The sequence below is a fragment of the Bradyrhizobium sp. SSBR45G genome (genome assembly GCF_030159255.1).
Taxonomy (GTDB): domain Bacteria; phylum Pseudomonadota; class Alphaproteobacteria; order Rhizobiales; family Xanthobacteraceae; genus Bradyrhizobium.
Window position 1 is genome coordinate 1 of record NZ_BSCT01000008.1, and the last position, 57142, is coordinate 57142.

Sequence of the window (57142 nt, forward strand, 5' to 3'; positions counted from 1 at the left end):
TGACGGTCGCGAAACGCCCCTCATGCGGCAGCAGGGACGCGCGGAAATGTGCAGGAGATTTGCCCGACGACACAAGGCCAATTGCTGCGGCAAACTAACACGACGGGCAGTTTGCACATGACAGGCATGCTGCCAACGCCACCGTCATTGCGAGCGAAGCGAAGCAATCCAGGGCTCCGGGCGGAACTCTGGATTGCTTCGTCGCTTCGCTGCTCGCAATGACGGCAGGCATCATGCTCCGGGCCACTCGCTGCGTGTCGGCAGCGCAGTCATTTCAGTCGAGCTGTCCCGACGGCGGCGGTCTGCTCCCCTCCCCCTTGCGGGGAGGGGTTGGGGGTGGGGGTCCGCAGGCGCTGAACTCGGTGGCGGGTGTCGCATCGAGCAGCAAGGCCCGCCGAGCACCATCGACAGATCATCGGCGACGGAGTTCGGTCCCTCATTGAGAGCGCGACTCGTGGTCCCCCCACCCCCGACCCCTCCCCGCAAGAGGGGGAGGGGAGCGCACCGTCTCTGTGTTGAGCGTCAGGGCCTCAGAACGACGTGCCGCCGCCGAACCTGAATTCCTGCACGATGTCGTATTTGCCCTTGGACAGCGGCACCGCGTAGTCGAAGCGGAGCGGGCCGAAGGGCGAGGCCCAGATCAGGCCGACGCCGACGGACGAACGGATGACCTTGCTGTCGTCGTATTGCAGGCCGCATTTGCAGGTTGCGGTGTTGACCTCGCCGGTCGCGGCCCAGGAGGTCGGGCCCTGATAGCCCCACAGCGAGCCGGCATCGGCATAGACCGAACCCTTCAGGCCGACTTCCTTGGGCAGGAACCAGAACGGCATCTGCAGCTCGGCCGAGGCGCCCCAATATTTGGTGCCGCCGAGCGCATCGCCGGCCGCGCCGAAGGCGCGATAGGTGATGTCGCGCGGGCCGATGCCGTTGGTGGCAAAGCCGCGGACCAGCGTCGGACCCATCTGGTAGTGGTCGAGCATGCGCAGGTCCTTGTCGCCGATCTTGTTCAGGATGCCACCCTGCAGATGGATCACGCTGACGATATCGGAGATCAGCGGCGTGAAGTACTTCGCGTCGACCGCCGATTTCAGATAGCTGACATTGCCGCCGACGCCGGCGAAATCCTGCCGCCAGTCGATCAAGAGGCCGTCGGTCGGGTTCTTGGTGTTGTCGAGCGTGTTGTAGGTCAGCGTGTAGCCCAGCGCCGAGGTTAGCGCGGCGCCGTCATTGAGCTCCTTGCGGACCGGCAACGACGATTCGCCGTCGCCGTAGCAGCCATAGCCGTAGACGCCCGAGGTGGTCGAATTGGTCGGATCGACGCCGCCGAGCACGCTGGCGATGTAGGCCGGGGTGGGATTGAAGGCCAGCGACGTATTGGCGGCGTTGTTGTTGCAGTTCGCCAGATAGGACGGCAGCGTGATCTCCTGCCGGTACAGCGAGTAGCGCAGCTGCAGCGATAGGTCCTCGCGCAGCTGGAAACCGAGCCGCGGGCTGAAGCCGACGGTGCGGGTGCCGTAGCTGGTGTAGGAGTTGGCGAGTTGCTGGCGATAGGAGACGTCGAGGCCGAGCGCGATGCGGTAGTCGAGCAGATAGGGCTCGACGAAGGACAGCGACACGCCGCGGGTGTACTGGCCGTAGGTGACGGCGGCCTTGGCGAAGAGGCCGCGGCCGAGGAAGTTGCGCTCGGAGATCGAGACCTCGGCGAGCGCGCCGTCGGTGGTCGAGTAGCCGCCGGAGATCGAGAAGTCGCCGGTCGACTTCTCCTCCAGATTGACCACCAGGATGACACGGTCGCTCGACGAGCCCGGCTCGGTCGAGATCTTGACCTCCTTGAAGAAGTCGAGGTTCTTGAGCCGGCGCTCGGCGCGGTCGACCAGGGCACGGTTGTAGGCGTCGCCCTCGGACAGGTCGAACTCGCGCCGGATCACGTAGTCGCGGGTGCGGGTGTTGCCGCGGATCGTGATGCGCTCGATATAGGTGCGCGGGCCCTCGTCGACCGAGAACACGATCGCGACCGTGTGTGCCTCGATGTTGCGATCGCCGCGCGGCCGCACGACGGCGAAGGCAAAGCCGCGGCGGGACGCCTCGATCTGCATCTCCTCGACCGACTTCTCGAGCTGCTCGACATTGTACAGCCCGCCGACGCTGACTCGGGAATAGGAGCGCAGGCTGTTGCTGTCCAGGGCCGCGACGCTCGACTGGAACTCCACCGAGCCGACGCGATATTGCTGGCCTTCCTCGATCTGGAACGTGACCAGGAAGCCCTTCTGATCCGGATCATATTCGGTGAGCGCGGCGACGACCTGGACGTCGGCATAGCCGTTCTTGAGGTAGAAGCGGCGGATCAGGTCGCGATCGGCCTCGACGCGGTCGGGATCGTAGACGTCGTTGTTGCCGAGGAAGCTCAGCCAGTTCGTCGCGTGGGTCTTGATGATGTCGCGCAGGCGTGCGGCCGAATAGGCGCTGTTGCCGACGAATTCGACCGACCGCACGCCGGTCTTGACGCCCTCGGCCACGGTGAACACGAGGTCGACGCGGTTGTTGGGCTGCTCGATGATCTCCGGCGTAACGCGGACGTCGTAGCGTCCGGAGCGGCGGTAGATCTCGGCGATGCGCTGCGCATCCGACTGCACCATCGGCCGCGACAGCGTGCCACGCGGCTTCGACTGCACCTCGGCCGTGAGCTGCTCGTCCTTGACCTTCTTGTTGCCCTCGAAGGCGACGCGGCCGATCACCGGGTTCTCGACCACGCGCACGACCAGCCGGCCGCCCTGGCGGTCGATCTTGACGTCCGAGAACAGCCCGGTCTCGATCAGCGCCTTGAGGCCGTCGTCGACCTGGCCCGCGTCGAGCGCGCCCGACGGACCCGGCTTGAAGTAGGAGCGGATGGTGTCGGCTTCGATACGCCGGTTGCCTTCGACCGTGATCGAGGTCGCGGCAACGGCGGGCGCCGCGACCGCCATGCGGGGCAGCGACGAAACGGGCAGGGCCAGCAGCATCAGGGCAAGCACGCCCGGCAGTCTCAGACGCATCATCGAAGCTCTTTCGAAAGTCAGAGTCCTTGGGCGCGCCGCGCATAGATCGGCACGCCATGGGAATCGGTGATGCCCGTCAAACATGGTCGAGATGCGCCAATCTCATTTCGCGAAATGTCGATTGATGCTGAGCGTGGCTGGATGTTTCCGGCCGGAAATCTTGCGCGGCCGGCACGGCCCGCGGGCCCGATGACAACTAATTAAGTATGGCGTCCGCGCTGGGATCGGAAAGCCACGGTCGCGGCGGACATCTTCGTTAAGCAATTGGCCGGCCGTCGCCGCATTCCGCGTGTTCCGACATCAAATTCTACAAATCAGCGAACACCGGCAATACGCCGGAAAAACGACCGTGCTATCTGCTTCTCATCCGAACTAAGCCCCCAAGTAGTTCGGCCAAGGCCCGGTGCGCACAGATTCCCATACTTATTCCGGCGCACCGGGCCGCCCGTTTTTTCTCCATCGCATAGACGCCGCGATCGACGGACCGCCAGGTGGGCAAAGGCGCGGTCGCGCTGCCTCTCCATCCGAGATTGCGGTGGCGCCGTGCCCACCGTCTGACCGCGAACGCACGGCCCGATGGTGGGCACGCCACCGCCTTCGGCGGCCGCTTTGCCCACCCTACGGTTCCCCGCGGCTCATCGCGAATCGCCACAATGTCGGCCGCTGTTGCGAAATTGCCTCTGGATCGGGCACGGAAAAACGATCAAAACGGTCGGCAGCACCGATGGTTAATCGCGTCTTAACCTCGCCCCACCTATGGTGACCACACTGGCACCGGTTCCTGGGCGATCGGCGGCTTCAACTGGTTTGGCGCGCGTTTTACGTATGGCAATGACCGCTTCATCCCCCGCGCCCGCTGGCGCCAGCCATTCGGAGAGCGAACGCTCGCCGTTTGCGCGGCTGAACGAGCTGCTCGCCCCCTTTCCTCCGGGCAAGCCGATGATCACGCTCGCCGTCGGCGAGCCGCAGCATCCGGTGCCGGATTTCGTCGGACCGGTGCTGGCGCAGCATATCGCCGATTTCGGCCGCTACCCCGCGGCCAAGGGCATCGAGCCGTTCCGCAAGGCCGCGAGCGGCTGGCTGTCGCGCCGATTCGCGCTGCCACGCGCTGTTGATCCCGAGCATGAGATCCTGGTGCTGAACGGCAGCCGCGAGGGCCTGTTCTTCGCCGCCCATGCCGCGCTCCGCCATGTCGGCCCCCGCCGCGGCCGGCCTGCGATCCTGATGCCGAATCCGTTCTATCCGGTGTATGGCGTCGGCGCCCGCACCGCCGGCTGCGACTCCATCTATCTGCCGACGATTCGCGACAATGGCTTCCTGCCCGACCTCGACGCGATCGACGAGGCGACGCTGGCGCGCACGGTCGCGTTCTACATCGCCACGCCGGCCAATCCGCAAGGGTCGGTGGCATCAGCGGACTACATGCGCAAGCTGGTCGCGCTCGCCAACGCTTACGGCTTCCTGATCTTCAGCGACGAATGCTATTCGGAGATCTATACCCGGCAGGCGCCTGGCAGCATGCTGGAGCATGCCGGCCCCGACTATCGCAACGTCGTCGCGTTCCAGTCGCTGTCGAAGCGCTCGAACGTGCCGGGCATGCGCATCGGCTTCGCCGCCGGCGATCGCCAATTCCTCGCCGGCTTCCACGAGCTGCGCAATGTCGCGGCGCCGCAGGTGCCGGTGCCGCTGCAGCACGTCGCAGTCGCAGCCTATGCCGACGAGGCGCATGTCGAGGAGAACCGCCGGCTGTACCGCGCCAAGTTCGATCTCGCCGACCAGATCATCGGCAACCGCTACGGCTATCAACGGCCCGACGGCGGGTTCTGCGTCTGGCTCGACGTCGCCGACCGCGGCAGCGACGAGGACGTCACGGTGAAGCTTTATCGCGACGCCGGCGTGCGCGTGGTACCCGGCAGCTATCTGGCGCGGCCGCAGGCCGACGGCTTCAATCCGGGCACAGGCTATATCCGGCTGGCGCTGGTGGCCGATGCCGCCTCGACCGGCGAGGCGCTGCACCGGCTGGTCGAGGCGCTCGGGTAATCGCGGGGCTGATGCACATGCCGGCGATCGAACGAGTCATTCCCCTGGTCAACCATCTGCCGACGTCGCTGCGCGACGCGCTGGTGAAGCGGCTGCGCGAGCTCGCCGGCCTCAGCCTGATCGCGCTGTGCGGCACGGTCGCCGCGGCGCTGATGACCTGGTCGGTGCAGGACCCGAGCCTGAGCCACGCCACCTCGCGCGCGATCCGCAACATCGTCGGCTATCCCGGCGCGATCAGCGCCGACCTGCTGATGCAGATTCTCGGCCTCGGCGCGATCATGGCGATCCTGCCGCTCGCGGTCCGCGGCTGGCGGATGATGACGCACCGGCCGTTCGATCGCGAGGCGCTGCGCTTCGGCGCCTGGATACTCGGCGCGATCATCGCCGCGGGCTTCGCCAGCTGCTGGCCGCGCTCGCATGCCTGGCCGCTGCCGACCGGCCTCGGCGGCGTCGTCGGCGACGCGCTGGTGCGGGCGCCGGCGGTGGTGTTCGGCCCGCCCGGAATCGTCTACCGGCTGGTGCTCGGCAGTCTGCTGCTCGTCGCGATGATCGGCTGCCTGCTGGTCGCCGGCGGCCTGGGCGCAAAGGACGCCGATCCGAGCCTGCTCGCCGACGAGGACGACGACACGCCGCTGTCGGAAGCCGAGGATGACGACGACCGCAAGGCGATCCGGCTCGGCTGGGTGTTCCATGCCATCATGAGCGCCAAGGCGCAGGTCGGCTGGTTCCTCAGCACGGCCTATCGCGCGCTGGTCTCCTCCGGCCCGCAGCCGCGCGCCGCCGCCGGCCGCCAGGAGCCGAGCCTCGGCGCCAAGCGTTCGAAGCCGACGCTGGCGCCGGAGATCGATGAGGACGGCGGCGACGAGGACGAGACCGGCGAGGACGAGGAGGAAGAAGAGGAAGAGCCCGCGCCGCGCGCGAAGAAGAAGCCAGCGCCGAAAGCCCCCGCGCGCAAGTCCAACGACAAATACGACCTGCCGTCGGTCTCGATGCTGGCGGCGCCGAAATCCTCGGATCGCCAGCCGCTGTCGAAGAGCGAGCTCGAGGCGAATTCGCGCGCGCTGGAAGGCGTGCTGCAGGATTTCGGCGTGCGCGGCGAGATCGTCAAGGCGCATCCCGGCCCGGTCGTCACCCTTTACGAGCTGGAGCCGGCGCCCGGCATCAAGTCGTCCCGCGTGATCGGCCTCTCCGACGACATCGCCCGCTCGATGAGCGCGCTGTCGGCGCGCGTCGCGGTCGTGCCCGGCCGCAACGCCATCGGCATCGAGCTGCCTAACGCGCATCGCGAGAAGGTGTATCTGCGCGAGCTCTTGGTGGCCAAGGAGGCGACCGAGAGCGTCGCCAAGCTGCCGCTCTGCCTCGGCAAGAACATCGGCGGCGAGTCCATCATCATCGACCTCGCCCGCACCCCGCACATGCTGATCGCCGGCACCACCGGCTCGGGCAAGTCGGTCGCGATCAACACCATGATCCTGAGCCTGGTCTATCGCCTGCGGCCCGACCAGTGCCGGCTGATCATGGTCGACCCGAAGATGCTCGAACTCTCGGTCTATGACGGCATCCCGCATCTGCTCACGCCGGTCGTGACCGACCCGAAGAAGGCCGTCGTCGCGCTGAAATGGGCCGTGCGCGAGATGGAAGAGCGCTACAAGAAGATGGCCAAGCTCGGTGTGCGCAACATCGACGGCTACAACGCCCGGGTGGCGGAAGCCCGCAACAAGGGCGAGGAGCTGACGCGCACGGTGCACACCGGCTTCGACAAGGAGACCGGCAAGGCGATCTACGAGGAGGAGAAGCTCGACCTCGATCCCCTGCCCTACATCGTCATCATCGTCGACGAGATGGCCGACCTGATGATGGTCGCCGGCAAGGACATCGAAGGCACGGTGCAGCGCCTCGCCCAGATGGCGCGCGCCGCCGGCCTGCACGTGATCCTGGCGACCCAGCGTCCGTCGGTCGACGTCATCACCGGCACCATCAAGGCCAACTTCCCGACCCGGATCTCCTTCCAGGTCACCTCCAAGATCGACAGCCGCACCATCCTCGGCGAGATGGGCGCCGAGCAGCTGCTCGGCCAGGGCGACATGCTCTACATGGCGGGCGGCGGCCGCATCAGCCGCGTGCACGGCCCGTTCTGCTCCGACGAAGAGGTCGAGAAGGTCGTCAAGCACCTGAAAACGCAGGGCTCGCCGGAATATCTCGAGGCCGTCACCGCCGAGGAGCCGAGCGAGGAGGATGGCGCCGTGTTCGACGCCACCGGCATGGGCGGGGGCGGCGGGGGCGACGACCTGTTCGCCCAGGCGGTGGCGGTGGTCAAACGCGACCGCAAGGCCTCCACCAGCTACATTCAACGCCGGCTGCAGATCGGCTATAACAAGGCTGCTTCGCTGATGGAGCGGATGGAACAGGAAGGCATCGTCGGCCAGGCCAACCATGCCGGCAAGCGCGAGATCCTGGTGCCCGAGGAAGAAGGCGGATTTTGACCCGCGCCCTTTTGGTCCCAGATCTGCCGTTTCCGGGTCGTAACTTCACGCAATTACGATCACGCTGACCGACCGAACCACGATAGAAACGCGTAAGAATCAGGACGTCGTTTTGAAAAGCCCCTTGTCGAACAGCCCCTTTTCGCCTGCGCACGGCCGCCGCACAACCGCCCGGCTCGTGGCATGCGCCATTGCCGCCGTCACCCTGACCGGGGCCGCAGGCCATGCCGCCGCCCAGACCTCGCCGGCCCCCAAATCCGGGGCCAAGAGCGGCGCCCAGCTCAGCGCCTCCGACCAGCAGCGCGGCCAGGCCCCCGCCCAGACCACGCCGCCCAATCCGATCATTCCCGATCCCCGGCGCAACGTGCCGGCCAGCATCTTTACCTCGTTCGACGCCAACCAGAGGGCGGTCGCGGCCAAGGTTAGTGCCTATCTGTCGTCGCTGCAGACGCTGGTCGGAAACTTCGTGCAGGTCGGCCCCGACGGCAGCAAGACCAAGGGCGACTTCTACATTCAGAAGCCGGGCAAGGTCCGCTTCGAATATGAGCCGCCGACGCCGATCGACATCATCGCCGACGGCTCCTCGCTGGTGGTGCGCGACCGCAAGCTGGCGACGCAGGACGTCTATCCGCTGTCGCAAACGCCGCTGCGCTATCTGTTGTCCGACCGCATCGACCTGCTCAAGGACACCAACGTGATCGCAGTCGCCTCCGACGACCTCTATGTCACGATCACGATCGAGGAGAAGCAGGCGCTGATCGGCACCAGCCGGATGATGCTGATGCTCGGCGCCAAGGACGGCCAGCTCAAGCAGTGGACCGTGACCGATCCGCAGGGCTACGACACGACGATCGCCGTCTATAATCTCGACACCACCAAGAAGCTCGATCCGGCAATGTTCAAGATCGACTTCACCAACTACGGCACGCCGCCAGGCTGAGGCGAAGGCCGTCAGCCCGCCTGCAATCCACGGACCTTCCACTGCGCCTCGGACAGCACGAGCTTCTCGAACCGCTTGCGCGCTTCGTCGAGATCGTCGACCGGCAGCGCGTCGCAGCTCGGGCGTCCGCGCAGGATCATCGAGGTGGTAGCCCAGGTCAGCCGCGCCGCCTTGCAGGCGAGCAGCAGATCGGCGAGGCGGCTCTCCTCCAGCAGCGATTCGACCGTCTCGATCGGGATGACGCACAGCAGGGACAGCGCCGCGATCACGGCGGGAAAATCGCCGGTGACGCAGAAGCGGTTGACGGCGGAGTCGCCGAGCTTGCCGGTGCGGTTGAGCGCGGCGACCTCGGCCTTGACGGGCTCATAGTCCCACATCGCCCGCATCGCCGCGCCGGCCGACCGGGTCGGAGCGGCCTGCAGGGTCGCGCGGGTCGCCGGCGGCGCGGCCTTGATGAAGCGGGCGCGGGCGCCCTCGCTTGCGGCGGCGACGAAGGCGCGCGACAACTTGGCCGGCAGGTCGGCGCGCAGTGCCAGCTTCTCGGCGAGATCCTCGTCGCGCTCGGCGGTCTTGAACAGGCTGCGATAGCTGTCCTCGGACAGCCGTGCCGTGAGATTCTGCGCCAGCGCCATGCGCACGGCCGGAAAGCCGCGCGCGATCAGCGGCGCAGTGAGGTTGTCGCCGATGCCCCGGCGGCTGGCGAGCGCAACGAGATGCGCCGGGCTGGAGGTCCTGACGAACTCGGCCAGGTCGCGCTCGGTCAGCACGGCCGCCTTGGCCAGCATCGGCCCGGCGACGCGCAAGTCGGGATGCACCGCGAGCAGGCGGACGGTCGCGTAAGGCGCGCGCTCGACACCGGCCAGCGCCATGCTCATCTCGGCCAGCACGTCGGTCGCGACCTGCGGCATCAGCCGCGCGAACATCTGGTCATAGAGATCGAGCTGCTCCTCGGGCGCCGGCCGCGGCCCGGCCAGGAACAGGCTGGTGGTCCGGCGCAGCATGTCCGTGGCGAACTCGGACACCGTCCTCGCCTCGCCCGCTGACGTCTTGACGGAGGCAGCTGCCGGAGGCGCTGGGGGCATCACAGGTCTCTCATGGGTGGCGCCCGTCGGCGATGACGGGGCGCGCGCGATGATGGATTTGCAGGAGAATGCGAAGGCCGGGCTAAAGGGGCGTTAAGCTCAGTTCCCGGAATAAAGGTGCTGGAATCCGTCGTTAACGACTCCTCTCCTCGGCTGCCCCGGCCGTTCGCTTCTTGTTCGTGCGCATGCGGTGCAATCCGGGCCGAGCGAGGAAAATCCTGAAGGGGCGGATTCAGCTCCCTTCAGGATCCAGCCGAACGCGAATGGCCCGCCAATCCAGGCCCGATCTATCCGCCCGATCTGGCCGTCTCTTGCGACGGCACGCCCTTCGATCCGTTCAGCGTCCGGGACTGCCTTGCATGCCTGCGGCCCCGCTTTCGACAGCGTGCCAGTCCTGTCCGCTCGGAATGCGAACTACAGGCCGCAATCCCCAGCGCCAAGTAGGCCACATCCGAATCCTCAATCAGCCGCAGATCGTCGAGGGCATTCAACGCCAGCAGCACGCAGACAACACAGCGTAACAATCGACATGACCTCACCATGACAGATCTCCTCTGCTCTCTGTGCGGTCGCAAAATGCTCACGACCTGACTTTGGAGAGGACACGCATTCAGCGGTAAAGTGGACGAAGGGACCCAGAAGAATGACGGAAGAAATCTGGAAATCGGCGTTGTCAGGCTCCGCGCCTGATTGTCTTCAACTCGTCCTGCATCGTAGGGTGCTTGCTGACGTCCAGCGTCCTGCCCGGGGCCCGCGCGGTGATGAAATCGAGCAGCTCAAGCTCCGAGGTCGCCACTCGGACCGCACGCAAAAAGACGATCAAGAGACTGATCGACGAATGCGAGCTCAAGACATTTGCCGAACTCTACCGCCGGGCCCATTCGATTGCCCAACGACGCTACGAGCACGAACGCGACGGTCGACAGGCTTCGAACTACGAGCGCATCCTTCGCTGGGTCGATGACGACTACCACAAATGCCTCGCAAACGGCCATTCTCTCTACGAATTGTGCCTGACGCTCTTCATCGACGTTTTCGCTGACTGCCCCCAATTCGGCAGCGACAAGGCGCGAACGATCGCCGATCTGCAAGCGCAGTTATGGCCGCCCAAGCAATCCGAGGCGTCGGCCGAAACGGCGGATCCAGACCGACTCGCCGAAACGAGGTCTCACGATCCGTGGGCCCCCTACAAGGCTGAATTGTCGGGATTGATCGACCTGCCGGCGCCCGGCTGCAACATTCCGCTGAGCCTTCTGTATGTGCCCCTCAGGGCCTCCTATGGCGATACGCTGACGCGATCGCCGCACCTGAAATCGTTTCTGACGGAAAAGCAGAAGAAGAGCGCTGATCACCGCACCGACCTGGTCAACGTCGTGGACGACCTCGAAGCGCTGGTCGAGACTTGGCTTCTGAACGACATCGAAACCTATGATTTGGTACGCCTGATCCGCGGAGGACCCGGCTCGGGAAAATCGACGTTCACGAAACATCTGGTGAGCAGGATCGTCAGACATGGCACCGCTTCCGACGGCCGCTCTCTCCGCATCGCTCACGTGATCCTGATTCCGTTGCAGCATGCCCCCGTCGGGCTGGTCGATATGACCAACGTCATCGGCGACCGCCTTGCTCGATTTGGGCTTGCTGATAGCGACTTCAAACCCGATCTGTTTCGCCCCGACGGACGTCTTCTGGTCGTCTTCGATGGCCTCGATGAGCTGTCACGCGAGGGCGCCTCCGCGCTGGAACAGAGCCGCGCCTTCATCAAGACTCTCCAGAATTGGCTGGCGGTCCGCAATTCGGTACATGTGAATACGCTGGCGATCGTGGTCGGGCGAGACATGGTCGTCCAAAAGGCGGAGGCGACGTTGGCGCTGGCTCCGCATCAGACGTGGGAGCTGCAGCCTTATCTCATCACCAAACGCGGCTTGCTGGGAGAAGACCGCCATCTCCTGCCTGACCAGCGTCCGATCTGGTGGCGACAATGGGCTGAAGCCAACGGCCTCGATACCAGATTGCCGTTTGGCATCAGGTCTCGCGGCCTGACCGAGTTGTCCACCGAGCCGCTGCTGCTCTACATCATCGCGCTGACCGGAATCTACGAAAGTACGGGGATAACGAGTCTCAGTCGTTTCGAGCTCTACGAATTCATCCTAAAGCGGATCATCTCGAACTGGCACAATCGCGCAGGTCGAAAGGACGTGCAATTCTTGGCCGATCCGGCGATCGCGCAAGTTCTGGAGAACATTGCAATTGCAGCCTGGATCGATGGCGGACGCGCGACCAGCGCCAGCCGCGCGATCAGTGTGAGCGAACCGACCGGCACCACGGAGGCGGACCTCAGACGTCTCATATCCGAGGGCGAGGTCGTCAAGGCGCTGCTCGCATTCTACATGAGACTGGACGACGATATCGACAATGTCGGAATCGAGTTCAGCCACAAGAGCTTTTGTGAATTCCTGGTCATTCGATACCTGAGCAGAACCGCGACCCAGGTTCTCAAGAGTGGCGGCGGGCTGATCATGTTGTTCGACCGCGTCGAAGGCCTGGCTTCACAGCCGATGACCGATGAAATGGCGGGGTTTCTCCATGATGCCGTTCTGTCCTGGCCACGGCCGCAAATCGTAGCAGCGAATCGCTCGGCACTCGACCTGCTTCGGCGGATCGCAAGCGGTGAACGTCTTTGGCACGGTCGTGCCGCGCGGATGGAGATGGACTTCATCGTGGAGGTAGCCATCGTGATCCTGGCCAGCACAGGTCCGCTCGAAGGCGACCGATTTGAGATCGAATGGAGCGGCCCCTGCGATGCTCAGGCGTTGCTATCCATCATCGGTAGTCCCGATCGTTCTGTGCTTTGGCACTGGCGGCGCGAGTATACGTCCCTGGTACCGGAGGTCATAAAGCCCAGCGCCTCCCGACTGATCAAGTTCGATTTTTCGGGGCAATCTTTCATACGCGCCCGCTTTGTTGCGCTGGACCTGACTGGAAGCTCGTTGGAGAATTGCGACCTGCGTGGCGCCGAGTTCATCGACTGCATAGCCTGCAGCGTGTCGTTCGATCGATCGAATCTCCAGGGAACGCGCTGGCACGGCACCAACATCTCGAACGCGACCTTTCGACGCGCCGTGCTGGACGGAGCCGATTTCTCCTTGGCCAATGGAATTTCGCCGTACCAGTTCACCGACGCCACCTCGTTGTGATTCTGACCGCGCAAGCTCGCCCTTGCCGTAAGGGACGTTGCATCGTCGGGACCCGTGATTTCACCTCGGCGCCCGCCGGCGTATTCATGCCGGCTCGGCCACCATGCCGGAGCCCGTTGCGAACAATGTTCCCGTATTGTTCTTGCGCAGCAGGATCGCTTCCGCTAGCCTCTCTGGCGGGAGGGGCACCATGGTCCAGCGGGTTTCCACCGTCGCCTTTGAGGGGATCGAGGCCCGCGCGGTCGACGTGCAGGTCCAGGTTGCGCCGGGTCTGCCGGCGTTTGCCATCGTCGGCCTGCCTGACAAGGCGGTGTCGGAGGCGCGCGAGCGGGTGCGCTCGGCGCTGATCGCCTCGGGCCTCGCTCTGCCCGCGCGGCGCATCACGGTGAACCTCGCGCCGGCCGACGTGCCGAAGGAAGGCAGCCATTACGACCTGCCGATCGCGCTCGGCCTGATGGCGGCCATCGGCGCCATTCCGCCGGATGCGCTGGGTGGATTCACCGTGCTCGGCGAGCTCGGGCTCGACGGCTCGATCGCGCCGGTCGCAGGCGTCCTGCCGGCCGCGATCGGCGCCAATGCGCGCGAGGAGGGCCTGATCTGCCCGGCCGCCTGCGGCGCCGAGGCGGCCTGGGCGAGCCCAGACCTGCAGATCATCGCGGCGACGTCGCTGATCCAGATCGCCAACCATTTCAAGGGCACGCAGGTGCTGTCGCGGCCGCAGCCGAAGATCCAGGAGGCGCCCGCGAGCCTGCTCGATCTGCGCGACATCAAGGGCCAGGAGAGCGGCAAGCGCGCGCTCGAGATCGCCGCCGCCGGCGGACATCATCTCCTGATGATCGGGTCGCCCGGCGCCGGCAAGTCGATGCTCGCGGCGCGGCTGCCGTCGATCCTGCCGCCGCTCTCGCCGGCCGAACTGCTCGAAGTCTCGATGATCGCCTCGGTCGCCGGCGAGATCGAGGGCGGCGCGCTGACCAACCGGCGCCCGTTCCGCAGCCCGCATCATTCCGCGAGCATGGCGGCGCTGACCGGCGGCGGCCTGCGCGCCCGGCCGGGCGAAATCTCGCTGGCGCATCAGGGCGTGCTGTTCCTCGACGAGCTGCCGGAGTTCGATCCGCGCGTGCTGGATTCGCTGCGCCAGCCCTTGGAGAACGGCGAGGTCTCGATCTCGCGCGCCAACCACCGCGTCACCTACCCTGCCCGCTTCATGCTGGTCGCGGCGATGAATCCGTGCCGCTGCGGCAGCGCCTTCGAGCCCGGCTACGCCTGCAAGCGCGGCCGCATCGACCGCTGCACGGCCGACTACCAGATGCGCATCTCCGGCCCGCTGATGGACCGCATCGACCTGCGCATCGAGGTGCCCGCTGTCACCGCCGCCGACCTGATCCTGCCGCCGTCGAAGGAAGGCTCGAAAGAGGTCGCCGCCCGCGTCGCGGCCGCGCGCGACCTGCAACGCGAGCGCTACGCCAAGGCCGGCCTGCCGCACGTCCGGACCAACGCCGAGGCGCCGGCCGCCGTGCTCGACGAGATCGCCAGGCTGGATGCGCCGGGCCAGAAGCTGCTGCGCGAAGCCGCCGAGACGATGCGGCTGTCGGCGCGCGGCTATCATCGCGTCCTGCGCGTGGCGCGGACGCTGGCCGATCTGGACCATGTCGAGACTATCGGCCGGCTGCACTTGGCCGAGGCGCTGTCGTACCGCGCGCTGGCCGAGGACAATCGCCATGCGGCGTAAAGGCGCCCTCCCCCTCAACACTCTGGTAACGACTTATCTTTACCCTCCGACAACCATAAGGCCCGCGTTTCCGTCATCAGGCCTTCCGCGTCGGTGCGTGTCATGTTGCGTTTCAAGGTTCTCGTTTCAGCCGTGCCGCTGATCGCGGCCGCGGTCATTGCCAGGCTCGAGCTGGCGCCCTCCCCGCAGCCCTGCATTGCCGTCGGTGCCGACAGCGTTTCGCTCGGCACCGCGCCCTTCCACGCTGATCTCCACGTCGACTTCACCGATGATCCGGCGCTCGCGACGGTTCGCGTGGCGCTGGCCGATAGCCCGGAAACGGCTGATTTCGTCGTGGTCGATGATGCGCCTGCCCAAGACAAGGAGCTCGGTTGCGGTCCGGGCGCCGCGACGCGAAGCGTCGCGATCGCCGACCACGCCACCGGCGCCTGGCCGCTGATCTATCTCGCGAGGTCCGACACCACGGATGCGACCAAAGATGACGCGAGCCGGCGCCCGGCTGACTACCGCATCTTCGTGCGGTCGAGCCGCATCACGGTGCGCCAGGCCGCGGCGCTGATCGTCAGCGCGCATCACCACGTGTCGCCGACCGTCGACGCCATCCTGTGAGCCGGGCTAACGCCCGGTTCACCATCTCTGCACCGCGCCATCGCGCGGGCATGCGCCTTCAAGCCTCAGCAAGACCGACGCCGCATGGTGCGGGCCGGGCAGGATATCGGGATCGAATACGTCGGGGGTGAACGATGGGACGGACTCTTCGCATCAGGCTGCGCCTGCGCCGTTTCATGCGCCGTCATCAGCTCATCTTCACGATCCTGCGCTCGCTGATGATCTTCTCCGCCGGCTTCGGCGGCGCCTATGGCTTCATCAAGGCCAGCATCTCCGAGAATTCCGGCTACAATCCGCATACGTTCGCGATCGGCGCCAGCTTCCTGTTCGCACTCGCCTGCGTCGGCCTCGCCACGCTCAGCATGCGGCTGCGCTTCGTCCATAAGAAGCTGCAGAAGATCGCGCTTCACAACGAGGTGCTGGCCGACCGGAACTGGGAGCTGCAGGAGGCCGAGCAGCGCGCGCGCCATCTGTTCGAGCAGCAGGGCGACCTCATCGTCATGCGCGAGCAGGACGGCACCATCATCTTCGTCAACGACGCCTATTGCCAGATGGCGGGGCTCGATCGCGAGAACCTCATCGGCAGCCAATTCGCGTTCGACCTGATCGAGCAGGGCGACAGCGCGCTGGAGCCCAGCGGCACGCGCGTTCACGACCAGCGCATCGACAGCGCGACCGGACCGCGCTGGATCGCCTGGCGCGAGGCGCTGGTGCGCTCCGATGCCGGGCACCCCGCCGTGCTGCAATGTGTCGGCCGCGATGTCACCGACCGCACCGAGTCCGAGCGCGCGCTGGCCGATGCGCGCGACCAGGCCAATGCGGCGAACCGTGCCAAATCCCGCTTCCTGGCAATGGCCAGCCACGAGATCCGCACGCCGTTGAACGGCATTCTCGGCATGAGCGGGCTGCTGCTCGAGACACACCTGACGCCGGAGCAGACCACCTACGCCAAGGCCGTGCGCACCTCGGGCGAAGCGCTGATGGCGCTGATCAACGAGCTGCTGGACTATTCCAAGATCGAGGCCGGCAAGCTGGCGCTGGAGGCGCAGCCGTTCTCTCTGACCGCGCTGATCGAGGAGATCACCGAGCTGCTGGCGCCGCGCGCGCAGGCCAAGCAGCTGGAGATCGCCGCCTACATGGATGAGCGGCTGCCGACCTGGGTGACGGGCGACGCCGCCCGGCTGCGCCAAGTGCTGCTCAATCTCGCCGGCAACGCCATCAAGTTCACGAGCTCGGGCGGCGTCGCTGTCATCGCCGAGCCCGGCATCTGGCCCAACGAGATCAGCTTCCAGGTGCGCGACACCGGCATCGGCATCGCCTTTGAAGCGCAGGAGCGCATCTTCCGCGAATTCGAACAGGCCGACGACAGCGTCGCGCGCAGCTTCGGCGGCACCGGCCTTGGCTTGGCGATCTCCGACCGCATCGTCAAGCGCATGGGCGGCCGGATCAGCCTGCAGAGCGAGCTCGGCGCCGGCTCGACCTTCGAGGTCTCGGTGCCGCTGCCGGCGGCGTTGGAGCGCGGCGAGCAGAACAGTTTTCGCGGGCCGGATCTGACCGGGCAGTCGGTCATGCTGATCGCGCCGACGGGGCTGCAAGCCGAGCTGATCGAGCGACGGCTGCAGCACTGGGGTGCACAGACCTGCCTCGTCGCCGAGGCCGCGGTGGCCGACGTGCTGCTGCCGGAGCGGGCATGGCACGCGGTGCTGATCGACGACGCGATCGGCAGCGATGCGGCGCGACGCCTGGGCGCAACGGCGCAACATCATACGACGCGGCTGATCGTGCTGGTCACGCCGGCGAGCCGCCACGAGCTGATGCCGGCGGCGCCGTTCCACGGCTATCTCGTCAAGCCGCTGCGGGCCGCGTCGCTCGCCGCCCGCGTCGGCTTCGCTGTCGATGACACATCGCTCGTCGACGACCCGGTCCCGACGATCGCTCCGCCGATCACAGCGTCCGCCGGGATGGGCCTGTCGATCCTGGTCGCCGAGGACAACGACATCAACGCACTGCTGATGCGCTCGCTGCTCAGCAAGCTCGGCCATCACGCCGACATCGCCGTGCACGGCGAAGCCGCGCTCGACTCCTGGCTCGCGGCGCGCGCGGCCGGCACGCCCTACGACCTGATCCTGATGGACGTGCAGATGCCCCGCCTCGACGGCATCGCCGCCGCCAAGCGCATCCGCGCCCACGAGGCCGCCGAGCCTGGCCGGCGCACGCCGATCCTGGCGCTCACGGCCAACGCCCTGGTCGAAGACCGCTATGCCTGCTTCGAAGCCGGCATGGACGGTTTCCTGGTCAAGCCGATCGATCGCGACAAGCTGGACGAGGCGCTCGCCAATCTGGCAGCTGCGCGGCAGGTCGCGGCGTAGTTGGTGATGAGTTGGAGTGGCTGGGCTACGAGCCGCGAACCCGAGGCGACAACATCTCTCCCCTCGTCATTCCGGGGCATTCGCGCGCAAAATGGCGAAGCCATTTTGAAGCAGCGCGAATGAGCCCGGAATCCATAGCCACAGGCCGTTGTTTGTTGAAGGCAATAGCCACGATCGTCTCGATCCACATGAACGGCTATGGCTATGGATTCCGGGCTCGCGCTGCGCGCGCCCCGGAATGACGGAGAGATTGTCCGTTCGCCTACACGTCAGGCGATCGCGCAAAGCGCGACGGCCGTGCTCACAACCGCCTGAGCGCCACCGTCTCGACCTCGTGGTCGGCGCCCTTCTTCAGGATGAGCGTCGCGCGCGGCCTCGTCGGCAGGATGTTGTCCTCGAGATTGGCGAGGTTGGTGCGTTCCCAGATCGCGATCGCGGTGGCAATGGCCTCTTCGTCGGACAGCAGCGCGTAGCGGTTGAAGTAGGACCGGGGATCATGGAACGCGGTGTCACGCAGCGACAGGAAGCGCTTCACGTACCATTTGCGCAGCACCGCCTCGTCGGCGTCGATGTAGACCGAGAAGTCGAAGAAGTCGGAGACCACAGGTACCGCCTTGCCGTCGCGCGGCAGCGGCCCGGTCTGCAGCACGTTGACGCCTTCGACGATGAGGATGTCGGGCTGGTCGATCTCGACCCACTGATTGGGCACGATGTCGTAGGTGAGATGCGAGTAGACCGGCGCGCGCACCTGATGCCGGCCGGCCTTGATGTCGGAGAGAAAGCTGAGCAGCCGCGGCAGATCGTAGCTTTCCGGAAAGCCCTTCTTCTGCATCAGGCCCTGCCGCTCCAGGACCGCGTTCGGATACAGGAAGCCGTCGGTGGTGATGAGGTCGACCTTCGGGCGCGGCGACCAGCGCGCCAGCAGGGCCTGCAGCACGCGCGCGGTGGTGGACTTGCCGACCGACACCGAGCCGGCGACGCCGATGATGTAGGGCATCTTGCGGTCGCGGATGCCGAGGAACTGGCGCTGCGCGTAGTACAGCCGCTGCGCCGCATCGACATACATCGACAGCAGCCGCGACAGCGGCAGATAGATGTCCTCGACCTCCTTGAGATCGAGGCGATCGTGCATCGAGCGGAGCTTGGAGAACTCGCCGGGCTCCAAGGTCATCGGCGTGTCGTTGCGCAGTTCGGACCACTGCTCGCGGGTGAAGACGCGGTACGGATTATATGTTTGTTCGGTGGTGCGCATATCCATGATGCTGCCCTTTGTTTCCCCCGCCGTCGCGCCCTACTCCGTCTTGCGCGACGCCTTTTCTTCCAGCCCCGATTGAACGGTCCGCTTGCCGAGCGCCGCCTCGACCTCTTCGAGCCGGACGTCGCGCGACTTCAGCAGCACCAACAGATGAAACAGCAGATCGGCGCTTTCGGAGATCAGGTGGTCGCGATCGGTGCCGACGGCGGCAATGACCGTCTCCACCGCCTCCTCACCCATTTTCTTGGCGCATTGCGACGGTCCCTTGTCGAGCAGCTTGCGCGTATAGGACGCCTCGCCACCCGCCGCGGCGCGCGCGTCGATGATGGCAGCCAGATCGTGAAGCGTGAAGCGGGACATCAGCCGGTGCTCGGAACGCTGCCCGCCATGGACGGCGGGTCAAGTCAGCGTTCATGTAACATTTTTGCGGCGCAATGTCGTCAGGGATCGAGCCGCATCGGCAGGCCCTGGCGCACCATGTGCTCCTTGGCCTGCCGGATGGTAAATTCCCCGAAATGGAAGATCGAGGCGGCCAGCACCGCAGTGGCGCGGCCCTGGCGGATGCCGTCCACCAGGTGATCGAGGTTGCCGACGCCGCCGGACGCGATCACCGGGACCGGGACGCTGTCGGCGACCGCCCGGGTCAGCGGAATGTCAAAACCCTGGCGGGTGCCGTCGCGGTCCATCGAGGTCAGCAGGATCTCGCCGGCGCCGAGCGAGACGACTTCCTGGGCGAATTCCAGCGCGTCGATGCCGGTCGATTTGCGGCCGCCATGGGTGAAGATCTCCCAGCGCGACCCGCCGCCCGAACGGGGCACGGACTTGGCATCGATCGCCACCACGATGCACTGCTCGCCGAACTTCTCGGCCGCCTCCTTGACGAACTCGCGCCGCGCTACCGCCGCCGAATTGATCGAGACCTTGTCGGCGCCGGAGCGCAGCAGGGTCTTGATGTCGTCGATGGTGCGGACGCCGCCGCCGACCGTGACCGGCATGAAGCAGGCTTCCGCCGTGCGCCTGACGACGTCCAGCATGATGCCGCGGTTCTCATGAGTAGCGGTGATGTCGAGAAAGCAGAGCTCGTCAGCGCCCGCGGCGTCATAGGCGATCGCAGCTTCCACCGGATCGCCGGCGTCGCGCAGATTGACGAAGTTGACGCCCTTGACGACCCGGCCGTCCTTGACGTCGAGGCAGGGAATGACACGGACCTTGAACATCCTGTTCTCTCCTACGTCCGCGCCGCGCGGATCAGCGCCAGCGCCTCCGCCGGATCGAGCCGCCCGTCATACAGCGCGCGGCCGGCGATGGCGCCTTCGAGCTTGTTCGCACGCGGCGTCAGCATCGCCTTGACGTCCTCGATCGAGGCGAGGCCGCCGGAGGCGATCACGGGGATCGAGATGGCGTCGCCGAGCGCGATCGTGGCGTCGAGGTTCAGGCCCTTGAGCAGGCCGTCGCGGGCGATGTCGGTGAAGATGATCGCGGCGACGCCGGCGTCCTCGAAACGTTTGGCAATGTCGAGCGCCGTCACCTCGGAGGTCTCCGCCCAGCCCTCGACCGCGACCTTGCCGTCACGGGCATCGAGCCCGACGGCGACGCGGCCGGGGAAGGTTTTGGCAGCGGTCTTCACCAGCTCGGGGTCGCGCACCGCCGCGGTGCCGATGATGACGCGGGTGATGCCTTTGCTGAGCCAGGCCTCCACCGTCTTGAGATCGCGGATGCCGCCGCCGAGCTGTACCGGCATCTTCACGACTTTCAGCATGGCCTCGACGGCCTGCGCGTTCATCGGCTTGCCGGCGAAGGCGCCGTCGAGATCGACGACGTGGAGATATTCAAAACCCTGGTCGGCGAAGCTCTTCGCTTGCGCGGCGGGATCGAGATTGAACACGGTCGCGCGGGCCATGTCGCCCTGCTCCAGGCGCACGCACTGGCCGTTCTTCAGATCGATGGCGGGAAACAGGATCATGTCAGTTGTCTTTCAAGCGCGCGCCCTGCCCGCCTCTTGCGGCGACCAGGACCACATCGCTCATGGCTTCCATTTCAGGAAGTTGGAAATCAAAGCGAGACCGAACCGCTGGCTCTTCTCGGGATGGAATTGCGTGCCGATCGCGGTGTCCTTGCCGACCATAGCGGTGACGGCTCCGCCATAATCAGCGCGCGCCAGCACGTCGTCCTCGTTGACGGCGTTGAGATGATAGGAGTGCACGAAATAAGCGTGCAGGCCCTTCGGCCCGAGCGGCAGCCGCTCCAGCACCGGATGCTCCTGCACCATGTCCAGCGTGTTCCAGCCCATGTGCGGGATCTTCAGGCTCTCATCACGCGGGGAGATCTTCTCGACGTCGCCGGCGACCCAGTTGAAGCCGTCGGTCGTGACATGCTCCTTGCCGCGCGTCGCCATCAACTGCATGCCGACGCAGATGCCGAAGAACGGCCGCGCCTTGTGGCGCACCGCCTCGGTCATCGCTTCCAGCATGCCGTCCACGGCATCGAGGCCGCGGCGGCAATCAGCAAAGGCGCCGACGCCGGGCAGCACGATGCGGTCGGCGCGATAGACCGTATCGGGATCGCGCGTCACCACGACCTTCTGCGGATCCTGCATGCTGCGCGCGGCGCGCTCGAAGGCCTTGGCGGCGGAATGCAGATTGCCGGAACCGTAATCGATGATCGCAACACTCATCGTCCACCTCCGGGTTCGGGAAACAAGCCAATGATGCTGGCATGGGGCAGGGGCGGCGGGCGCTGTCCGTTGCCATTGCCGTTGTCGCGCGTCGGCGGCGCCGCGCCGCGATCGACGGTGTTGTGGTCGTAGCCGATGGTGCTGCGCCGTGCAGCCCAGCGCTCGAAGAAGCGCCGCTCGGCGGCATCGAGATCGTCGGCGACGACGACGTCGAGCTCGCGCCAGTTGCCGCGCGAGTAGCTCCAGCGCTTCAGGCTGGAGGCTTCGAGCCCGAGCAGGATCGACAGCAGCAGATCGACGACGGCGATGGTGCCGGCGCCGATGCCGATCCGCGCCAGGACGACGTCGACCACCATCATCAGCACGACCCAGCCAAGCAAGGCGAGCCAGAGCCGGTGCCAGGCCAGCCAGACGGCGCCGAGCACGGCGGCCCAGAGATGGAAGCCGTCGCGGATGAACACGAAGCGATCCGTCGAACGCAGATCGACCCCGGCGGCGAGGGGAGCGTGGACCGTATAGACGGGCATGTCGATAATCCCTTGGACGGGGCGGTCAGCCGCCGAGCTGACCCTTGGTGGATGGCACTTCGCCCTGATTGCGCGGATCAATCGCCAGCGCAGCGCGCAACGCCCGCGCCAGACCCTTGAAGCAGGATTCGGCGATATGGTGGGCGTTCTCGCCGTACAGCGTCTCGACGTGCAGGGTGATGCCGGCGTTCATGGCGAAGGCGTTGAACCATTCGCGCACCAGCTCGGTGTCGAACTCGCCGATCTTGTCGCGCGCGAAAGTCGTGCGGAACACCAGCATCGGCCGGCCCGACACGTCGATCACGACGCGCGTCAGGGTCTCGTCCATCGGCATGTGGATCGAGGCGTAGCGGGTGATGCCGGCCATGTCGCCGAGCGCCTGGCGCACGGCCTGGCCGAGCGCGATGCCGACGTCCTCGGTGGTGTGGTGGAAATCGATGTGCAGGTCGCCGACCGCCTTGACCGTCATGTCGATGCGGGAATGCCGGGCGAGCAGATCCAGCATATGATCGAAGAAGCCGATACCGGTCGCGATGTTGACGACGCCGGTGCCGTCGAGGTTCACAGCCACCTCGATGTCGGTCTCTTTGGTCTTGCGCTTGACGGTCGCGCTACGCATGGGGTCAGCTTTCCCTTGAAAACGCGGCCCTTTTATCAGGCGGATGACACCTTAGCTACTGCGGGATGACGCTTCCTGGGCCTGATCTCGGGCCATGGTGAGCAGATTTCAAGGCCTGACCGGGCAGGGCAGGGACCCGGGAATAGTATCTCCGAATTGTATCCCCCGGCCCGAGGCCCTAAATGAGGGCATCAACCAGGGACTCCCCATGCACGCATCTTCCCATGAGCCCACCGTCTGGCACGGCACCACGATCCTGACCGTCCGCAAAGGGGGCAGGGTGGTCGTGGGCGGCGACGGCCAGGTCTCGATCGGCCAGACCGTGATCAAGTCCAATGCCAGGAAGGTCCGCAAGCTCGGCAAGGGCGACGTCATCGGCGGCTTTGCCGGCGCCACGGCCGACGCCTTCACGCTGTTCGAGCGGCTGGAGAGCAAGCTCGAGCAATATCCGGGACAGCTGACCCGGGCCGCGGTCGAGCTCGCCAAGGATTGGCGCACCGACCGCTATCTGCGCCGGCTGGAGGCCATGATGATCGTGGCCGACAAGGACGTCTCGCTGGTGCTGACCGGGACCGGCGACGTGCTGGAGCCGGAGTCCGGAGTGATGGCGATCGGCTCCGGCGGCAATTACGCACTGGCCGCGGCGCGGGCGCTGCTCGACACCGACAAGGATGCCGAGAGCATCGTGCGGCGCTCGCTCGACATTGCGGCCGACATCTGCGTCTACACCAACCGCAACGTCACCGTCGAAGCTCTATCGGCCGAGTGAGCAATGGCCGCGGACGGGATCGGCACCACGCCCGGACGATCGTCCGCACCCTGGTTCGCGGCGGCGCTGGCGCTCCTGGCGCTGCAGGCTGCGCTGCTGTTCGCGATGGGCCGGCTGCCGATCTGCGCCTGCGGGACTGTCAAGCTCTGGCACGGCGTGGTGCAGAGTTCGGAGAACTCCCAGCACCTCACCGACTGGTACACGTTCTCCCACATCATTCACGGCTTCCTGTTCTATGCGTTGACCGCGCTGGTGCTGCCGTTCCTGCCCTGGCAGGTCCGGCTGATCGCCGCCATGCTGATCGAGGGCGCCTGGGAGCTGGTCGAGAATTCGAGCCTCATCATCGAGCGCTATCGTGCCGCCACGATCTCGCTGGATTATTTCGGCGACAGCATCGTGAACTCCGTCGGCGACACGCTGGCGATGATGACCGGCTTTTTGCTGGCGCGGGTGCTGCCGGTCTGGCTGACCGTTGTGATTGCGATCGTGTTCGAGATCGGGGTGGGGTTGCACATTCGCGACAACCTGACCCTGAATATCCTCATGCTGCTGTATCCGACCGAGGCGGTCCGGCAATGGCAGGCGGGCCCACCCATCCTGTGACGGCGGAAATCCGGCTTGCCCTCGCCCCCGTCCGACCCTAGCTAGAGCCTCATGACCGACTTTTCCCCCCGCGAAATCGTCTCCGAACTCGACCGCTACATCGTCGGCCAGGCTGATGCCAAGCGGGCGGTCTCCATCGCGCTTCGCAACCGCTGGCGCCGGCTGCAGCTCGATGCCAGCCTGCGCGAGGAGGTGCTGCCGAAGAACATCCTGATGATCGGCCCGACCGGCGTCGGCAAGACCGAGATCGCGCGGCGGCTGGCCAAGCTCGCCGGCGCGCCGTTCCTCAAGGTCGAGGCCACCAAGTTCACCGAGGTCGGCTATGTCGGCCGCGACGTCGAGCAGATCATTCGTGACCTCATCGAGGTCGCGATCTCCCAGGTGCGCGAGCGCAAGCGCAAGGACGTCGCCGCCCGCGCCCAGCTCGCCGCCGAGGAGCGCGTGCTCGATGCGCTGGTCGGTACCAATTCCAGCGCCGCGACCCGCGACTCGTTCCGCCGCAAGCTGCGCGCCGGCGAGCTGAATGACAAGGAGATCGAGATCGAGACGCAGTCCTCCGGCGGCGGCATGCCGATGTTCGAGATCCCTGGCATGCCGGGCGCGCAGATGGGCGCGATCTCGATCGGCGACATCTTCGGCAAGCTCGGCGGCCGCACCAAGACGCGGCGCGTCACGGTCGAAGCCTCGCACGACCTCCTGATCGCCGAGGAGTCCGACAACCTGCTCGACAACGACCAGCTGGTGCAGGAGGCGATCAACGTGGTCGAGAACAACGGCATCGTGTTCCTCGACGAGATCGACAAGATCTGCGTGCGCGAGAACCGGCACGGCGGCGACGTCTCGCGCGAAGGCGTTCAGCGCGACCTGCTGCCGCTGATCGAGGGCACGACGGTCTCGACCAAGCATGGCGCCGTCAAGACCGACCACATCCTGTTCATTGCGTCAGGCGCGTTCCACATCGCCAAGCCCTCGGACCTGCTGCCGGAGTTGCAAGGGCGCTTGCCGATCCGTGTCGAGCTGCAGGCGCTGACGCGCGACGACATGCGCCGCATTCTCACCGAGCCGGAGGCGTCGCTGATCAAGCAATATGTGGCGCTGATGAAGACCGAGGGCGTGACGCTCGACATCACCGACGATGCGATCGACGCGCTGGCCGACATCGCCGTCGCGGTGAACTCCACGGTCGAGAACATCGGCGCGCGGCGGTTGCAGACCGTGATGGAACGCGTGCTCGACGAGATCTCCTTCACCGCCTCCGACCGATCAGGCGAGACCATGCGCGTCGACGCCGCCTATGTGCAGCAGCACATCGGCGACCTCGCCAAGAACGCGGATCTGAGTAGGTTCATCTTGTAAGCGGCTGCGCTTCGTAGCGGCTTCGCTGGTTCGCTCCGGCGCAACGTCAAACTCCGCTGTCGTCCCCGCGAACGCGGGGACCCATACCCACCAAAGCTGATTGTAGTTCAAGATGGCGGCTCCAGCCCTGCCTCAGCATGGACAGCGGTGGTTATGGATCCCGGCTCGAGGCCGGGACGACAATGGTGGACGTGGCGACGACCGCATCTCCGCCCGCTACCCCCCGGACTCGGCATGAGCGGCGCGTTCAGCAAGCACTGGCGCCTGATGCTCGTGGTCAACGCCGCTGTCATGCTCGGCGTGTTTCTGCACAAGATCACGCTGCCGCCCTACATCCCCTACATCCACCTGCTGGTCGACTATCACCACGGCTTCATCAAGCGCGCGCTGATCGGTGCCATCGTCGGGCTGTTCACGGCGAAGGTGCCGGTGTGGCTGGTATTCGCGGTGGGCGGCAGCGTGTGGCTGATCACCTTCGCGCTGTTCATCCAGCTGTTCCGCCGAACCTTCGGCTCGAGCCGTGAGCAACTCCCATTGCTCGTCTTCACCGCCGGCTCGCCGTTCGTGTTCAAGAACTTCCTGTTCACGCTCGGCCATTTCGACGTCTATGGCTGTCTCGGCGCGATCATCCTGCTGCTCGTGCCTGCCGGCTCGCTCGCCTACGTGCTGCTCGCGACGCTCATCTCGGCGGTGCTGGTGCTGATCCATCACATCCACCTGCTGATGTATGTGCCGACCATCGCGGCGATCGTCGTGCTGCGCTATTACTTGCCGCGCAGCGTCACGCGCCTCGATCTCTCCATCGGCGCCGTCGCGCTGGTAGCTCTCGGCGTGCTGTTCCTGGCCGCGCAGTTCCTCGGCACGATGCCGCTCCCCGAAGCGGACTTCGTGGCCTACCTGCGAACGCGCATGGTCGATCCGTCGCGCACCGAGCTGCTGCAGTTCGCCTATGTCTGGTATCAGCCGCTGTCCAAGGAGGTCCAGGACACCTGGGCGCGACTGCCATCGAACCTGCTGGGCCTGCCCGTGTATGCGCTGCTTCTCTGGCTGCATGCGCCGCTGTGGAGCACGTTCAAACAACTCATCGGCGCACTGGAAGAGCAGCGTCATCGGCAGGTCGTCATCGCCGCCCTGGTCATGATCAGCCTCGCCTATCTCGTGATGTTCGCGATGGTGTTCGACTATTCGCGCTGGATCTCGAGCTGGGTGGTCTGCATGGTGCTGATGCTGCATGCGGTGAAGACGCTGCCGGCCACCATGCCTGTGCCCGCCATCGATGCGGACAAACGCAACACCAACATCCTGGGCTGGATCGTCACCGTCATCCCGCGCGTCGGCATCATCCGGCCGTTCTGATCATCAGCCGCGTGGGCGGCGGATACGGACGTAGAGCGCGCCGACGCCGCCATGGCCCGCATGGGCTTCCTCGAAGCCGACGATCAGCGAGCGGAATTCCGGCAGGCTCAGCCAGTGCGGGACCTGCCGGCGAAGCACGCCGCGTTCTGGATCGGCGCCGATCGTGCCCTTGCCGGTGATGACCAGCACGAAGGTGAGGCCGTCATGCTGCGCGCGGTGCAGGAAATGATGCAGCGCCTGATGCGCGCGGCTCTGGGTCATGCCGTGCAGATCGAGCCGGGCATCGATCTCACTGCGGCCGCGCGACAGTTTCGAGCGTTCTTTCCGCCCAAGTGAGACCAGCGGCGGGATCGCCGGCTTGGCCGGTTTGGGTGCGACGACCGGCACGACCTGCCGATGCGTCATGGTCGGCTTGTCCGGCTGCGCCTCGGACGTCGTCATCGGCGGATGCGGGCGCACCGGCCGCGGCTTCTTGCGCAGCGGCTTGACCTGGCGCGCCACCGTCTCCCACAGCGCGCGCTCGTCCTCGGACAGGCCGCGCTTGCGTCGGCCACGCGGCGGCTCGGGATCTTCAGACATGGAGATGGCTTGTCATCGGTGATTGCGGTGGCGTCTGCCATAACGCAATCGGCGGATATTGCGATCACTTTCAATGCGGGGCCTGGCCTCCGGCAGAGGGATCGGCTGCGGCGCCGCGACGTTCTGCGCGACCGTGGTCGCCGGGCTCGGACTGGCCGTCGGGGCAGGGGGGTTCTGATCCTTGACCGCGGCGGCGGCAGCCGCGACCTTGCCGGATGGATCCTGATCCTTTGCCTGCTCCTTGACGGGCTCCTTCGCAGCCTCCTTGGGCAGCACCTGCGGAAACAGTTTCGCGATCTTCTCCGACGGACGCGCATCGGGCAACGGCATCCTGCGGCCGCGCACGACGGGATCGAGACTCCGCGGCACCAGCATCACGAACTGCATGCTGTGCTTGAGCCGGCCGGACACCTTGCCGGCCTCCTGCCCCGCACCGAAATAGAGATCGGCGCGGGCTGGACCCACGATTGCCGATCCGGTGTCCTGCGCGATCATCAGGCGATGAAACGCCGTCTTGGATTTTTCCGATTCGATCGGCAGCTCGCCGGTGATGAAGAACGGCGTTCCATAGACGTGCAGCGACTTGTCGACCGCGATCGAGCGGCCCGGCGTCAGCGGGATGCCCTGCGCGCCGACCGCCTCGTCCTTCTCCGACAGCTGCACCTCGCGGAAGAAGATGTAGGAGCGATTCATGCGGCGCAGCTCATTGGCGCCGTCCGGATTCTGCTCCATCCAGTCGCGGATGCGCTGCATCGACATCTGCTCGCGCGGAATGATGCCGCGCTCGATCAGGATGCGGCCGACCGGCGTATAAGGGTGGCCATTATAGGCGTCATAATTGATGCGCACGGTCGAGCCGTCATCGAGGCTGATGCGCGCCGAGCCCTGGATCTGCGCGAACAGCAGATCGGTTTGATTCCTGAGCCAGGCGATCTCCAGGCCACGGCCCTCGATCGCGCCGTCCTCGATCTCGGCGCGGTCGTAATAGGGGACCAGCTTGCGCCGCCCGATCTTGCGATAGACGGGTCCCTTGTTGGGCAGGCTGGTCGCATCCTGCTTGAAGCCGCGGACGAACAGATTGGACGGGCGGCGGTAGACTGGAACGTTGTAGACCTCGTTCTGGGTGCGCGAGCCTTCGATGACCGGCTCGTAGTAGCCGGTGACGAAGCCATCGGCATCACCGAGCTTGGAGATCTTCAGCGGCTCGAAATTGCGTTCGAAGAAAGCCTTGGCGGCTGCGCTGTCGGCGAGATCGGCGGCGCGCGCCTCCCGGCAGGGATCGCGCAGGGAGTCGCCGAGCGCCTTGTCCTCTGGCGCGCCGTCCGGCTTGGCCGCAATCGGCTTGCAGCTGGCCCGGAACGTTCGATAGGCCGCGAGCTGATCATCATCGCTCCAGCCGGGGACATCACTCCAGCTCAGCGGCAGGTACTGGCTGTTGGCGATCTCGATCGGCCAGTCGAGCGGGGGGTAGGGCAGGTGGCGCATCGGTGGCGTGGCGGTCCGGTGACGCGCGCGTACCGCCTCGGCCGCGTAAGGCGCGAGCGCAACGGCGGCGACGCTCAGAACAAGCGCCAGCGTCCAATATTTGAGGTAACGGGCAGTAAAAACCCGCTTCCAGATTTCGCGAACCATGCCTGCACCATCAAAGTACCACTCAACCCGAAATCCGAAATGCCAAAAACCGTGCCGTCAAAAATTCGAGGATACGCCTCGTCGTCCCCCTTCCGCGGCCGGCTGAGCTCGAGAGCGGGTCAGCTCCCGACGCCAACGCCGGCAGCGGCAACCTGCTCGATCAGTGGCTGCCGGTGCCAACCAGCTTCCAGTTCGGATCACGCGAACCAGTCTCGCGGGCGAAGGTCCAGATGTCGGTGATATCGGCGACCTTGTCCGGATTGCCGTCGACGATGGCCCCCATCTTGTCGCGGGTCACGGAGATCATCTGCGACACGAAGCGCACCGTAAGCTGAGCCGTGCGGTCGCGCACGTCGGCGCCGACCAGCTCGGCCGTATCGATGGAGACGAAGCGCGTCTCGGTCTTCTGCTCCTGCTTCTCGCGCTCCTTGATGACGGAATCGAAGCTGTCATAGACCTCTGACGACAGCAGGTCGCGCAACGCGCGGCGGTCGCCATTGGCAAAGGCCAGCACGATCATCTCATAGGCGCTGCGTGCACCGGTGAGGAAATGCCGCGGGTCGAATGCGGGATCGCTGACGGCGATCGCGTCGAGACCGCGCGCGAGCGGCGTGCCCGGCTCAGCCACGCCGCGCCAGCGATCACTGGGCGCGCCGAAGTCGGCGCCCGTGGCCGGACCCGCTGGATCGATCGGCGCGCCGGGAACCGGCATGACATGGTTGTCCGGAGCCCCCGGCACGATGTTCCGTGCCGCACGGTCGAACGGGGCCCGCTCGCTGCCGGTGCGCTGGCCGAGCACGGCGCGCAGGCGAAAGAAGATGAAGACCGCCAATGCCAGGAAGATGATGGTATAAATATCCACGTCGTGTTCGCTTTCTGACTGACTTGTCGGGCCGGACGCGAGTCTGGCCATCGGATGCCCGTCTACCAAGAACCGGGTAAAGACCCATGAAAGGGTTCATCTCCGGAGGATGTAGTCATCGAATTGGGCCGGGCCAATGGCGCATTGTGGCACGGACATCCTAACCCGTTTCACCGCCAAGGGGAAATCGGATCGCCTGACCCCCGCCTGGGGAACAACGCGCTCGGGGGCCGAGGCCGGTGTCATGCGACAAATGGAGGCAGACCGAACCCGGACAACCATATCCGGCGGTCGGCCAGCCGGGTGGCGGGTCGTCCTTGTGGAACAAGCCGGCGCTATGGTAGCCACGCGCCGCAACGAACCGCCCTTTGTGCCTGGAGAACACTTCGATGACCAACGGTAACGGCGCCACTCCCGAGGCGGCCCCTCCTCCTCAACTCAACGTGCTGGCGCAATATATCAAGGACCTCTCGTTCGAGAATCCGAACGCTCCGCAGTCCCTGGCGCCGCAGGGCCAGGCGCCGCAGATCAATATCCAGATCAATGTCGGCGCCAACGCGCTCGCCGAGACCGAATATGAAGTGACGCTGACGATCGAGGGCAAGGCGGAGAGCGGCACCCAGGTCATGTTCAGCTTCGAGCTGGTGTATGGCGGCGTGTTCCGGCTGGTCAACGTGCCCCAGGAGCACCTGTCCCCGATGTTGCTGATCGAGTGTCCGCGCCTGCTGTTCCCGTTTGCGCGCGAGATCGTCGCCAATTCGGTGCGTGACGGCGGCTTCCCGCCCTTGATGCTCGACCCGGTCGATTTCGTCAGCCTGTACCGCCAGAACATGGAACGTCAGGCCGCGGCCCAGGGCGCGCAGATCCGTCCGAGCTGATCCGTTAGTCAATTATTTATCGTGATCGACGGGCGTGATCCGCCGCCGGCAACGGCCGCGGATCACGTTCCGGACAGGAAGTCCATCCAGATCGGCTTGTCGCCGAGGGTGGCGATGAAGGCGCGATGCGCCTCCCGCTCAGCCTCTGTCACCCGTGGCGCCAGGGGGACATCACGCTGGCGGCGCGGCGTATCGCCGGCGTGTCCAACGCGGATCTCCTGCGTATCCTGGGTCAGGATCAGCTGCGACTGACGGGCCCCGACCAGGTCGACATAGACCTCGGCCAAGAGCTCTGCGTCGAGCAGAGCGCCGTGCTTGGTGCGGCGGGAATTATCAATCGCATAGCGCGAGCACAGATCGTCGAGCCGGTTCGACACGCCCGGATGCTTGCGCCGCGCCAGCAGCAGGGTGTCGACCAGGCGCTCCCGCGGGATCGGCGCGCGCTTGACGCGATCGAGCTCGGCATTGATGAAGCCGATGTCGAACGAGGCGTTGTGGATCACCAGCGGGTCGTCGCCGATGAAGGCCAGGAAGTCCTCCACGACCTCATGGAACAGCGGCTTGTCGGACAGGAATTCCGTCGAAAGGCCGTGAACCGCAAAAGCCTCGGCCGGCATGTCGCGCTGCGGATTGATGTAGCGGTGATAGACTTGGCCGGTCGGCATCCGGTTGACCATCTCGACACAGCCGATTTCGACCAGACGGTCGCCACGCAGCGCGTCGAGGCCGGTGGTTTCGGTATCGAGGACGATCTCACGCATTTGACTTGGTCCGTTGAAGAACGCGCGGCTTTGGCGAATCAGCCGCGCCGCTGCGGCATTCTAACAACCTCGGCCAGGATGTCGCGGATGCGCGCCCGCACCGGATCCAGCCCATGGGAGGTATCCACGACGAAATCGGCGCGCGCGCGCTTTTCGGCATCCGGCATCTGCCGGGCCAGCAGCGCATCGAGCGCCTCTTCCGTCATAGTGCCACGTGCGAGAATTCGCTCCCGCTGGATCTCGGGCGAGGTCGAGACGACGACGACGGCATCGACCCGCTTGTCACCGCCGGTCTCGAACAGGAGCGGGACATCGACGACCGCCACGGGCACGCCGGACTGCTCGGCGTCGTCCAGAAAGGCCTGATGATAGGATCGCAGCATCGGATGCACGATGGCTTCGAGACGGCGGATCGCTGTGGGATCCCCGACCACCTTGGCCGACAGTTTTGCCCGGTCGACCTTGCCGTTCACGGTCGTTCCGGGAAACGCGGCTTCGACGGCCGGCGCAGCCTCACTCTCATAGACCTTATGCACCGTCGCATCGGCGTCGTAGACGGGAACGCCAGCTTCGGCGAACAGCTTGGCCGTTGTCGACTTGCCCATGCCCATCGAGCCGGTCAGACCGAGCACCCTCATTCGCCTATGCTCCATCCGTGATCGCCACGTGCCGTCAGAACCTGAGCAGCCTTGCTTCACGGAAGTAGGCGAGCAGCGGCAGCAGCGGCAGGCCGAGGATGGTGAAGTGGTCGCCGTCGATGCGGTCGAACAGATGCACGCCAAGCCCTTCGAGCTGATAGGCCCCGACGCTCGACATGACGGCCTGGCCGGCGGCATCGAGATAGGCGGCGACGTCGCTCTCGGTCAGCATGCGCATCGTCATCCAGGCGACCGCGACGTGGGAGAACAGCACCTCGCCGTTGCGCACGACGGCAATTGCCGAATGCAGCGCGTGGGTCCGTCCGGCGAGTGCGAGCAATTGATGCATCGCCTGCTGCCGGCCGGCGGGCTTGTTGAACATGCGCTCGCCGAGCGCCAGGGTCTGGTCGGCGCCGAGGACATAGCAATTGGGGCTGACCGCCGAGACCGACTGCGCCTTTGCGATGGCCAGGTGCAGGGCGATCTCATACGGCGCGACCAGACCGGCCTCGGCCTGAATGGCGCGCTCGTCGATATCGGCCGGCACCGCCTCGCACGCCAGGCCGGCATTCTCCAGAAGCATGCGCCGCGGCCGGCTCTGCGAAGCCAGGACGAGCTTCTCGTCACCATACCATAAGGTCATCGTCGTCAGCTCATTCCGGCAAGCGCTGCCGCTGCCGGTCGGTATAGAGTTTGATGATGGCGGCCGCGGTCTCTTCGATCGAGCGGCGCGTCACGTCGAGCATGACCCAGTTGAATTTTGCACTGAGCTTGCGCGCATAGGCGACCTCATCGGTCACCGACTGCTTGTCGACATAGGTCTCGTTGCCGGATTCCGCACCCATGCTGAGCAGCCGATTTTGTCGCACCTGGATCAGCCGCTCGGGCGTCGCGTGCAGGCTGACCACCAGCGGCTTCTTCAACGTCTCCAACTGATGCGGAATCGGGATACCCGGCACCAGGGGAACATTCGCGGTCCGCACGCCACGGTTCGCCAGATAGATCGAAGTCGGCGTCTTCGAGGTGCGGCTGACGCCGACCAGGACCACGTCCGCGTCCTCGAGGCCATCGACCATCTGGCCGTCGTCGTGGATCATCGTGTAGTTCAGCGCATCGATGCGCGCGAAATATTCGGCGTTCAGCACGTGCTGCGCGCCGACGCGGCCGGCGGTCGACGCCCCGAGATAGGCCTCGAACAGCTGCATCACCGGACCGATGATCGACAGGCTCGGGATGTTGATCTGCTGGCACTTGCCCTCGAGACGGCTGACCAGGTCCTTCTCCAGCAGCGTGAACAGCACGATGCCCGGCGCTTCCTCGATCTCGTCAAGCACGCGATCCAGCTGCTTCTGGCTGCGGACCAGCGGATACACGTGCTCCACGGGTGTCACGTTGGCGTATTGCGCGGCCACGGCGCGCGCGACCGTGATCAGGGTTTCGCCCGTTGAGTCGGACACCAGATGCAGGTGAAAGTAGTTTCCGGTGGTGGGCATCAAATCCTTAACGATCTGTGAATCCCTGTGAAGGATGGGGCCAAAAAGCGGCCTTCGGCGGCCCCCTTTGTATAACCCCGAATGTTCTTCACATGGTCGCAAGCCGGGAGAAATCGAGTGGTCGTTCCGATGATATCGGGAGGCGGTTCATTTGTCTCTGGATAAGCTGTCCATGACGCGGGCCAAGCATTTGACTCGCATCGGACTCCGGCGAGAGCCGATCTCGGTCGTGGACCTGTTGAAGGATGTGAACAAGCTGCGGAAAATCGGCGGACTGAATTGCATGAGTCCAATCCACCGCTACTTAGACTCAAACCTTAAAGATTCTAAAATTATTTAGTTTGGAAGCGATCGAGCGAGCGGATATGTCTCGCCTCCCAACGCGACGACCGCCGAGAGAGGATCGCCCGACCGATGTACGAGTGGATCAAGGCGCTGCACGTCATTGCCGTCATCGCCTGGATGGCCGGCATGCTCTATCTGCCGCGCCTGTTCGTCTATCATTGCGAGGCCGAGATCGGCTCGAAGCAGTCCGAGACGTTCAAGGTCATGGAGCGTCGCCTGTTCAAGGCGATCATCAATCCGGCCATGATCGTGACCTGGCTTGCCGGCCTCTATCTGGTTTGGGCCGGTCACTGGTATGCCAGCGGCTGGTTTCATGGCAAGTTTCTGCTCGTCCTGATCCTGTCCGGCGTTCACGGCATGTTTTCCCGCTACGTCAAGGAATTCGCCGCTGACCGGAATACGAAAAGCCAGAAATTCTATAGGTATATCAACGAGGTGCCGACAGCCCTGATGATCGGTATCGTGGTTCTCGTCATCGTCAAGCCGTTCTGAGCCATCCCGGCAATACCGCCCCGGCGCATTCGCCTTGCGAAGGACGGCGCAATTTTCTATATTGGCGATATCCCACCCCACGCAGGCGGATGTGGTTGCGTTCCGGCTTGACCGGCCGCCGCATCAGGTCTGGTGCCTCACCGGCGCCAACCTTGCTCAGACCTGCGGACCTCATTTCGTCCGCCTTCCCTCAGCCACCTCGCATCCCTCCCAAGTCGCTCCACAGGACCACCCCAATGCGGGAAATCAAACTACAGGACCTCAAGTCAAAGACGCCGGCCGAGCTCGTCTCCTTCGCGGAGGAAAACGGGGTCGAGAATGCCAGCACGATGCGCAAGCAGGAGCTGATGTTCGCCATCCTCAAGCAGCTCGCGATCCAGGAAACCGACATCATCGGTGAGGGCGTCGTCGAGGTTCTTTCGGACGGCTTCGGCTTCCTGCGTTCGCCGGACGCGAACTACCTGCCAGGTCCTGACGACATCTACGTCTCGCCGTCGCAGATCCGTCGTTTCGGCCTGCGCACCGGTGACACCATCGAAGGCCACATCCGCAGCCCGAAAGAGGGCGAGCGCTACTTTGCGCTGCTGAAGGTCAACACGCTGAACTTCGAGGATCCCGAGAAGTCCAAGCACAAGGTCAATTTCGACAACCTCACGCCGCTGTTTCCGGACGAGCGCTTCCGGCTCGAGATCGAGGACGCGACCCGCAAGGATCTGTCGTCGCGCGTCATCGATATCGTCGCGCCGATCGGCAAGGGCCAGCGCGCGCTGATCGTCGCGCCGCCGCGCACCGGCAAGACGGTGCTGATGCAGAACATCGCGCATTCGATCACGGCCAATCATCCCGAGTGCTACCTGATCGTGCTGCTGATCGACGAGCGTCCGGAGGAAGTCACGGACATGCAGCGCTCGGTGAAGGGCGAGGTCGTGTCGTCGACCTTCGACGAGCCGGCGGTCCGTCACGTGCAGGTCGCGGAGATGGTGATCGAGAAGGCCAAGCGCCTGGTCGAACACGGCCGCGACGTCGTCATCCTGCTCGACTCGATTACCCGTCTCGGTCGCGCCTACAACACTGTCGTGCCGTCCTCCGGCAAGGTGCTGACCGGCGGTGTCGACGCCAATGCGCTGCAGCGTCCGAAGCGTTTCTTCGGCGCCGCCCGAAATATCGAGGAAGGTGGCTCGCTGACGATCATCGCGACCGCGCTGGTCGACACTGGCAGCCGCATGGACGAGGTGATCTTCGAAGAGTTCAAGGGCACGGGCAACTCCGAGCTTATCCTCGACCGCAAGGTCGCGGACAAGCGGACCTTTCCGGCGATCGACATCGCCCGCTCCGGCACCCGCAAGGAAGAGCTCATCACCGAGCCGCAGAACCTCAAGAAGATGTATGTGCTCCGTCGTATTCTCAATCCGATGGGCACGATGGACGCGATCGACTTCCTGCTCGACAAGCTCCGCAGCACCAAGAGCAACTCGGAGTTCTTCGAGTCGATGAACACCTGATCGAGGTTCGATCCAACGGTTTGCAAAGGGCGCTCCTCGGAGCGCCCTTTTTGTTTGGGCTCGTTTCTTTGTGCTGGTGCATTCGCGACGCCGATCGGAGGTGTCGTGCCTGTGGGCGTAAAGCATGCCCCCGCAAACCGATTGTGTTTCGCCGGCAGCGGGGCCAACTCTGGTCGCATGCATCCTCATGATCAGACCATCTTTGCGCTGTCCTCGGGACGGCTTCCGAGTGCGATCGCGATCGTCAGACTCTCTGGTCGCCACGCCGGAGCGGCGCTGCAGTTGCTGGCCGGACAGATCCCGGCGGCACGGAGGGCGACGCGGGCCCTGCTCAGGGATGCCGAGGGGGAGCCGATCGACGACGCGGTGGTGCTGTGGTTTCCGGGACCAGCCAGTGCGACCGGAGAGGATGTCGCGGAGCTGCATGTCCATGGCAGCCGGGCTGTGGTCGCGGCGCTGTTTGCCGTGCTCTCGTCGCTGCCAAACCTGAGGCCGGCCGAGCCGGGTGAGTTCACGCGGCGGGCGTTCGAGAATGGCAAGCTCGACCTGACCGAAGCCGAAGGTCTGGATGATCTCATCCATGCAGACACCGACCGGCAGCGACGCCAGGCGTTGCGCCAGCTCAAGGGTCTGCTCGGTGACCGGGCGCGCAACTGGCGCGACCAGATCATTGCGGCCGCGGCGCTGATCGAGGCCGGAATCGATTTCGCCGACGAGGGCGACGTGCCGTCAGAATTGATGGCGCCGGCCATGGCGCGTGTCACGCAGCTGCTTGGCGAGATCGAGGCGGTACTGGCCGGTCAAGGCCGGGCCGAGCGGCTCCGGAACGGTCTGACCGTGGTCATCGCCGGACCGCCCAATGCCGGCAAGTCGACGCTGATCAATCAGCTGGCCAAGCGTGATGTCGCGATCGTCTCACCCCATGCCGGCACGACGCGCGACGTGATCGAGGTCCAGCTCGATCTCGATGGTTATCCGGTGACCCTGATCGATACCGCGGGGATCCGGGAGACCGATGATCCGGTAGAGCAGGAGGGTGTCCGGCGGGCCCGCGCCCGTGCGGCCGATGCGGATCTGGTGCTGTGGCTGTCGGAGGGCGAACCGGTGCCGGCGGAGACTTTAGCGCAGGCGCCGGTCTGGATCGTCCGGAACAAGATCGATCTGAATCCGAGCGCCAGAGATGAGGTGGCCGCCTCGGAGCGAGGCCGGCAGTTTCTGATCTCGGCGCGGAGCGGTGAGGGGCTTTCCGGATTGCTCGACGGCCTGATCGGCTTCGCCCGCGACTATTTCGGGACCGCCGAGAACGGATTGATCACGCGAGAGCGCCAGCGGAAGCTTCTGATGGAGACCAGCGAAGCGCTGCGGCGTTGTCAGGCAGCGGTCGATCTCGGCGAGGAGCTGGCGGCTGAGGAGCTGCGGATCGCGGCACTCTCGCTCGGCCGTCTGCTTGGGCGGGTCGATGTCGAGGATCTGCTCGATGTCATCTTCCGCGAGTTCTGCATCGGGAAGTGATCAGACATAGGCAGTGGCGCCATTATGCTTAATGAAGGGTTGATCGGTTAACCGATCCTGAATTGGTTCACGCGAAGGCGGTGCTCAGTTTCAAGCGTTTCACGTGAAACAATCCGGGTCTCCGCCTAACCCGTGTTTCACGCGAAACGTCTTTTGAGGACGGCTTTCGCGCGGTTGATACCGGGAGCCGCGGATTGCGGCTTTCGCGCCTCGGCTGTCTAATCATGCGGATCGACGTCAGGGTCTGCTCGATGTCTTCCGTACGTTCTACATCCAGACGTAAGCGAACGTTGTGCGTCGTCGCATTATGCTCGATGGAGCTCTGACGGACTAACCCATCGCTACGTGAACAGTCGCTCGCGTTCCCAAGCGTTTCACGTGAAACAACCCCCATCTTTCGCGGGCACGTGAAACGTTAGGCGGGACTCACAGCGCTCCAACGAGGAGCCGCGATCGCGGGAGTAACGATCAGCGGTCTGCTTTCGGCGGGTCGACGTCGACGATCTGTGCGGTGGTCAACTTCCGCGAGTTCTTCATCGGGATTAATGACCCATCGTCCGGTCGTCTCAGGATGTTTAATGAAGAGTTGACCGGTTAACCGATCCTCAATTGTTTCACGTGAAACAGGCGTTCCGGCTCCCCAGGCGTTTCACGTGAAACATGGCATCTCTCCGCGAGCGGTCTTTCACGTGAAACGCCTTTTGAGGACCGCTCTCAAGCGCTAGATATCTCGCCATGAGCGACAATCAGACATCCTTCGACGTCATCGTCATCGGTGGCGGCCATGCCGGTTGCGAAGCCGCCGCGGCTGCCGCCCGGATGAGCGCCCGCACAGCCTTGGTGACCCATCACTTCGCGACCATCGGCGCGATGTCCTGCAATCCCGCGATCGGCGGATTGGGAAAGGGACATCTAGTTCGCGAAGTCGACGCACTCGATGGCCTGATGGGCCGCGTCGCCGATGCCGGCGGCATCCAGTTTCGTGTCCTGAACCGGCGCAAGGGTCCGGCCGTCCGGGGGCCGCGCGCCCAGGCCGATCGGAAGCTCTATGCCGCGGCGATGCAGGCGGCGATCCGGGCGACGACGAACCTCACGGTGATCGAAGGCGAAGCCGACGAGCTGATATCAGCCGATGGCCGGGTGAGGGGTCTGAAGCTCGGCGACGGGCGGGTGTTCAGCTGCGGCGCTGTCGTGATCACGACCGGCACCTTTCTGCGTGGTCTGATTCATCTCGGTGAAAAGACCTGGCCGGCGGGTCGGGTCGGTGAAGCTCCCGCGCTCGGACTGTCCCGATCGCTCGAAGCCATCGGCTTCAAGCTCGGACGTCTCAAGACCGGCACGCCACCCCGTCTCGACGGATCGACGATCGACTGGGGCGCAGTCGAGATGCAGCCTGGGGACGATCCGCCTGAGCCGTTCTCCGTCCTGACAGAGGCAATCACGACGCCGCAGATCCAGTGCGGGATCACCCGGACGACGACGGCGACCCATGACGTGATCCGTGCCAACGTGCATCGCTCGCCGATGTACTCCGGCCAGATCAAGTCGACCGGGCCGCGCTATTGCCCCTCGGTCGAGGACAAGATCGTGCGCTTCGGGGATCGCGACGGCCACCAGATCTTCCTGGAGCCGGAGGGTCTCGACGATACGACGGTCTATCCGAACGGCATCTCGACCTCGTTGCCCGAGGAGGTCCAGCTCGCGCTGCTGCCGACCATTCCCGGCCTCGGACGGGTGCGGATGATCCGGCCCGGCTATGCCATCGAGTACGACCATGTCGATCCGCGCGAGCTCGAACCGACCCTGCAGACCAAGCGGATGACGGGCCTGTTCCTGGCCGGCCAGATCAACGGCACCACCGGCTATGAAGAGGCGGCGGCCCAAGGCCTGGTCGCCGGGCTCAACGCCGCGCTCGCCGCAGGCGGCGGCGAACCTGTCGTGTTCGATCGCGCCGATGGCTATCTCGGGGTCATGATCGATGACCTCGTGACCCGCGGCATCACCGAGCCGTATCGGATGTTCACCTCGCGGGCGGAGTATCGTCTCACCCTGCGCGCCGACAATGCCGACCAGCGCCTGACCGACAAGGGCATCGGGCTCGGCTGCGTCGGTGTGGATCGGGCGCGCTTCCACCGGACAAAGATGGACGCGCTTGAAGCCGCGCGGTCGCTCGCGAAGTCGCTGACGATCACGCCGAACGAGGCGGCCAAGCACGGGCTCACACTCAACCGGGACGGCCAGCGCCGATCGGCGTTCGAGCTGATGGCCTATCCCGACATCGGCTTCTCGGAGGTGAGATCGATCTGGCCCGAACTCGGCACGATTGATCCGGCGATTGCGACCCATCTCGAGATCGATGCCAAATACGATGTCTATCTCCGCCGGCAGAGTGAGGATGTCGATGCCTTCCGACGCGATGAGGGCTTGGTGCTTGGCGACGTCGATTACGCACTTGTCCCAGGTCTCTCGAACGAGGCTCGGGCGAAGCTGACCGTCGCGAAACCGTGGACGATCGGGCAGGCGGGTCGGATCGACGGCATGACGCCGGCGGCACTCGGAATCCTCGCGGCCTATCTGCGGCGCGAGGCGCGGCGCAACAAGGCGATGGGCTGAGGGATTTCACGTGAAACGATCAGCCCCCGCCGCGATGCCCAAAGTCGCCGATGCCGACAGGGCGGCCGCGCTCACCCTGACTCCTGTTTCACGTGAAACAGAGCAGCGCCTCGACCGCTACGTCGCGTTGCTCGCGGAGTGGCAGGCCAAGACCAACCTCGTCGCACCCTCGACCTTGCCGCATCTCTGGACCCGGCACATTTCGGATTCGCTGCAGCTTCTCGATCTCGCACCCGAGGCCAAGATCTGGGTCGATCTCGGCAGCGGCGGCGGCTTTCCCGGGGTGGTGCTCGCCTGCGCGCTGGCCGAGCGGCCGGGAGCCCAGGTGCATCTGGTCGAGCGCAACGCCAAGAAGGCGGCGTTCCTGCGCGAAGCAATTCGTATCACCGGCACACCGGGGATCGTGCATTTGTCAGAGATCGGGGATATCGTGGAGAAGTGGAGCGGAGGAGTCGATTGCGTGACCGCACGCGCGCTGGCTCCGCTACACCAACTCATCGGCTTTGCGGAGCCCCTGGTGAAAAAAGGCGCGAAAGCGCTGTTTCTAAAGGGTCAAGATGTAGATGCGGAATTGACCGAATCTACTAAGTATTGGAAAATTGAGCCGAAACTTCATTCCAGCCGGACGGGCGGGCAGGGCTGGATCGTCGCAATCGATTGCATCGAGCGACAGAGCTGAATTCCGCTGATACAACCAATGGCGATCGCGCATGGCCGTAATTGATCAGATTTATCAAGAAGATAGAGCCCCTCATCCGGAGGGGCATCCGCGCATCCTGGCGCTCGCCAATCAGAAGGGCGGGGTCGGCAAGACCACGACCGCGATCAACTTGGGTACAGCGCTGGCTGCGATCGGCGAGCGCGTGCTGATCGTCGATCTCGATCCGCAGGGCAATGCGTCGACCGGGCTCGGCATCGACCGCGGCAGCCGCAACTGCTCGACCTATGACGTGTTGATCGGCGAGGCCTCGCTGCGCGACGCGGTGGTCGCGACTGCGGTGCCTCGGCTCCACATCGCGTCCTCGACGATGGATCTGTCGGGCCTCGAGCTCGAACTCGGCACCAGCGCCAACCGCGCCTTCCGCCTGCGCGACGCCATCGCGGGCCTCAACAACAACGTCTCGCCGGAGAACGACTACACCTACGTGCTGGTCGACTGCCCGCCGTCGCTGAACCTGCTGACCGTCAACGCGATGGCCGCGTCGGATGCGATCCTGGTGCCGCTGCAGTGCGAGTTCTTCGCGCTCGAAGGTCTGTCGCAACTGCTGCAGACCGTGGAGCAGGTGCGCTCGACCTTGAACCCGAACCTGTCGATCCACGGCATCGTGCTGACGATGTTCGACTCGCGCAACAACCTGTCCAACCAGGTCGTCGCCGACGTCCGCCAGTTCATGGGATCGAAGGTCTACAACACCATGATCCCGCGCAACGTCCGCATCTCGGAGGCGCCGTCCTACGGCAAGCCGGTGCTGGTCTATGATCTCAAATGCGTGGGCAGCGAAGCGTATCTCAAGCTCGCGACCGAGGTCATCCAACGCGAGCGCGACCTGCGCGCCAACTGATCAACGGCAGACTGATCAGTGCCATGCCGCCGGGTGACGTTGCATCGCCCGGACCCCATTCGAGGATGACGGCGAAGTCCGGCAACGGATGTCGTGAACCCTGCTCTTTGCGCCGACGCAGCGCATCGGCAGCCGGACGCAAGCGGAGCGTGATGTGAATCCAAAGGAGAAGGCGATGGCGGACGAGTCGCGATCGCGATTGGGCCGGGGTCTTGCAAGTCTGATCGGTGACGTGAACCGCGAGGCGGGCGCGCCGCCGGAGCGGCCGCGCAGCCAGCGCAAGGTGCCGATCGAATTCCTCAAGCCGAACCCGCGCAATCCACGCAAGACGTTTTCGGACAGCGAGCTCGCCGAGCTCTCGGCTTCGATCAAGCAGCATGGCGTGATCCAGCCGATCGTGGTGCGCCCGATCAAGGGCCAGCAGGACCGGTTCGAGATCATCGCCGGCGAGCGGCGCTGGCGCGCCTCGCAGGCCGCCGGCCTGCATGAGGTGCCGATCGTTCCGGTCGATGTCAGCGACAGCGATGCGCTGGAGCTCGCGATCATCGAGAACGTGCAGCGCGAGGACCTCAATCCGATGGAGGAGGCGCAGGGCTATCACGCCCTCGCCAACGAGTTCAAACGCAACCAGGAAGACATCGCCAAGATCGTCGGCAAGAGCCGCAGCCACGTCGCCAACATGATGCGGCTGACCAAGCTGCCGGCCGAGGTGCAGGGCTTCATCGCGACGGGGCAGATTTCCGCCGGCCACGCCCGCGCGCTGATCAGCCTGCCCGATCCGCTGTCGGCGGCGAAGAAGATCATCGCCGAGGGACTGAACGTCCGGCAGACCGAAGCGCTCGCCCATGACGAGGGCGTGCCGGAGCGCAAGCCGCAGAAGCCGCGCGTGAGCAGCGGCGGCGATGCGCCGGCCGAGAAGAAGGACGCCGACACCCTGGCGCTCGAAAAGCGCGTCGGCGACGCGCTCGGCCTCACTCTGTCGATCAGCCACCGCGATCCCGGCGGCACCGTGCAGATCACCTATCGCAGCCTCGAACAGCTCGACGAGGTGATGCGCCGGCTGGAGCAGGGTTAGTCGTCAGTTCGGGGGGGCGCCGACCGATTGCGACGAATGAGTTGGTGAACCTGAGTTAGTTTGTTGGCGCGTCCTCACCATATGGTCACGCTGGGTCAAGCCCGGACATGACGAGCACCTGATATGTCGTGAGCACGTACGGCCTGTGCTTCCTGGTCGCGACTGTCCAAGTTTGATCGCTGCTCTTTCCTCCGTCATTCCGGGGCGTGCGCAGCACGAGCCGGGAATCCATCTCACGGCAGATGATGCGGCCTGATGGATTCCGGGCTCGCCGCGCTGGCGCGCGTCGCCCCGGAATGACGACGGAAATTGGGGAGCCGCCGCAGATCCCGTCTCGGGCGTCGCCACTGAGTCAGCCGGGGTCCCGGAAGCCGATCATCCTTTCCGACGCGCGTTCACGGCGATCGACAGCAACGTCCGCTGCGCGATCGCTGCGGCAAGTCCCGGCTGCTTGCGCATGTCGAGGGCGGCGGTCGCGAGTTGGTCGATGATCGGCAGCAGCCGGGCAGGGGAGAAATTGCGCAGCGCCGTCTCGGCGCTTGGCTTGCGTGAGAAGTGCAGCCGGGGAAAGCCGCCCTCCAGAATGGATGAGACCGGCGTGCCCGAGGCGACGGCGAGCGCCGATTTGTGCAGCCATGCTGCATGTCGCTGCGCAGCAGAGATGATGACGCCCGGGTAGGTGCCGGCGATCAAGGCCTTGCCGAACTCGATCTCGACCACGTCAGGCTTGCCGCCGAAGGCGCCATCGACGATCGGGTCGAGCTTCATTTCCGAAGCGTCCGCGACGACCGCCATGACATGGTCGAGCGTGACCTCGCCTTCGCCATGGGCGTACAGGGTCAGCTTGCGCAGCTCGTTGCGTGAGGCCTGGCGGTCGCCGCCGAGCAGGGCCATCAGAGAGGCGCGGGCATCGGGCGCGATGCGCAGGGCCGCCGTGCGGAGCTCCTCATCGATCAGTTTGGCGAGATCGCGCTCGGTGTCGGGATAGCAACCGATCGCCACCGCGGTGGCCGCCTTCTCACAGATCTTGCGCAGCGGCGAATCCGGCCGGACATCGCCGGCCTCGATGACGATGCGGCAGTCCCGCACGTTCATTCCGGTCAGCGTCTCGACGCCACTGGCGAAATTGCGCGAGCCGGCGCGGACCCGGATCGCGCGGCGGCCGCCGAACAGCGGCACCGTCATGGCCTCGTCGACGAGGCGCGACGGCTCGGCGGCAAGCTCGTCGCCGTCCAGCCTCACGACCGAAAACGGATCATCGGGATTGTCGACGGCCGACGCCATCAGGGCGTCGGCGCGCTCGCGCACCAGCCCGGTATCCGGCCCATAGAGCAGGATCAGCGGCCGCCCGGGATCCGGTCTGGCGAGGAAGGCGTCGATGTCTTTTCCGCGCAGCGCGACCACGGCGGTTTCCGCCGTGCGTCAGGTGCCCGCGGTGAAGTAGGCCGCGAGCCGCGTCTTGATCTTCTCGGCGACCTCTTCGGAGGCGCGATCCTCGGCGTCGCGGAAGGCGCGCTGCCGGGAGAAGCGCTGGTAGGAGCCGGGGATGTCGTAGGAGGTCCGCGCGAAGGTGGTTCCGGTCATCACCGACTTGTTGGTCGCGAGCTCGACCAGATTGTACTGCACGTCGATGCCGACATTCTCCGTGGTCGGCAAGCCGGTCGTCTGCGAGACGATCAGCGACGACCGGCTGGTCTGGAACTTCAGCACCAGCTTGTGAGTCGGCGCCATCCCGGTAGCGGTGCCATAGAGCTTGAACGCCAGCGCGTTGCGGATGTCGACGCCGATCCGCGCCTCGGGCGAGGCATTCGGCTTGTCGACCGGCGGCAAGTCGACGCCCATCAGCTTTTCGCGCAGGCCCGGCGTGCCGTCGGCATGCTCGGCATACATCGGCTGGAAGCAGCCGGCCGTCAGCCCGGCCAATGCGGCCACGGCAATCAGGCGGGCAGCGATCCGAAACCTAGCCGACGACATTCACGATCCTCTTGGGAACAATGATCACCTTGCGGACGGGCTTGCCGTCCAGCGCCAGTTTTACTGCATCGAGCGCCAAAACGGCAGACTCAATTTCCGGATTCTGCGCGTTGCTGGCGACTGTGACTTCTCCGCGCTTCTTGCCGTTGACCTGAACCACCAGGGTCATGCTGTCCTCAACCAGCAAATCTCGTTCGATTTGCGGCCAGGACGCCTCCGAGATCAGCCCGGTCCGGCCCAGCACCTGCCAGCATTCCTCGGCCAGATGCGGCATCATCGGCGAGAACAGCTGCACCAGGATGCCTGCGGCCTCGCGAATCGCCCAGGCCAGGTCGGGCGCCGGCGCGGCCGGCCGCGCCAGCGCGTCGGCGAGCGCATTGGCGAATTCGCGGATATGCGCCAGGCAGACGTTGAAATGCAGCCTTTCGATGCCGCCGGTCACCTTGTCGAGCGCGCCATGCGCGGCCTTGCGCAGCGCCAGCGCCTCCGCACCGAACGTGGCCGGGCGGGAGGAGGGGGCTTGTAGGCCTGCCGCGACCGATTCGTTCACCAGCCGCCACAGCCGCTGGACGAAGCGCGCCGCGCCCTGGACCCGCTCGTCGCTCCAGATCACGTCGCGATCGGGCGGCGAGTCCGACAGCATGAACCAGCGGGCGACGTCGGCGCCGTAGCTCTCGATGATGTCGTCGGGGTCGACGGTGTTCTTCTTCGACTTCGACATCTTCTCGATCGGACCGATCGTGATGTCCTCGCCGGTCGCGGTCAGCACCGCACGGCGGCCATTGCCGCCGATCTCGATCTTGACCTCGGCCGGATTGACGAAGGTGCCGTCGGCCTTCTGGTAGGTCTCGTGCACCACCATGCCCTGCGTGAACATGCCCGCGAACGGCTCGTCCATCGCGACGTGGCCAGTGGCCTTCATCGCGCGGGTGAAGAAGCGGCTGTAGAGCAGGTGCAGGATCGCGTGCTCGACGCCGCCGATATACTGGTCGACCGGCATCATCCGGTTGGCGACATCGGGTGTGGTCGGCGAGCCCTCGTTCCACGGATCGGTGAAGCGCGCGAAGTACCAGGACGAGTCGACGAAGGTGTCCATGGTGTCGGTTTCACGCTGCGCCTTGCCGCCGCATGTCGGGCAGGTGACGTGCTTCCACGTTGGATGGTGGTCGAGCGCATTGCCGGGCTTGTCGAAGGTGACGTCGTCCGGCAGCACCACGGGCAGGTCCTTGGCCGGCACCGGCACGACATCGCATTTCGGGCAGTGAATCACCGGGATCGGGCAGCCCCAATAGCGCTGCCGCGAGATGCCCCAATCGCGCAGGCGGAAATTGACCTGGCGCTCGCCGACACCAGCACCGCCGCGCTGCTCGGTCTCGAGGCGCCTGGCGACCTCGTCCTTGGCCTGCGCGATCGTCATGCCGTCGAGGAAGCGCGAATTGATCAGGCGACCGTCGCCGTCGAAGGCGGTGTCGGTGATGACGAAGCTCGCCGGGTCCTGGCCCTCGGGACAGACTACCGGCGTGTTGCCGAGACCGTATTTGTTGACGAAGTCGAGGTCGCGCTGATCATGCGCCGGGCAGCCGAAGATGGCGCCGGTGCCGTATTCCATCAGCACGAAATTGGCGACATAGACCGGCAAGGTCCAGCTCGGGTCGAACGGATGCACGGCGCGGATGCCGGTGTCGAAGCCCTGCTTCTCCGCGGTGTCGATCGCCGCCTGCGCCGTGCCGACCCGCTTGATCTCGGCGATGAACGCGGCGAGCTCGGGATTCTTTGTGGCCGCCGCCTGCGCCAGCGGATGGTCCGCCGAGATCGCCATGAACTTGGCGCCGAACAGCGTGTCGGGTCGCGTCGTGAAGATCTTCAGCTCGGACTCGCCTGCAGGCGTCGTCGCCGGATCCAGCGCGAAGCGGATCAGCAGGCCTTCCGACCGGCCGATCCAGTTGCGCTGCATCAGCCGCACCTTGTCGGGCCAGCGGTCCAGCCCGTCGAGCGCGTCCAGCAGCTCCTGCGAGTACTTCGTGATCTTGAACACCCACTGGCTCATCTCACGCTGTTCGACCACCGCACCAGAGCGCCAGCCGCGGCCGTCGATGACCTGCTCGTTGGCGAGTACGGTCATGTCGACCGGATCCCAGTTGACCTTGCGCTTCTCGCGCTCGACCAGCCCAGCCTGCATGAAGTCGAGGAACATCTTCTGCTGGTGCTTGTAGTAGGACGGGTCGCAGGTGGCGAACTCGCGGGCCCAATCGAGCGACAGGCCGATCGAGCGCAGCTGCTTCTTCATCGCCGCGATGTTGTCGTAGGTCCACGCCTTCGGCGCGACCTTGCGCTCGATCGCCGCATTCTCCGCCGGCAGGCCGAACGCGTCCCAGCCCATCGGATGCAGCACATTGAAGCCCTTGGCCCGCATGAACCGCGCCAAGACGTCGCCGAGCGTATAATTACGGACATGGCCGATATGGATGCGTCCCGACGGATAGGGAAACATCTCGAGTACGTAGTATTTCGGACGCGGATCGTCGTTCTTGGTGGCGAAAATCGCCTTGTCGTCCCACTGGCGCTGCCAGCGCGGCTCGGCTTCACGGGCGTTGTAGCGTTCGGATGTCATGGAATCGCTTATAATTTTCGAGGATTCGCGTCGTTTTTCGACGGCGGACTAGGCCACAAAAGCGGCATGAAGGTCAATGGGGCGGCAGATGATGATACCATTTCGCGCAGCTGCTAAACGACGGTAATCGCGCGTTTTTTGCGCGCCTCGGCAGGAGTGTCGAAGGTCGGGTTGAGGCGCGGTTAAGACTTGAATGGGAGACTGAGTGCATACATTCAGGCATCAGCCCGCATCTGGGATCACTCCACATCGTGTCCGGCGCTACGTTCGACGAGCTTGACTTCGAGTACGCGACGACTGTCGCGGAAAAGGCCATGAAATCCATGGCTCAACAGCGCGTGCCACCGACGCCTAACAACTTCCATCTGTGGTTCAAATACTCGCTCGGCTCGGCGTCGGACCTCAAGCGCGCGGTCGACATCCTTGTCAGCAACAAGCGCAAGTTCGACAAGACCACGAACCAGGCGCTGTTCGACACCTATATCGGACAGCAGGGCACGGAAGCTGCCGTCGTCCATAAGGTCTCGCAGCAGCTGCATGGCGTGATGGACTCTGCCAAGGGCTATCTGACGGCCGCCATCGCCGACAACCGCACGCATATGGCGGCGATCGACGGCGTTGCCGAACGCAACGAGCAGGGCGTCGATCCGAAAATCCTGATCGAGAATCTGGTCAGCGAACTCGCCCAGGCCACCGCGCGTGCCGCCAAGCTGGAAGCGAGCTTCGCCGAGAAGTCGCGCGAGCTCGACACCATCAGGGACTCGCTCAACAAGTCCGAGCAGCGCGCGCGCACCGATACGCTCACCGGACTGCCGAACCGCCGTGCTCTGGAAGAGTTCTTCCGTCATGCGCAGATCGACGCCATGGAGCGCGACGAGCCGCTGAGCATTCTCCTGATCGACGTCGATCACTTCAAGAAGTTCAACGACAATTACGGCCATGGCGTCGGCGACCAGGTGCTGCGCCTCGTCGCCAAGGCGCTGCGTGAGCGCGTGCGCGACAAGGATCTTCCAGCGCGCTATGGCGGCGAGGAGCTGATCGCGGTGCTGCCGCAGACCGATCTCGAAGGCTGCAACGCGATTGCCGAACGTATCCGCCGTACCATCGCCGACTGTCAGTTCACGCGGCGGTCGACCGGCGAGGTGCTGCCGCAGATCACGGTGTCGATCGGCGTCGGCCAGTTCCAGTTCGGCGAATCGATGGCCGATCTGATCGACCGCTGTGACCGCGCGCTCTATTTGGCCAAGAAGCTCGGCCGCAATCGCGTCATCACTGAGCTGGAGCTCGACCGCAAGCTGGCCGTCGGCTGATCGACCCTTGACTGTCGCGCCGGCTCAGCTGGCGCGCGCTACGGCGCCGTCGTCATCGGCGAACTCACCGAAACCATGTGCGACCACCGTGTTGCGCCCGCGATGCTTGGCGGCATAGAGCGCGGCATCGGCCGCCTCGATCAGGTCGCCGGGCGTCAGCGCCTCGTTGGGCCGGGTCGAGGCGACGCCGACGCTGACGGTGACGCATTGATGCGCCGACGTCGCATGCGGCAGCTCCAGGTCCAGCACTGCCGCGCGCACCTGCTCGCCGATATCGAGTGCCTGCCTGGCATTCATGCCCGGCAGCAGCAGGCAGAACTCCTCGCCGCCATAGCGGCCGGCAAACGCCGTGGTCGCGCCGGCGATCTGCGACAGCGTCTCGCCGAGCCGTGACAAACAGGCGTCGCCCTCGGGATGGCCATAGGTGTCGTTGTAGAGCTTGAAATGATCGACATCGATCATCAGCAGCGACAGATCACTGCAGGTCTGTTGCGCACGCGCCCATTCGACATCGATGCGGTTCTGGAAGCCGCGCCGGTTGGCGAGGCCCGAGAGCATGTCGATCGAGGCCATCACCGTCAGCCGGTCGTTGGCGGCGATCAGCTCGCGCTCGCGTTGGCCAAGCTTGGCGGCCATGGCGTTGAACGATTTCGCCAGCGGCAGGAACTCCGAGGGCAGATGCTTGGTGGCGACCCGCGCCGACCAATGGCCGTGGCCGAAGCGCTTGGCCGTCGCAGCGAGCATGTTGACGGGTCTCACGATCAGCTTCTCGGCGGCGATCAGCGCGCCCAGCAGCACGATCAGGCAGACCAGGCCAGCCTGCAGATAGGCGTTCTGGATCTCGCGGTCGATCGCGGCGGTGACGCGCGTCTCGTCGATGCTGACGATGAGGCGCGACCCGGTATCGGTGATGCGCGTGAAGGTGATCGCGCGCTTGGAGCCGTCAGCCGCCGTGAACGACAACGTGTCGGTCGGCTTGCTCGAGCTCATCGCCGTTTCGGCGACGGCCGACAGCAAGGGCACGCTGTCGAGTGGCCGGCCGATCAGCTCGGAGCGGTCGGCCGGCGCGGCCAGCACGGTTCCCTCACTGTCGATCAGCACCGCGGTGATGCCCGGGCGGCCGCCAAGATTGCTCATGATCTTGGACATCCATTCCAGGTTCACGCTGGCGAGCATCACGGCGTCCGGCTCGCCGGTGATGGCGGCGACCGGATAGGCGGCCATCACGATCGGCGTGTGCGCCGGCTTCGCCAGCAGATAGTCGCTGAACACGAAGTCGCGGGCTTCCTGGGCACCGCGGAAATAGGGCCGGTCGCTGAAATCGAGTCCGACATATTGATTGTTGGTCGAGCACTGAATGCGGCCGTCACGGCCGGCGATCATCAGGGTGCGGATCCAGGGCAAGGTCGTCGGCAGGCTGGCCCGCATCATGTCGCAGCTGCGGCTGACCCCGGCGGCCGAGGCCCGCACATAGGCGGTCGACTTCAGCACCGTCTCGACCGACATGATGACCTCGCGCTGCATGTCGGCGCTTTGGCGTGCGAGGCCGAAGAATTCCTCGGTGGCGAGTGCGATCTGCCGGATCCTGGTGGATTCCAGCGAGCGCGCGCGCTCCAGCATCAGCGGCGCCACCAGGATCAGGGCGAGCAGCGCAAGGCGCGCGCGAATCCCCATGAGCCGGTTCAGCTTCACTCTATTGCGATTGAAGCGGATGCTTGGCATTTCTTTCCCCTACCCCCGGTTCGGCAGGGTAAGGGGAAGGGTTCAAGAACCCTTTCTCGAACTCCGTAAAATTGCAGCCAAACCCGTAAATCTACCGCCCCACGGACGCCATCTTGCCCAGTGATTCGAATGCCTCATCCTCGTCGCCGTCATCGGCGCTCGCCGCCGTCGAGCAGGAGATCCTGCGCGCCTGCAGCGATGCCAAGCGCGACCGCGCCTCGGTCACGCTGATCGCAGTCTCGAAAACCTTCGCTGCCGACGCCATCGCACCGGTGATCATGGCCGGGCAGCGCGAGTTCGGCGAAAATCGCGTCCAGGAAGCCAAGGGCAAGTGGCCGCCGCTGCTGGAGGCGCATCCGGGCCTTCGGCTGCACCTGATCGGGCCGCTGCAATCCAACAAGGCCAAGGAGGCGGTGGCGCTGTTCGACGCCATCCATTCGGTCGACCGTCCCAGCCTGTGCGCGGCGCTGGCCAAGGAGATCGCCGCCCAGGGCCGGCATCCGCAATTGTTCGTCCAGATCAATATCGGCGAGGAACCGCAGAAGGCGGGCATTGCGCCCGGCGAGGCCGACGCCTTCATCGCCGCCTGCCGCAAGGATTATGGGCTGGAGATTTCAGGCCTGATGTGCATTCCGCCGGTCGACGAGGCGCCAGGTCCGCATTTTGCGCTGACCGCCAAGATCGCGGCTCGAAATGGTCTGGCGAACCTCTCGATGGGCATGAGCGCGGACTTTGCGACCGCGATCCAGTTCGGCGCCACCCATGTGCGGGTGGGATCGGCCATCTTCGGGCATCGCTGAGGCCGCTGTCGGCGTCGTTGCAAGCCAGTCCTGCTTCCTGCGGACCGGATGGCTCGCGGTGACGGCGTCGCTCATTCGAACCTGACGGACACCTGCCCGAGGTCGCCGAAATCGGCCTCCATGTGGTCGCCACTGCCGATCGGCAGCGGCGGATGACAGGTGCCGGTCGTGACCACCTGCCCTGCCCGCGCCGTGATGCCGAGCCCGCTCAATTCATTGACCAGCCAGGCCAGCGCCACACGGGGATCGCCGAGCACGTTGCGGCCATGCCCGATGAAGGTTTCGCCGCGCAGTCTGATGCGGGGACGCTCCTCGATCAGGTCCCGGCTCCGCCAGGCGGCGGCGGCCGGCGTGCCCAGCACGAACAGATGCGCGCAGGCATTGTCGGCGATCAGCTGCGCCTCGCCGGCGCCGACGAAATCGGCGAACCGCGAATCCGGGATCTCGATCGCCGGATGCAGCGTATCGACGGCGGCCAGCACCTCCGCCACATCATAAGGTGTCGCCCGTGGCGGCAGGTCGATGCCGAGGCGGAACGCGAATTCTGGCTCGGCGACCTTCATCGCATTGCCGGCCATGGATGCGGTGCCGCCGACTGGCAGCACGGTTTCGGCCAGGATGCGCCCGGCCATCGGTCCGGCGACATTGATATGGCGCTGTCCGGCCTCGCTGGTGGCCGCAATCTTCCATCCGAACAAGGGCTTGGCCGACTGTTTCTCGATCTCGGCCTGGATCGCATAGCCCTCGGCACGGTCGCGCGGACGCAGCTCCGGCGGCAGCGCCGCCAGCTTGCGGCCACCGTTCCAATGCTCACGCAGGATGCCGGAGGCGCCGGCCAGCTGATCCGGTGCGCGCATGATGTCCTCCCTCGGGTCTCTTTTTATCCTTGGATGACGATCCTGGTGCGCGGGCCGATCCTTTGCAACAGCCGTAGCATCGCTGGCCGGGTCATCGCCACGCAGCCGGCGGTGGGGCCGAAGTTCGGACGCGCCAGATGCAGGAAGACCGCGCTGCCGCGGCCTGCGATCCGGGGACGGCTGTTGTGGTCGATCTCGATGATGAAGTCGTAGAGGTGATCCTGGCGCGCCAGCCGGTCGCCGGGCCGGTCGCCGCGCAGTCGGATCGGCTGGTTGTAATGCCGGTCGGCCGGGTCCTCGCACCAGGCGTCCTCCGGGCCGATCAACCGGACTGGCAGGAGGGTGCGCGGACGGGAATGGCGGTCGGCCCGCCACCACAGCCGGCGCGGGCGGAACGTTCCCCGCGGAGTGCCGCCGTCGCCCTCCCGCTTGTTGGCCAGGATTCCGCCGCGGCCGAGCGCGACCGGGATGACCTGGCCCCAGACCTGCAGCCAGCCACGCTGCCGTGACCCGGCGGCGGTGCGGATCGCGATCAGGCTCGCTGGCATGCCACGCGGCCCCTTCCATCATGAGATCGAACAACGTGCCTTGTCATTGCCATGCATTGCCCGGCAATTGCCTTAATGTCGGCGAATGGTCCGCCGCGACGCTCGAACAGGACATTCATCTCATTCCCTGCCCAATTCTGGAGTAGAGTACCGGGCGCTTGTGAATCGGTAACAGCCCCCTACTTCAAGACGGAACAGGGCTGAAGAGCCTGTTTGCCCACCGCTGCGGCGCCAAATCACCCGATCCCGCCGGCGCCACCAAGAGGATTGTACCAATGGCCAATGCCCGCAAGATCCTGATCGTGGACGACGACACCGATCTGCGCGACACCTTGATGGAGCAGCTCTCGCTGCATGACGAGTTCGAAGCCCAGGCCGTCGATACCGGCGCCAAGGGCGCCAGCGCGGCCAAGGCCAATGCACCCGACCTGGTGCTGATGGATGTCGGCCTGCCCGATACCGACGGCCGCGAGGTGGTGCGATCCCTGCGGAAGGGCGGCTTCAAGGCGCCGATCATCATGCTGACCGGCCACGACACTGATTCGGATACGATTCTCGGGCTTGAATCCGGCGCCAATGACTACGTCGCCAAGCCGTTCCGCTTCGCCGTGCTGCTGGCCCGCATCCGCGCCCAGCTGCGCCAGCACGAGGCCAGCGAGGACGCGGTGTTCTCGGTCGGCCCCTACAGCTTCCGTCCCGGCTCCAAGATGCTGACCGGCGCCAATGCCCGCAAGGTCCGGCTGACCGAGAAGGAAACCGCCATCCTGCGCTTCCTCTACCGCGCCGGCCAGCAGCCGGTGTCGCGCGAGACCCTGCTCCAGGAGGTCTGGGGCTACAATTCGGGCGTCACCACCCACACTCTGGAAACGCATATTTACCGTCTGCGGCAGAAGATCGAGAAAGATGCCGCTAATCCAGAGATTCTCGTCACGGAGGCCGGTGGCTACAAGTTGGTGCCGTGATACGTTCGGGGATTGGCGGCTTGCCGTCCATGATATTGGTTCCATTTCGCCTTCCCCGGGCCCTTGATGTCGATCGAAGACGATATTGCGCTATTGGAGCGCGTCCCAACGCTGCGTCTCTTGGGAAGCGATTCGCTGCGCATGATCGCGATCGGCTCCGAGCAGCGTAACATCCAGAGCGGCGAGACCCTGTTCCGCGAGGGCGACACGGCCGATTGCGGCTATGTCGTCCAGCGCGGAGCGTTGCGCGTCAACGACGAAGGCGGCGCCGAGATCGTTGCCAAGCCGAGCATGCTGATCGGCGAGCTGGCGCTGCTGGTGGAAATGCGACGTCCGGCGACCGCCACGGCGCTGGAATATTCCACGGTGGTTCGGATCTCGCGCAGCCTGTTCCAGCGCGTGCTGGAAAGCGATGCCGTGGCGGCGCGCCGGCTGCGCGACGAGTTCGCCCACCGCGCCAACCGCATCGCCACCGACATCCTGACGGCCGGCGCCAAGCTGACGTCGTGATCTGAGCCGAGGCGGCGACCGCTACACGTCCAGCGTCACGGTGACCGGGACATGGTCCGACGGCCGCTCCCAGCTGCGGGCATCGCGCAGGATCCTGAAATCGCTGACCCGATCCTTCAGCGCGCGGGACACCCAGATGTGGTCGAGCCGGCGGCCGCGGTCGCCGACGGTCCAGTCGGCGGCCCGGTAGCTCCACCACGTATAGACCTTCTCGGACATCGGGATGCGCTCGCGCGCGACATCGATCCATTCGCCGTGCATCTGCGCCGCCAGCAGCTTCTCGGTTTCGATCGGCGTGTGCGAGACCACCTTCAAGAGCTGCTTGTGCGACCAGACGTCGTGCTCATGCGGCGCGACGTTGAGGTCGCCCACGAGGATGTGGCGGTCGTCGCCGCGCGGATGCAGCGGCTCGCACGCCTTCATCTCGTCGAGGAATTGCAGCTTGTGCTCGAATTTCGGATTGAGCGCGGGATCGGGAATGTCGCCGCCGGCCGGCACGTAGAAATTATGCAGCACCAGCGGCTGCGCCAGCTGCGCCTTCTCGCCGAACGCCACCGTGATGTGACGCGAGTCGACCTTGTCGCAGAAGGTGCGGACATGGGTGGTCTCGAACGGCCATTTCGAGATCACGGCCACGCCGTGATAGCCCTTCTGCCCGTTCAGCGCGATGTGCTCGTAGCCGAGCCGCTTGAAGCGCTTCAGCGGGAAGGCATCGTCGATGCACTTGGTTTCCTGCAGGCACAGCACATCGGGCCTGACCTGCTTGATGAGCTTGGCGACGAGGTCGATGCGCAGGCGCACCGAATTGATGTTCCAGGTGGTCAGGACGAGACGCATGAGATCTGCGTCATAGCATGGAATGCGGCGGCGTCAGCACGACGGCTGCGTCAACGGCTGGCCCGATCGCGCTGCCAACGGCATCTCTGCGGTCCTTATCCCCAGCAATAACGTGCAACGCCGCCTTCAGTGCCAGAACCTCATGGTGAGGAGGCGCGTAGCGCCGTCTCGAACCATGAGGCCCGCCCCTGGGCCTCGCCCTTCGAGACGCCCGCCTTCGGCGTGCCCCTCAGGGTGAGGGGTGAAAGTCGTGCTCGGATCAGAAGCGAGAGCGGCCAACACAGCGCTTACCAGCGCTCACGAAGTTACGGCTCAGCGCCGCTTGGCTTCGATCACGTCCCACACCCGCGCCGCGATGTCCGGGCCGCCGAGCCGGGAGATGGCGCGGATGCCGGTCGGCGAGGTCACGTTGATCTCGGTGAGATTGCCGTCGATCACGTCGATGCCGACCAGCAGCAGCCCGCGAGCGCGCAGCTCCGGGCCGAGCGTGTCGCAGATCTCGCGCTCGCGCGGGCTGAGATCGGTCGCCTGCGCAGCCCCGCCGCGCACCATGTTGGAGCGGAGGTCATCGGCGGCGGGCACGCGGTTCACGGCACCGGCGAACTCGCCGTCGACCAGGATGATGCGCTTGTCGCCATGTTTCACCTCGGGCAGGAAGCGCTGGATCACCCAGGGCTCCTTGAACGTCACCGAGAACATGTCGAACAGCGAGCCGAAATTCATGTCCTGCGGCATGACGCGAAACACCGCTGCGCCGCCATGGCCGTGCAGCGGCTTCATCACGACAGCGCCGTGCTGGGCACGAAACGCGTTGATCTCGTCCATGTCGCGCGAGATCAAGGTCGGCGGCATCAGCTGCGGGAAGTTCATCACGAACAGCTTCTCCGGCGCATTGCGCACGCTCGCCGGATCGTTGACCACCAGCGTCTTCGGATGGATGCGCTCGAGGAAATGCGTCGAGGTGATGTAGGCGAGATCGAACGGCGGATCCTGGCGCAGCAGCACCACGTCGAACGAGGTCAGCGCAGTCGGCTTGGGCTCGCCGAGCGTGAAATGGTCGCCGACCTCATCGCGCACCGTCAGCGCCTGCACCGGCGCGTACAGCTCCTCGCCGCGCAGCGACAGCTTGTCCGGCGTGTAGTAGGACAGGCTGTGGCCGCGCCGCTGCGCCTCGAGCAGCATCGCAAATGTCGAGTCGCCGCGGATGGTGATGCGCGCGATGGGGTCCATCTGGACGGCGACATTCAGTGTCATGGTCAGGTCCCGGTCTGTCTGCAGTGGCTCGGTGTCATTGGCTGGCGTCGAACGCCGCGATCAGATGGCGCGGCAGGCTGCGCGGCGCAACTAGAATCGCGTCGAAGCGCAGCTCCAATTCGGCATGGTCGGGATGCGCCATCAGCCAGGCCTGCGCGGCATCGATGATGCGCTGCTGCTGGCGCGGCGTCACCGCATAGGCGGCGTCGTCGAGCGAAGCGCGCGCCTTGACCTCGACGAAGGCGACCAGGCCGCGCTTGCGCGCGATGATGTCGATCTCCCCGTGCGGGGTGCGGAAGCGCTTGGCCAGGATGCGGTAGCCCTTGGCGATCAGCAGCGCGGCCGCGCACGCCTCCGCGGACAACCCGGTGCGAAAGGCGGCGACGCGCTCGGGCGCAGCGGCCTTTGCCGGCTTGTCGGAGCGCGTCCGCTCAGCCTTCGCCATCGGCCTCTCCCGACGTCATGTCCTTTGCAAGCTCGAGCGCGCGCGCATAGACCTCGCGCCGCGGCCGGCCTGATAGTTCGACGGCGTGCATCACGGCGTCCTTGACGCTCGAGCGCTGCAGCAGATCTTTGAGCAAGGCGTCGAGAGCGCTGCCGCTCATGAGCTCGGCATCGCGCGGCGGTGGTCCGATCACCAGCACGAACTCGCCGCGGGTTTCGAGCGCGTCGGCCCGGGCCGCCAGATCGCTGATCGGCCCGCGCAGGATCTCCTCGTGCAGCTTGGTCAGCTCGCGGCAGATCGCGGCCTGGCGTCCTGTCATGGCATCGGCGAGATCGGCGAGCGTGTCCTGCACCCGGCTGCCGGACTCGAACAGAACCAGCGTGGCTTCGATGCGCGCCAGCTCTGCCAGCCGCGTGCGCCGCGCCTGCTGCTTGGCCGGCAGGAAGCCTTCGAAGAAGAAACGATCGGTCGGCAACGCCGCGACACTCAGCGCGGCCAGCACCGCCGACGGTCCCGGCAGCGCGGTCACGGCAAGGCCGGCCTCACACGCCGCGCGCACCAGCTTGTAGCCGGGATCGGAGATCAGCGGCGTGCCGGCGTCGGAGACGAGTGCAATCGCGGCGCCTTCAGTCAGACGCTGCATGATTTTCGGTCTGATCGATTCGGCGTTGTGTTCATGATAGGCGGCGAGCTCCGCACTGAGACCGTAGCGCTCAGTCAGCCGC

General features: G+C 65.4%; 49 protein-coding genes (1 of these 49 cut by a window edge). 23 read left to right on the plus strand and 26 right to left on the minus strand.

Annotated elements, in window-relative coordinates; all coding sequences use genetic code 11:
* Nucleotides 1-530: 530 nt before the first annotated feature.
* On the minus strand, nucleotides 531-3035 hold the full coding sequence (bamA, locus tag QQL87_RS12435; RefSeq protein ID WP_284418420.1) for an outer membrane protein assembly factor BamA: 2505 nt from the start codon (nucleotides 3033-3035) through the stop codon (nucleotides 531-533).
* A gap of 825 nt (nucleotides 3036-3860) precedes the next feature.
* Between bamA and QQL87_RS12440 the strand changes: the two genes are divergently transcribed.
* The 3 genes from QQL87_RS12440 to QQL87_RS12450 all read left to right on the plus strand — a co-directional run bounded on the left by QQL87_RS12440 (nucleotide 3861) and on the right by QQL87_RS12450 (nucleotide 8498).
* On the plus strand, nucleotides 3861-5075 hold the full coding sequence (locus QQL87_RS12440) for an aminotransferase class I/II-fold pyridoxal phosphate-dependent enzyme (protein WP_284418421.1): 1215 nt from the start codon (nucleotides 3861-3863) through the stop codon (nucleotides 5073-5075).
* Nucleotides 5076-5086: 11 nt separating this feature from the next.
* Nucleotides 5087-7558, plus strand: a complete 2472-nt coding sequence (locus QQL87_RS12445) for a DNA translocase FtsK (RefSeq protein ID WP_284418422.1) — start codon at nucleotides 5087-5089, stop codon at nucleotides 7556-7558.
* A gap of 178 nt (nucleotides 7559-7736) precedes the next feature.
* Entirely contained in the window at nucleotides 7737-8498 is a 762-nt protein-coding gene (locus QQL87_RS12450; protein WP_284418643.1) for an outer membrane lipoprotein carrier protein LolA, read from the plus strand.
* A gap of 11 nt (nucleotides 8499-8509) precedes the next feature.
* Here the strand turns inward: QQL87_RS12450 and QQL87_RS12455 are convergent, their stop codons facing one another.
* Nucleotides 8510-9580, minus strand: a complete 1071-nt coding sequence (locus tag QQL87_RS12455; RefSeq protein ID WP_284418424.1) for a DUF2336 domain-containing protein — start codon at nucleotides 9578-9580, stop codon at nucleotides 8510-8512.
* A 761-nt stretch (nucleotides 9581-10341) separates the two neighbouring features.
* Here QQL87_RS12455 and QQL87_RS12460 point away from each other — a divergent pair.
* The 4 genes from QQL87_RS12460 to QQL87_RS12475 all read left to right on the plus strand — a co-directional run bounded on the left by QQL87_RS12460 (nucleotide 10342) and on the right by QQL87_RS12475 (nucleotide 17484).
* Nucleotides 10342-12777 (plus strand): NACHT domain-containing protein, encoded by a 2436-nt coding sequence (locus tag QQL87_RS12460; protein ID WP_284418425.1) that lies wholly within the window; start codon nucleotides 10342-10344, stop codon nucleotides 12775-12777.
* A gap of 190 nt (nucleotides 12778-12967) precedes the next feature.
* A complete protein-coding gene (locus QQL87_RS12465; protein WP_284418426.1) occupies nucleotides 12968-14506 on the plus strand; it encodes a YifB family Mg chelatase-like AAA ATPase in 1539 nt (512 codons plus the stop codon).
* Between the two features lie 102 nt (nucleotides 14507-14608).
* On the plus strand, nucleotides 14609-15115 hold the full coding sequence (locus QQL87_RS12470; protein WP_284418427.1) for a hypothetical protein: 507 nt from the start codon (nucleotides 14609-14611) through the stop codon (nucleotides 15113-15115).
* A gap of 134 nt (nucleotides 15116-15249) precedes the next feature.
* Nucleotides 15250-17484: a PAS domain-containing hybrid sensor histidine kinase/response regulator gene (locus QQL87_RS12475; protein WP_284418428.1), complete on the plus strand. Its 2235-nt coding sequence runs from the start codon at nucleotides 15250-15252 to the stop codon at nucleotides 17482-17484.
* A 301-nt stretch (nucleotides 17485-17785) separates the two neighbouring features.
* On the opposite strand, the gene coaA is transcribed toward QQL87_RS12475, so the two are convergent.
* The 7 genes from coaA to hisB all read right to left on the minus strand — a co-directional run bounded on the left by coaA (nucleotide 17786) and on the right by hisB (nucleotide 22559).
* Nucleotides 17786-18742: a type I pantothenate kinase gene (coaA, locus tag QQL87_RS12480; RefSeq protein ID WP_284418429.1), complete on the minus strand. Its 957-nt coding sequence runs from the start codon at nucleotides 18740-18742 to the stop codon at nucleotides 17786-17788.
* A 33-nt stretch (nucleotides 18743-18775) separates the two neighbouring features.
* On the minus strand, nucleotides 18776-19099 hold the full coding sequence (locus QQL87_RS12485) for a phosphoribosyl-ATP diphosphatase (RefSeq protein WP_284418430.1): 324 nt from the start codon (nucleotides 19097-19099) through the stop codon (nucleotides 18776-18778).
* 80 nt (nucleotides 19100-19179) lie between these two features.
* Entirely contained in the window at nucleotides 19180-19956 is a 777-nt protein-coding gene (gene hisF, locus QQL87_RS12490) for an imidazole glycerol phosphate synthase subunit HisF (RefSeq protein ID WP_284418431.1), read from the minus strand.
* A gap of 11 nt (nucleotides 19957-19967) precedes the next feature.
* Entirely contained in the window at nucleotides 19968-20702 is a 735-nt protein-coding gene (hisA, locus tag QQL87_RS12495; RefSeq protein ID WP_284418432.1) for a 1-(5-phosphoribosyl)-5-[(5-phosphoribosylamino)methylideneamino]imidazole-4-carboxamide isomerase, read from the minus strand.
* Nucleotides 20703-20762: 60 nt separating this feature from the next.
* Nucleotides 20763-21413: an imidazole glycerol phosphate synthase subunit HisH gene (hisH, locus tag QQL87_RS12500; protein WP_284418433.1), complete on the minus strand. Its 651-nt coding sequence runs from the start codon at nucleotides 21411-21413 to the stop codon at nucleotides 20763-20765.
* Entirely contained in the window at nucleotides 21410-21940 is a 531-nt protein-coding gene (locus QQL87_RS12505) for a DUF2628 domain-containing protein (protein WP_284418434.1), read from the minus strand. Before QQL87_RS12505 ends, hisH begins: the two co-directional genes overlap by 4 nt.
* Nucleotides 21941-21965: 25 nt before the next feature.
* A complete protein-coding gene (gene hisB / locus QQL87_RS12510) occupies nucleotides 21966-22559 on the minus strand; it encodes an imidazoleglycerol-phosphate dehydratase HisB (protein ID WP_284418435.1) in 594 nt (197 codons plus the stop codon).
* A gap of 208 nt (nucleotides 22560-22767) precedes the next feature.
* Here hisB and hslV point away from each other — a divergent pair, with 208 nt between their 5' ends.
* The 4 genes from hslV to QQL87_RS12530 all read left to right on the plus strand — a co-directional run bounded on the left by hslV (nucleotide 22768) and on the right by QQL87_RS12530 (nucleotide 26643).
* Nucleotides 22768-23328 carry an ATP-dependent protease subunit HslV gene (hslV, locus tag QQL87_RS12515; protein WP_284418436.1) on the plus strand — a complete coding sequence of 187 codons (561 nt, stop codon included), beginning with the start codon at nucleotides 22768-22770 and terminating at the stop codon, nucleotides 23326-23328.
* Nucleotides 23329-23331: 3 nt separating this feature from the next.
* Complete coding sequence (locus QQL87_RS12520; protein ID WP_284418437.1) at nucleotides 23332-23931, plus strand: DUF2585 domain-containing protein; 600 nt, start codon at nucleotides 23332-23334, stop codon at nucleotides 23929-23931.
* A gap of 51 nt (nucleotides 23932-23982) precedes the next feature.
* Nucleotides 23983-25287 carry an ATP-dependent protease ATPase subunit HslU gene (gene hslU, locus QQL87_RS12525; protein WP_284418438.1) on the plus strand — a complete coding sequence of 435 codons (1305 nt, stop codon included), beginning with the start codon at nucleotides 23983-23985 and terminating at the stop codon, nucleotides 25285-25287.
* A 234-nt stretch (nucleotides 25288-25521) separates the two neighbouring features.
* The gene (locus QQL87_RS12530) at nucleotides 25522-26643 is read left to right on the plus strand and encodes a hypothetical protein (protein WP_284418439.1); all 1122 of its coding nucleotides are present in this window, start codon (nucleotides 25522-25524) and stop codon (nucleotides 26641-26643) included.
* Between the two features lie 3 nt (nucleotides 26644-26646).
* Here QQL87_RS12530 and QQL87_RS12535 read toward each other — a convergent pair whose 3' ends face one another.
* From QQL87_RS12535 to QQL87_RS12545, 3 genes are all read right to left on the minus strand, one after another.
* Entirely contained in the window at nucleotides 26647-27222 is a 576-nt protein-coding gene (locus QQL87_RS12535; RefSeq protein WP_284418440.1) for a Smr/MutS family protein, read from the minus strand.
* Between the two features lie 12 nt (nucleotides 27223-27234).
* Nucleotides 27235-28854, minus strand: a complete 1620-nt coding sequence (gene mltA, locus QQL87_RS12540; protein ID WP_284418441.1) for a murein transglycosylase A — start codon at nucleotides 28852-28854, stop codon at nucleotides 27235-27237.
* A 160-nt stretch (nucleotides 28855-29014) separates the two neighbouring features.
* Entirely contained in the window at nucleotides 29015-29716 is a 702-nt protein-coding gene (locus QQL87_RS12545) for a Tim44/TimA family putative adaptor protein (RefSeq protein WP_284418442.1), read from the minus strand.
* 389 nt (nucleotides 29717-30105) lie between these two features.
* Between QQL87_RS12545 and secB the strand changes: the two genes are divergently transcribed.
* A complete protein-coding gene (secB, locus tag QQL87_RS12550; RefSeq protein WP_284418443.1) occupies nucleotides 30106-30594 on the plus strand; it encodes a protein-export chaperone SecB in 489 nt (162 codons plus the stop codon).
* A gap of 62 nt (nucleotides 30595-30656) precedes the next feature.
* Here the strand turns inward: secB and dnaQ are convergent, their stop codons facing one another.
* Genes dnaQ through QQL87_RS12570 form a run of 4 tightly spaced genes read right to left on the minus strand, consistent with a single transcriptional unit; the run spans nucleotide 30657 to nucleotide 33486 of the window.
* Nucleotides 30657-31355: a DNA polymerase III subunit epsilon gene (dnaQ, locus tag QQL87_RS12555; RefSeq protein ID WP_284418444.1), complete on the minus strand. Its 699-nt coding sequence runs from the start codon at nucleotides 31353-31355 to the stop codon at nucleotides 30657-30659.
* A gap of 38 nt (nucleotides 31356-31393) precedes the next feature.
* The gene (gene coaE / locus QQL87_RS12560; RefSeq protein ID WP_284418445.1) at nucleotides 31394-31993 is read right to left on the minus strand and encodes a dephospho-CoA kinase; all 600 of its coding nucleotides are present in this window, start codon (nucleotides 31991-31993) and stop codon (nucleotides 31394-31396) included.
* A gap of 34 nt (nucleotides 31994-32027) precedes the next feature.
* Complete coding sequence (locus QQL87_RS12565; protein WP_284418446.1) at nucleotides 32028-32636, minus strand: Maf family protein; 609 nt, start codon at nucleotides 32634-32636, stop codon at nucleotides 32028-32030.
* Nucleotides 32637-32646: 10 nt separating this feature from the next.
* Entirely contained in the window at nucleotides 32647-33486 is an 840-nt protein-coding gene (locus QQL87_RS12570; protein ID WP_284418447.1) for a pyruvate, water dikinase regulatory protein, read from the minus strand.
* Nucleotides 33487-33900: 414 nt separating this feature from the next.
* Here QQL87_RS12570 and hemJ point away from each other — a divergent pair, with 414 nt between their 5' ends.
* The 7 genes from hemJ (at nucleotide 33901) to QQL87_RS12605 (ending at nucleotide 42587) form a co-directional block, all read left to right on the plus strand.
* Nucleotides 33901-34323, plus strand: a complete 423-nt coding sequence (gene hemJ / locus QQL87_RS12575) for a protoporphyrinogen oxidase HemJ (protein WP_284418448.1) — start codon at nucleotides 33901-33903, stop codon at nucleotides 34321-34323.
* Nucleotides 34324-34559: 236 nt separating this feature from the next.
* Entirely contained in the window at nucleotides 34560-35825 is a 1266-nt protein-coding gene (gene rho / locus QQL87_RS12580; RefSeq protein ID WP_284418449.1) for a transcription termination factor Rho, read from the plus strand.
* 177 nt (nucleotides 35826-36002) lie between these two features.
* On the plus strand, nucleotides 36003-37337 hold the full coding sequence (mnmE, locus tag QQL87_RS12585) for a tRNA uridine-5-carboxymethylaminomethyl(34) synthesis GTPase MnmE (protein ID WP_284418450.1): 1335 nt from the start codon (nucleotides 36003-36005) through the stop codon (nucleotides 37335-37337).
* Between the two features lie 735 nt (nucleotides 37338-38072).
* Nucleotides 38073-39950 carry a tRNA uridine-5-carboxymethylaminomethyl(34) synthesis enzyme MnmG gene (mnmG, locus tag QQL87_RS12590; RefSeq protein WP_284418451.1) on the plus strand — a complete coding sequence of 626 codons (1878 nt, stop codon included), beginning with the start codon at nucleotides 38073-38075 and terminating at the stop codon, nucleotides 39948-39950.
* Nucleotides 39951-39984: 34 nt separating this feature from the next.
* Nucleotides 39985-40629 carry a 16S rRNA (guanine(527)-N(7))-methyltransferase RsmG gene (rsmG, locus tag QQL87_RS12595; protein WP_284418644.1) on the plus strand — a complete coding sequence of 215 codons (645 nt, stop codon included), beginning with the start codon at nucleotides 39985-39987 and terminating at the stop codon, nucleotides 40627-40629.
* A 31-nt stretch (nucleotides 40630-40660) separates the two neighbouring features.
* Nucleotides 40661-41512: a ParA family protein gene (locus tag QQL87_RS12600; protein WP_284418454.1), complete on the plus strand. Its 852-nt coding sequence runs from the start codon at nucleotides 40661-40663 to the stop codon at nucleotides 41510-41512.
* A 175-nt stretch (nucleotides 41513-41687) separates the two neighbouring features.
* Entirely contained in the window at nucleotides 41688-42587 is a 900-nt protein-coding gene (locus QQL87_RS12605; RefSeq protein WP_284418455.1) for a ParB/RepB/Spo0J family partition protein, read from the plus strand.
* Nucleotides 42588-42962: 375 nt separating this feature from the next.
* Here the strand turns inward: QQL87_RS12605 and holA are convergent, their stop codons facing one another.
* Genes holA through leuS form a run of 3 tightly spaced genes read right to left on the minus strand, consistent with a single transcriptional unit; the run spans nucleotide 42963 to nucleotide 47172 of the window.
* Entirely contained in the window at nucleotides 42963-43991 is a 1029-nt protein-coding gene (holA, locus tag QQL87_RS12610; protein WP_284418457.1) for a DNA polymerase III subunit delta, read from the minus strand.
* Nucleotides 43992-44009: 18 nt separating this feature from the next.
* Nucleotides 44010-44561: an LPS assembly lipoprotein LptE gene (lptE, locus tag QQL87_RS12615; RefSeq protein ID WP_284418458.1), complete on the minus strand. Its 552-nt coding sequence runs from the start codon at nucleotides 44559-44561 to the stop codon at nucleotides 44010-44012.
* On the minus strand, nucleotides 44548-47172 hold the full coding sequence (leuS, locus tag QQL87_RS12620) for a leucine--tRNA ligase (RefSeq protein WP_284418459.1): 2625 nt from the start codon (nucleotides 47170-47172) through the stop codon (nucleotides 44548-44550). The genes lptE and leuS overlap by 14 nt, the downstream gene beginning before the upstream one ends.
* A gap of 323 nt (nucleotides 47173-47495) precedes the next feature.
* Here leuS and QQL87_RS12625 point away from each other — a divergent pair, with 323 nt between their 5' ends.
* Nucleotides 47496-48482: a GGDEF domain-containing protein gene (locus tag QQL87_RS12625; protein ID WP_284418645.1), complete on the plus strand. Its 987-nt coding sequence runs from the start codon at nucleotides 47496-47498 to the stop codon at nucleotides 48480-48482.
* A 24-nt stretch (nucleotides 48483-48506) separates the two neighbouring features.
* Here the strand turns inward: QQL87_RS12625 and QQL87_RS12630 are convergent, their stop codons facing one another.
* Nucleotides 48507-50204 carry a sensor domain-containing diguanylate cyclase gene (locus QQL87_RS12630; RefSeq protein WP_284418460.1) on the minus strand — a complete coding sequence of 566 codons (1698 nt, stop codon included), beginning with the start codon at nucleotides 50202-50204 and terminating at the stop codon, nucleotides 48507-48509.
* A gap of 113 nt (nucleotides 50205-50317) precedes the next feature.
* On the opposite strand from QQL87_RS12630, the gene QQL87_RS12635 reads away from it, so the two are divergent.
* On the plus strand, nucleotides 50318-51004 hold the full coding sequence (locus QQL87_RS12635) for a YggS family pyridoxal phosphate-dependent enzyme (RefSeq protein ID WP_284418461.1): 687 nt from the start codon (nucleotides 50318-50320) through the stop codon (nucleotides 51002-51004).
* 71 nt (nucleotides 51005-51075) lie between these two features.
* Here the strand turns inward: QQL87_RS12635 and QQL87_RS12640 are convergent, their stop codons facing one another.
* Together QQL87_RS12640 and QQL87_RS12645 are read right to left on the minus strand one after the other, a co-directional pair.
* Nucleotides 51076-51861 carry a 2-keto-4-pentenoate hydratase gene (locus QQL87_RS12640; protein WP_284418462.1) on the minus strand — a complete coding sequence of 262 codons (786 nt, stop codon included), beginning with the start codon at nucleotides 51859-51861 and terminating at the stop codon, nucleotides 51076-51078.
* 23 nt (nucleotides 51862-51884) lie between these two features.
* Nucleotides 51885-52409 carry a L,D-transpeptidase family protein gene (locus QQL87_RS12645; protein ID WP_284418463.1) on the minus strand — a complete coding sequence of 175 codons (525 nt, stop codon included), beginning with the start codon at nucleotides 52407-52409 and terminating at the stop codon, nucleotides 51885-51887.
* Nucleotides 52410-52684: 275 nt separating this feature from the next.
* Between QQL87_RS12645 and QQL87_RS12650 the strand changes: the two genes are divergently transcribed.
* Entirely contained in the window at nucleotides 52685-53371 is a 687-nt protein-coding gene (locus QQL87_RS12650) for a response regulator transcription factor (protein ID WP_284418464.1), read from the plus strand.
* Between the two features lie 66 nt (nucleotides 53372-53437).
* Complete coding sequence (locus QQL87_RS12655) at nucleotides 53438-53881, plus strand: cyclic nucleotide-binding domain-containing protein (RefSeq protein WP_284418465.1); 444 nt, start codon at nucleotides 53438-53440, stop codon at nucleotides 53879-53881.
* Between the two features lie 21 nt (nucleotides 53882-53902).
* Here the strand turns inward: QQL87_RS12655 and QQL87_RS12660 are convergent, their stop codons facing one another.
* The 4 genes from QQL87_RS12660 to rsmI all read right to left on the minus strand — a co-directional run.
* A complete protein-coding gene (locus tag QQL87_RS12660; protein WP_284418466.1) occupies nucleotides 53903-54718 on the minus strand; it encodes an exodeoxyribonuclease III in 816 nt (271 codons plus the stop codon).
* Nucleotides 54719-55030: 312 nt separating this feature from the next.
* Nucleotides 55031-55972: a glutathione synthase gene (gene gshB / locus QQL87_RS12665; RefSeq protein WP_284418467.1), complete on the minus strand. Its 942-nt coding sequence runs from the start codon at nucleotides 55970-55972 to the stop codon at nucleotides 55031-55033.
* 34 nt (nucleotides 55973-56006) lie between these two features.
* Nucleotides 56007-56417, minus strand: coding sequence for a YraN family protein (locus tag QQL87_RS12670; protein WP_284418468.1), 411 nt, complete (start codon nucleotides 56415-56417; stop codon nucleotides 56007-56009).
* Nucleotides 56404-57142, minus strand: partial view of a 16S rRNA (cytidine(1402)-2'-O)-methyltransferase gene (gene rsmI, locus QQL87_RS12675; RefSeq protein WP_284418469.1) — the 3' portion only. Its footprint extends 221 nt past the window's final position; only the last 739 of its 960 coding nucleotides appear in the window; its start codon lies beyond the right edge, outside the window; it ends in the stop codon at nucleotides 56404-56406. Before rsmI ends, QQL87_RS12670 begins: the two co-directional genes overlap by 14 nt.

Bases quoted from the DNA above. Each gene is read 5' to 3' on its own strand.
- rho (WP_284418449.1), top strand. From the start codon at position 34,560: ATGCGGGAAATCAAACTACAGGACCTCAAGTCAAAGACGCCGGCCGAG.
- coaE (WP_284418445.1), bottom strand. From the start codon at position 31,993: ATGAGGGTGCTCGGTCTGACCGGCTCGATGGGCATGGGCAAGTCGACA.
- QQL87_RS12440 (WP_284418421.1), top strand. From the start codon at position 3,861: ATGGCAATGACCGCTTCATCCCCCGCGCCCGCTGGCGCCAGCCATTCG.
- dnaQ (WP_284418444.1), bottom strand. From the start codon at position 31,355: ATGCGTGAGATCGTCCTCGATACCGAAACCACCGGCCTCGACGCGCTG.
- QQL87_RS12640 (WP_284418462.1), bottom strand. From the start codon at position 51,861: ATGCGCGCACCGGATCAGCTGGCCGGCGCCTCCGGCATCCTGCGTGAG.
- QQL87_RS12535 (WP_284418440.1), bottom strand. From the start codon at position 27,222: ATGTCTGAAGATCCCGAGCCGCCGCGTGGCCGACGCAAGCGCGGCCTG.
- hisA (WP_284418432.1), bottom strand. From the start codon at position 20,702: ATGATCCTGTTTCCCGCCATCGATCTGAAGAACGGCCAGTGCGTGCGC.
- QQL87_RS12470 (WP_284418427.1), top strand. From the start codon at position 14,609: ATGTTGCGTTTCAAGGTTCTCGTTTCAGCCGTGCCGCTGATCGCGGCC.
- QQL87_RS12505 (WP_284418434.1), bottom strand. From the start codon at position 21,940: ATGCCCGTCTATACGGTCCACGCTCCCCTCGCCGCCGGGGTCGATCTG.
- QQL87_RS12600 (WP_284418454.1), top strand. From the start codon at position 40,661: ATGGCCGTAATTGATCAGATTTATCAAGAAGATAGAGCCCCTCATCCG.
- QQL87_RS12530 (WP_284418439.1), top strand. From the start codon at position 25,522: ATGAGCGGCGCGTTCAGCAAGCACTGGCGCCTGATGCTCGTGGTCAAC.
- QQL87_RS12570 (WP_284418447.1), bottom strand. From the start codon at position 33,486: ATGCCCACCACCGGAAACTACTTTCACCTGCATCTGGTGTCCGACTCA.
- QQL87_RS12670 (WP_284418468.1), bottom strand. From the start codon at position 56,417: ATGGCGAAGGCTGAGCGGACGCGCTCCGACAAGCCGGCAAAGGCCGCT.
- QQL87_RS12465 (WP_284418426.1), top strand. From the start codon at position 12,968: ATGGTCCAGCGGGTTTCCACCGTCGCCTTTGAGGGGATCGAGGCCCGC.
- QQL87_RS12660 (WP_284418466.1), bottom strand. From the start codon at position 54,718: ATGCGTCTCGTCCTGACCACCTGGAACATCAATTCGGTGCGCCTGCGC.
- hemJ (WP_284418448.1), top strand. From the start codon at position 33,901: ATGTACGAGTGGATCAAGGCGCTGCACGTCATTGCCGTCATCGCCTGG.
- mnmG (WP_284418451.1), top strand. From the start codon at position 38,073: ATGAGCGACAATCAGACATCCTTCGACGTCATCGTCATCGGTGGCGGC.
- rsmG (WP_284418644.1), top strand. From the start codon at position 39,985: ATGCCCAAAGTCGCCGATGCCGACAGGGCGGCCGCGCTCACCCTGACT.
- QQL87_RS12655 (WP_284418465.1), top strand. From the start codon at position 53,438: ATGTCGATCGAAGACGATATTGCGCTATTGGAGCGCGTCCCAACGCTG.
- hisF (WP_284418431.1), bottom strand. From the start codon at position 19,956: ATGTTCAAGGTCCGTGTCATTCCCTGCCTCGACGTCAAGGACGGCCGG.
- QQL87_RS12455 (WP_284418424.1), bottom strand. From the start codon at position 9,580: ATGCCCCCAGCGCCTCCGGCAGCTGCCTCCGTCAAGACGTCAGCGGGC.
- bamA (WP_284418420.1), bottom strand. From the start codon at position 3,035: ATGATGCGTCTGAGACTGCCGGGCGTGCTTGCCCTGATGCTGCTGGCC.
- gshB (WP_284418467.1), bottom strand. From the start codon at position 55,972: ATGACACTGAATGTCGCCGTCCAGATGGACCCCATCGCGCGCATCACC.
- QQL87_RS12485 (WP_284418430.1), bottom strand. From the start codon at position 19,099: ATGTCCCGCTTCACGCTTCACGATCTGGCTGCCATCATCGACGCGCGC.
- leuS (WP_284418459.1), bottom strand. From the start codon at position 47,172: ATGACATCCGAACGCTACAACGCCCGTGAAGCCGAGCCGCGCTGGCAG.
- hisH (WP_284418433.1), bottom strand. From the start codon at position 21,413: ATGAGTGTTGCGATCATCGATTACGGTTCCGGCAATCTGCATTCCGCC.
- lptE (WP_284418458.1), bottom strand. From the start codon at position 44,561: ATGTCGTCGGCTAGGTTTCGGATCGCTGCCCGCCTGATTGCCGTGGCC.
- QQL87_RS12475 (WP_284418428.1), top strand. From the start codon at position 15,250: ATGGGACGGACTCTTCGCATCAGGCTGCGCCTGCGCCGTTTCATGCGC.
- hisB (WP_284418435.1), bottom strand. From the start codon at position 22,559: ATGCGTAGCGCGACCGTCAAGCGCAAGACCAAAGAGACCGACATCGAG.
- QQL87_RS12445 (WP_284418422.1), top strand. From the start codon at position 5,087: ATGCACATGCCGGCGATCGAACGAGTCATTCCCCTGGTCAACCATCTG.
- hslU (WP_284418438.1), top strand. From the start codon at position 23,983: ATGACCGACTTTTCCCCCCGCGAAATCGTCTCCGAACTCGACCGCTAC.
- QQL87_RS12650 (WP_284418464.1), top strand. From the start codon at position 52,685: ATGGCCAATGCCCGCAAGATCCTGATCGTGGACGACGACACCGATCTG.
- QQL87_RS12565 (WP_284418446.1), bottom strand. From the start codon at position 32,636: ATGACCTTATGGTATGGTGACGAGAAGCTCGTCCTGGCTTCGCAGAGC.
- QQL87_RS12645 (WP_284418463.1), bottom strand. From the start codon at position 52,409: ATGCCAGCGAGCCTGATCGCGATCCGCACCGCCGCCGGGTCACGGCAG.
- QQL87_RS12460 (WP_284418425.1), top strand. From the start codon at position 10,342: ATGAAATCGAGCAGCTCAAGCTCCGAGGTCGCCACTCGGACCGCACGC.
- QQL87_RS12625 (WP_284418645.1), top strand. From the start codon at position 47,496: ATGGCTCAACAGCGCGTGCCACCGACGCCTAACAACTTCCATCTGTGG.
- coaA (WP_284418429.1), bottom strand. From the start codon at position 18,742: ATGGATATGCGCACCACCGAACAAACATATAATCCGTACCGCGTCTTC.
- QQL87_RS12605 (WP_284418455.1), top strand. From the start codon at position 41,688: ATGGCGGACGAGTCGCGATCGCGATTGGGCCGGGGTCTTGCAAGTCTG.
- mltA (WP_284418441.1), bottom strand. From the start codon at position 28,854: ATGGTTCGCGAAATCTGGAAGCGGGTTTTTACTGCCCGTTACCTCAAA.
- hslV (WP_284418436.1), top strand. From the start codon at position 22,768: ATGCACGCATCTTCCCATGAGCCCACCGTCTGGCACGGCACCACGATC.
- mnmE (WP_284418450.1), top strand. From the start codon at position 36,003: ATGCATCCTCATGATCAGACCATCTTTGCGCTGTCCTCGGGACGGCTT.
- secB (WP_284418443.1), top strand. From the start codon at position 30,106: ATGACCAACGGTAACGGCGCCACTCCCGAGGCGGCCCCTCCTCCTCAA.
- QQL87_RS12520 (WP_284418437.1), top strand. From the start codon at position 23,332: ATGGCCGCGGACGGGATCGGCACCACGCCCGGACGATCGTCCGCACCC.
- QQL87_RS12630 (WP_284418460.1), bottom strand. From the start codon at position 50,204: ATGCCAAGCATCCGCTTCAATCGCAATAGAGTGAAGCTGAACCGGCTC.